The sequence below is a fragment of the Rugamonas aquatica genome, from assembly GCF_009380215.1.
Classification (GTDB): domain Bacteria; phylum Pseudomonadota; class Gammaproteobacteria; order Burkholderiales; family Burkholderiaceae_D; genus Rugamonas; species Rugamonas aquatica_B.
The window spans coordinates 1-57,671 of sequence record NZ_WHUG01000019.1; the positions used below are offsets into that span (position 1 = coordinate 1).

The 57,671-nt window shown below is 61.0% G+C and carries 50 protein-coding genes (1 of these 50 running past the window's edge); 25 read left to right on the top strand and 25 right to left on the bottom strand.

Annotated elements, in window-relative coordinates:
• Nucleotides 1-331: 331 nt before the first annotated feature.
• The 9 genes from GEV02_RS29230 (at nt 332) to GEV02_RS29270 (ending at nt 8,822) form a co-directional block, all read left to right on the top strand.
• Nucleotides 332-1,804 carry a B12-binding domain-containing radical SAM protein gene (locus tag GEV02_RS29230; RefSeq protein WP_152841352.1) on the top strand — a complete coding sequence of 491 codons (1,473 nt, stop codon included), beginning with the start codon at nt 332-334 and terminating at the stop codon, nt 1,802-1,804.
• Nucleotides 1,805-1,872: 68 nt separating this feature from the next.
• A complete protein-coding gene (locus GEV02_RS29235) occupies nt 1,873-3,000 on the top strand; it encodes an MlaE family ABC transporter permease (RefSeq protein ID WP_070272233.1) in 1,128 nt (375 codons plus the stop codon).
• Nucleotides 3,000-3,857 carry an ABC transporter ATP-binding protein gene (locus tag GEV02_RS29240; RefSeq protein ID WP_152809125.1) on the top strand — a complete coding sequence of 286 codons (858 nt, stop codon included), beginning with the start codon at nt 3,000-3,002 and terminating at the stop codon, nt 3,855-3,857. Before GEV02_RS29235 ends, GEV02_RS29240 begins: the two co-directional genes overlap by 1 nt.
• Entirely contained in the window at nt 3,857-4,795 is a 939-nt protein-coding gene (locus tag GEV02_RS29245) for an MlaD family protein (protein ID WP_152841353.1), read from the top strand. Before GEV02_RS29240 ends, GEV02_RS29245 begins: the two co-directional genes overlap by 1 nt.
• An 11-nt stretch (nt 4,796-4,806) precedes the next feature.
• Entirely contained in the window at nt 4,807-5,421 is a 615-nt protein-coding gene (locus GEV02_RS29250; protein ID WP_152841354.1) for an ABC-type transport auxiliary lipoprotein family protein, read from the top strand.
• A gap of 2 nt (nt 5,422-5,423) precedes the next feature.
• Nucleotides 5,424-6,587, top strand: coding sequence for a VanZ family protein (locus GEV02_RS29255; protein WP_152841355.1), 1,164 nt, complete (start codon nt 5,424-5,426; stop codon nt 6,585-6,587).
• A gap of 51 nt (nt 6,588-6,638) precedes the next feature.
• A complete protein-coding gene (locus GEV02_RS29260; protein WP_116994064.1) occupies nt 6,639-6,956 on the top strand; it encodes a (2Fe-2S) ferredoxin domain-containing protein in 318 nt (105 codons plus the stop codon).
• A gap of 6 nt (nt 6,957-6,962) precedes the next feature.
• The gene (locus GEV02_RS29265) at nt 6,963-7,628 is read left to right on the top strand and encodes an alpha/beta hydrolase (protein ID WP_152841356.1); all 666 of its coding nucleotides are present in this window, start codon (nt 6,963-6,965) and stop codon (nt 7,626-7,628) included.
• Nucleotides 7,629-7,676: 48 nt separating this feature from the next.
• Entirely contained in the window at nt 7,677-8,822 is a 1,146-nt protein-coding gene (locus GEV02_RS29270; RefSeq protein ID WP_008453065.1) for a D-alanyl-D-alanine carboxypeptidase family protein, read from the top strand.
• A gap of 34 nt (nt 8,823-8,856) precedes the next feature.
• On the opposite strand, the gene GEV02_RS29275 is transcribed toward GEV02_RS29270, so the two are convergent.
• Nucleotides 8,857-10,200, bottom strand: a complete 1,344-nt coding sequence (locus tag GEV02_RS29275) for an EAL and HDOD domain-containing protein (protein ID WP_328595946.1) — start codon at nt 10,198-10,200, stop codon at nt 8,857-8,859.
• A gap of 168 nt (nt 10,201-10,368) precedes the next feature.
• Here GEV02_RS29275 and GEV02_RS29280 point away from each other — a divergent pair, with 168 nt between their 5' ends.
• A complete protein-coding gene (locus tag GEV02_RS29280) occupies nt 10,369-11,295 on the top strand; it encodes an aldo/keto reductase (protein ID WP_152841358.1) in 927 nt (308 codons plus the stop codon).
• Between the two features lie 2 nt (nt 11,296-11,297).
• Here GEV02_RS29280 and pssA read toward each other — a convergent pair whose 3' ends face one another.
• On the bottom strand, nt 11,298-12,077 hold the full coding sequence (gene pssA / locus GEV02_RS29285; RefSeq protein WP_152841359.1) for a CDP-diacylglycerol--serine O-phosphatidyltransferase: 780 nt from the start codon (nt 12,075-12,077) through the stop codon (nt 11,298-11,300).
• Between the two features lie 166 nt (nt 12,078-12,243).
• Here pssA and GEV02_RS29290 point away from each other — a divergent pair, with 166 nt between their 5' ends.
• Both GEV02_RS29290 and GEV02_RS29295 read left to right on the top strand, forming a co-directional pair.
• Entirely contained in the window at nt 12,244-13,206 is a 963-nt protein-coding gene (locus tag GEV02_RS29290; RefSeq protein ID WP_152841360.1) for a CAP domain-containing protein, read from the top strand.
• On the top strand, nt 13,203-13,772 hold the full coding sequence (locus GEV02_RS29295) for an Hpt domain-containing protein (RefSeq protein ID WP_152841361.1): 570 nt from the start codon (nt 13,203-13,205) through the stop codon (nt 13,770-13,772). Before GEV02_RS29290 ends, GEV02_RS29295 begins: the two co-directional genes overlap by 4 nt.
• A gap of 35 nt (nt 13,773-13,807) precedes the next feature.
• Here the strand turns inward: GEV02_RS29295 and GEV02_RS29300 are convergent, their stop codons facing one another.
• Entirely contained in the window at nt 13,808-14,008 is a 201-nt protein-coding gene (locus tag GEV02_RS29300; protein ID WP_235923042.1) for a hypothetical protein, read from the bottom strand.
• A 318-nt stretch (nt 14,009-14,326) separates the two neighbouring features.
• Here GEV02_RS29300 and GEV02_RS29305 point away from each other — a divergent pair, with 318 nt between their 5' ends.
• Complete coding sequence (locus tag GEV02_RS29305) at nt 14,327-15,280, top strand: cache domain-containing protein (protein ID WP_235923044.1); 954 nt, start codon at nt 14,327-14,329, stop codon at nt 15,278-15,280.
• Nucleotides 15,281-15,350: 70 nt separating this feature from the next.
• Nucleotides 15,351-16,340, top strand: coding sequence for a sensor domain-containing diguanylate cyclase (locus tag GEV02_RS29310; RefSeq protein ID WP_152841363.1), 990 nt, complete (start codon nt 15,351-15,353; stop codon nt 16,338-16,340).
• A gap of 16 nt (nt 16,341-16,356) precedes the next feature.
• Here GEV02_RS29310 and GEV02_RS29315 read toward each other — a convergent pair whose 3' ends face one another.
• Nucleotides 16,357-18,336, bottom strand: coding sequence for a S9 family peptidase (locus tag GEV02_RS29315; RefSeq protein ID WP_152841364.1), 1,980 nt, complete (start codon nt 18,334-18,336; stop codon nt 16,357-16,359).
• A 239-nt stretch (nt 18,337-18,575) separates the two neighbouring features.
• Here GEV02_RS29315 and GEV02_RS29320 point away from each other — a divergent pair, with 239 nt between their 5' ends.
• From GEV02_RS29320 to GEV02_RS29335, 4 genes are read left to right on the top strand one after another with little or no spacing between them, the layout of a single operon-like run.
• On the top strand, nt 18,576-19,355 hold the full coding sequence (locus GEV02_RS29320) for an SDR family NAD(P)-dependent oxidoreductase (RefSeq protein ID WP_152841365.1): 780 nt from the start codon (nt 18,576-18,578) through the stop codon (nt 19,353-19,355).
• Between the two features lie 3 nt (nt 19,356-19,358).
• Nucleotides 19,359-22,340 (top strand): beta-galactosidase subunit alpha, encoded by a 2,982-nt coding sequence (ebgA, locus tag GEV02_RS29325; RefSeq protein ID WP_328595947.1) that lies wholly within the window; start codon nt 19,359-19,361, stop codon nt 22,338-22,340.
• Complete coding sequence (locus GEV02_RS29330) at nt 22,337-22,792, top strand: beta-galactosidase subunit beta (protein ID WP_328595948.1); 456 nt, start codon at nt 22,337-22,339, stop codon at nt 22,790-22,792. The genes ebgA and GEV02_RS29330 overlap by 4 nt, the downstream gene beginning before the upstream one ends.
• A gap of 7 nt (nt 22,793-22,799) precedes the next feature.
• On the top strand, nt 22,800-24,251 hold the full coding sequence (locus GEV02_RS29335; RefSeq protein WP_152841367.1) for an amino acid permease: 1,452 nt from the start codon (nt 22,800-22,802) through the stop codon (nt 24,249-24,251).
• Here the strand turns inward: GEV02_RS29335 and ygjK are convergent.
• The 5 genes from ygjK to gcvPA form a co-directional block, all read right to left on the bottom strand.
• Nucleotides 24,184-26,601, bottom strand: coding sequence for an alpha-glucosidase (ygjK, locus tag GEV02_RS29340; protein ID WP_174999400.1), 2,418 nt, complete (start codon nt 26,599-26,601; stop codon nt 24,184-24,186). The two genes, GEV02_RS29335 and ygjK, sit on opposite strands and share 68 nt — an antisense overlap.
• A 77-nt stretch (nt 26,602-26,678) precedes the next feature.
• On the bottom strand, nt 26,679-29,189 hold the full coding sequence (locus GEV02_RS29345; RefSeq protein ID WP_152841369.1) for a TonB-dependent receptor: 2,511 nt from the start codon (nt 29,187-29,189) through the stop codon (nt 26,679-26,681).
• Between the two features lie 53 nt (nt 29,190-29,242).
• Nucleotides 29,243-30,376, bottom strand: a complete 1,134-nt coding sequence (locus GEV02_RS29350; protein ID WP_152841370.1) for an ATP-NAD kinase family protein — start codon at nt 30,374-30,376, stop codon at nt 29,243-29,245.
• A complete protein-coding gene (gene gcvPB, locus GEV02_RS29355; RefSeq protein WP_152841371.1) occupies nt 30,373-31,959 on the bottom strand; it encodes an aminomethyl-transferring glycine dehydrogenase subunit GcvPB in 1,587 nt (528 codons plus the stop codon). The genes GEV02_RS29350 and gcvPB overlap by 4 nt, the downstream gene beginning before the upstream one ends.
• Nucleotides 31,956-33,353, bottom strand: a complete 1,398-nt coding sequence (gene gcvPA / locus GEV02_RS29360) for an aminomethyl-transferring glycine dehydrogenase subunit GcvPA (protein WP_152841372.1) — start codon at nt 33,351-33,353, stop codon at nt 31,956-31,958. The genes gcvPB and gcvPA overlap by 4 nt, the downstream gene beginning before the upstream one ends.
• Before the next feature lie 99 nt (nt 33,354-33,452).
• Here gcvPA and gcvA point away from each other — a divergent pair, with 99 nt between their 5' ends.
• Nucleotides 33,453-34,394, top strand: a complete 942-nt coding sequence (gcvA, locus tag GEV02_RS29365) for a transcriptional regulator GcvA (protein ID WP_328595949.1) — start codon at nt 33,453-33,455, stop codon at nt 34,392-34,394.
• On the opposite strand, the gene GEV02_RS29370 is transcribed toward gcvA, so the two are convergent.
• The gene (locus tag GEV02_RS29370; RefSeq protein WP_152841374.1) at nt 34,381-34,794 is read right to left on the bottom strand and encodes a hypothetical protein; all 414 of its coding nucleotides are present in this window, start codon (nt 34,792-34,794) and stop codon (nt 34,381-34,383) included. The two genes, gcvA and GEV02_RS29370, sit on opposite strands and share 14 nt — an antisense overlap.
• A gap of 11 nt (nt 34,795-34,805) precedes the next feature.
• Nucleotides 34,806-35,471 (bottom strand): glutathione S-transferase family protein, encoded by a 666-nt coding sequence (locus GEV02_RS29375; RefSeq protein ID WP_152841375.1) that lies wholly within the window; start codon nt 35,469-35,471, stop codon nt 34,806-34,808.
• 117 nt (nt 35,472-35,588) lie between these two features.
• Here GEV02_RS29375 and GEV02_RS29380 point away from each other — a divergent pair, with 117 nt between their 5' ends.
• Nucleotides 35,589-35,870 carry a type II toxin-antitoxin system RelE/ParE family toxin gene (locus GEV02_RS29380; protein ID WP_152841376.1) on the top strand — a complete coding sequence of 94 codons (282 nt, stop codon included), beginning with the start codon at nt 35,589-35,591 and terminating at the stop codon, nt 35,868-35,870.
• Nucleotides 35,871-35,883: 13 nt separating this feature from the next.
• On the top strand, nt 35,884-36,195 hold the full coding sequence (locus GEV02_RS29385; RefSeq protein ID WP_152841377.1) for a HigA family addiction module antitoxin: 312 nt from the start codon (nt 35,884-35,886) through the stop codon (nt 36,193-36,195).
• A gap of 12 nt (nt 36,196-36,207) precedes the next feature.
• Here GEV02_RS29385 and mnmE read toward each other — a convergent pair whose 3' ends face one another.
• The 5 genes from mnmE to rpmH form a co-directional block, all read right to left on the bottom strand.
• Nucleotides 36,208-37,587: a tRNA uridine-5-carboxymethylaminomethyl(34) synthesis GTPase MnmE gene (gene mnmE, locus GEV02_RS29390; protein WP_152841378.1), complete on the bottom strand. Its 1,380-nt coding sequence runs from the start codon at nt 37,585-37,587 to the stop codon at nt 36,208-36,210.
• A gap of 70 nt (nt 37,588-37,657) precedes the next feature.
• The gene (yidC, locus tag GEV02_RS29395; RefSeq protein WP_152841379.1) at nt 37,658-39,358 is read right to left on the bottom strand and encodes a membrane protein insertase YidC; all 1,701 of its coding nucleotides are present in this window, start codon (nt 39,356-39,358) and stop codon (nt 37,658-37,660) included.
• A gap of 11 nt (nt 39,359-39,369) precedes the next feature.
• Nucleotides 39,370-39,633, bottom strand: a complete 264-nt coding sequence (yidD, locus tag GEV02_RS29400; protein WP_152841380.1) for a membrane protein insertion efficiency factor YidD — start codon at nt 39,631-39,633, stop codon at nt 39,370-39,372.
• On the bottom strand, nt 39,630-40,070 hold the full coding sequence (gene rnpA, locus GEV02_RS29405; protein WP_071658981.1) for a ribonuclease P protein component: 441 nt from the start codon (nt 40,068-40,070) through the stop codon (nt 39,630-39,632). Before rnpA ends, yidD begins: the two co-directional genes overlap by 4 nt.
• 36 nt (nt 40,071-40,106) lie before the next feature.
• Nucleotides 40,107-40,241, bottom strand: a complete 135-nt coding sequence (rpmH, locus tag GEV02_RS29410; protein WP_040378179.1) for a 50S ribosomal protein L34 — start codon at nt 40,239-40,241, stop codon at nt 40,107-40,109.
• A 386-nt stretch (nt 40,242-40,627) separates the two neighbouring features.
• On the opposite strand from rpmH, the gene dnaA reads away from it, so the two are divergent.
• The 4 genes from dnaA (at nt 40,628) to GEV02_RS29430 (ending at nt 46,272) form a co-directional block, all read left to right on the top strand.
• Nucleotides 40,628-42,025 carry a chromosomal replication initiator protein DnaA gene (gene dnaA / locus GEV02_RS29415; RefSeq protein ID WP_152841381.1) on the top strand — a complete coding sequence of 466 codons (1,398 nt, stop codon included), beginning with the start codon at nt 40,628-40,630 and terminating at the stop codon, nt 42,023-42,025.
• Between the two features lie 105 nt (nt 42,026-42,130).
• Nucleotides 42,131-43,237, top strand: coding sequence for a DNA polymerase III subunit beta (gene dnaN, locus GEV02_RS29420; RefSeq protein WP_008453129.1), 1,107 nt, complete (start codon nt 42,131-42,133; stop codon nt 43,235-43,237).
• Nucleotides 43,238-43,290: 53 nt separating this feature from the next.
• Nucleotides 43,291-45,795, top strand: a complete 2,505-nt coding sequence (gene gyrB / locus GEV02_RS29425) for a DNA topoisomerase (ATP-hydrolyzing) subunit B (RefSeq protein WP_152841382.1) — start codon at nt 43,291-43,293, stop codon at nt 45,793-45,795.
• A gap of 252 nt (nt 45,796-46,047) precedes the next feature.
• Nucleotides 46,048-46,272: a hypothetical protein gene (locus GEV02_RS29430; RefSeq protein WP_328595638.1), complete on the top strand. Its 225-nt coding sequence runs from the start codon at nt 46,048-46,050 to the stop codon at nt 46,270-46,272.
• A 72-nt stretch (nt 46,273-46,344) separates the two neighbouring features.
• Here GEV02_RS29430 and GEV02_RS29435 read toward each other — a convergent pair whose 3' ends face one another.
• The 9 genes from GEV02_RS29435 to GEV02_RS29475 form a co-directional block, all read right to left on the bottom strand.
• Nucleotides 46,345-46,845 carry a hypothetical protein gene (locus GEV02_RS29435; protein WP_152841383.1) on the bottom strand — a complete coding sequence of 167 codons (501 nt, stop codon included), beginning with the start codon at nt 46,843-46,845 and terminating at the stop codon, nt 46,345-46,347.
• Nucleotides 46,826-47,308: a very short patch repair endonuclease gene (locus GEV02_RS29440; protein ID WP_152809048.1), complete on the bottom strand. Its 483-nt coding sequence runs from the start codon at nt 47,306-47,308 to the stop codon at nt 46,826-46,828. Before GEV02_RS29440 ends, GEV02_RS29435 begins: the two co-directional genes overlap by 20 nt.
• A gap of 24 nt (nt 47,309-47,332) precedes the next feature.
• Entirely contained in the window at nt 47,333-48,292 is a 960-nt protein-coding gene (locus GEV02_RS29445; protein ID WP_217433170.1) for a PD-(D/E)XK motif protein, read from the bottom strand.
• Nucleotides 48,285-50,597, bottom strand: a complete 2,313-nt coding sequence (locus tag GEV02_RS29450) for a Z1 domain-containing protein (RefSeq protein WP_152841384.1) — start codon at nt 50,595-50,597, stop codon at nt 48,285-48,287. The genes GEV02_RS29445 and GEV02_RS29450 overlap by 8 nt, the downstream gene beginning before the upstream one ends.
• The gene (locus GEV02_RS29455; protein ID WP_152841385.1) at nt 50,590-52,512 is read right to left on the bottom strand and encodes an ATP-binding protein; all 1,923 of its coding nucleotides are present in this window, start codon (nt 52,510-52,512) and stop codon (nt 50,590-50,592) included. The genes GEV02_RS29450 and GEV02_RS29455 overlap by 8 nt, the downstream gene beginning before the upstream one ends.
• 41 nt (nt 52,513-52,553) lie before the next feature.
• Nucleotides 52,554-54,101 (bottom strand): DNA cytosine methyltransferase, encoded by a 1,548-nt coding sequence (locus GEV02_RS29460; protein ID WP_217433171.1) that lies wholly within the window; start codon nt 54,099-54,101, stop codon nt 52,554-52,556.
• Between the two features lie 622 nt (nt 54,102-54,723).
• Complete coding sequence (locus tag GEV02_RS29465) at nt 54,724-54,990, bottom strand: PAAR domain-containing protein (protein WP_152841386.1); 267 nt, start codon at nt 54,988-54,990, stop codon at nt 54,724-54,726.
• 10 nt (nt 54,991-55,000) lie between these two features.
• Nucleotides 55,001-56,068 (bottom strand): T6SS immunity protein Tli4 family protein, encoded by a 1,068-nt coding sequence (locus tag GEV02_RS29470; RefSeq protein WP_152841387.1) that lies wholly within the window; start codon nt 56,066-56,068, stop codon nt 55,001-55,003.
• Nucleotides 56,065-57,671, bottom strand: partial view of a PGAP1-like alpha/beta domain-containing protein gene (locus tag GEV02_RS29475; RefSeq protein WP_174999402.1) — the 3' portion only. It continues 37 nt past the right edge of the window; 1,607 of the gene's 1,644 nt are visible here — the last part of the coding sequence; its start codon lies off the right edge, out of view; its stop codon occupies nt 56,065-56,067. Before GEV02_RS29475 ends, GEV02_RS29470 begins: the two co-directional genes overlap by 4 nt.

Here is a 57,671-nt window from a genome sequence, read left to right on the forward strand (position 1 = left end):
CTTCTTGCGAAGCGCCTATTTCATTACTTCTTGTGAACATTTGATATTTTAAGTATCAGCAGGACTAGCCTGCTGTGCACTTTCATCAAACGTCCACACTTATCGACTGTTAATTTTTAAAGAACTTTATTCGGTACTGCTTGCTGAAGAAGCGTTGTGTTCATCAGCGAAGAGGCAAGATTATGAAGTGTTTCGTTTATCTCGTCAACCCCTTCTTTTTCCTCGCTAACTTCGCATTTACATGCTGCGTTTTGCGGGGAGGCGAACTATAGCAAAGGGCCAGCGCACTGGCAAGGGTAAAATAGCGGTTTCACCGAAACATACGCACGTCATGTCTATTCTGCTCACTACTCTCAATGCCCGCTACACCCACGCCTCGCTGGGACTGCGCTATCTATTAGCGAATATGGGAGAGCTGCAGGAGCAAACACGCTTGCAGGAATTCGTCATCGGCGCGAAGACCACCGAGATCGTCGAACGCATCCTGGCGCATGCGCCGCGCATCGTCGGTTTCGGCATCTATATATGGAACGTCGAAGAAAGCACCAAAGTCGTGGCGATGCTCAAGCGCGTGGCGCCGCATGTGGTGGTGGTTCTCGGCGGGCCGGAAGTGTCCTACGAATCGAATGAGCAGGAGATCGTCAAGCTGGCCGACTACCTGATCACCGGCTGGGGCGATGTCACCTTCCCCAAGCTGTGCGGCGAGATCCTCAACGGCCCCAAGCCGCTGATGAAGATCCACGCCGGCGTGCAGCCGCCGATGGCCGAGATCAAGCTGCCCTACTCGCTCTACACCGACGACGACATCAAGAACCGCACCATTTATGTGGAAGCCTCGCGCGGCTGCCCGTTCAAGTGCGAGTTCTGCCTGTCCGCGTTGGACAAGACGGCGTGGCCGTTCGCACTGGATAACTTCCTGGCCGAGATGGAATCGCTGCACGCACGCGGTGCGCGGCTGTTCAAGTTCGTCGACCGCACCTTCAACCTGAATATCAAGACCAGCCTGAAGATCATGCAGTTCTTCCTCGATAAGCTGGAAGCCAACCCGGACGACCCGGTCTACGCCCACTTCGAGCTGGTGCCCGACCACCTGCCGGACGCACTAAAAGAAGGCATCAGCAAATTCCCGCACGGCGCGCTACAGTTCGAGATAGGCATCCAGAGCTTCAACCCTGCGGTGCAGACGCTGGTCAGCCGCAAGCAGGACAACCAGAAGGCCGCCGACAACATCCGCTGGCTGACCGACCACTCCAACGCCCACATGCACGTGGACCTGATCGCCGGCCTGCCCGGCGAAACGGTGGAGAGCTTCGCCGAAGGCTTCAACAAGCTGTGGGCGCTGAATCCGCACGAGATCCAGTTCGGCATCCTCAAACGCCTGCGCGGCACGCCCATCATCCGCCACACGCAGGAATACGGGCTGGTGTTCGAGCCCTACGCGCCCTACACCATCCTGGCCAACCGCGACATCGACTTCCCGACCATGCAGCGCCTGGTGCGTTTCGCGCGCTACTGGGATCTGGTGGCCAACTCCGGCCGCTTCGGCCACACGCTGCCGGTGCTGCTGGGCGACGACGCCTTCGGCAGCTTCATGGCCTTCTCCGACTGGCTGTACGCGAACACCGACGCCACCCACCGCATCGCGCTGGAGCGGCTGGTGGCGATGGTGGCCAAATACCTGCAAACCCGGGGCATGGCCAAGGACGCCGCCGAAGCCCTGCTGGCCAGCGACTATGCGGGATCCAAGCCGAAAGCCGTCGAGACGCCGGCGCCCAAGCGCCAGGCCCGCAGGCTGGCCGCCTGAGCGAGCCAGCGCACGCCGGCGTACATCCATAGGTGGCGGCCGGGGCGAAACTCCCTTAAACTGACGGAATGCCTATTGCCAAAGAGCCCACCCTCACTCTCAATCCCGGCGCTGCCAAGGGGCCCTCGGTCGCTGCCGGCGGCACTTGGCAAGTCCACGCTCTGGCGCAGGGCAAGACGATGGCGACCATCACGGCGTTAATCAAGACACTCAAGGCCGACAACATCAAATGGGATCTGACGGCGATCGACAGCATGGACCACATCGGCGCCCAACTGCTGTGGAACGCCTGGGGCAAGACCCGCCCCGCCGACCTGCAACTGGCGCCCGGCCAGGAAGAATTCTTCAACCGCCTTGAAACCACCGGCAAGCTCGAACTGCCGCGCGCCCGCGCGCAGCGCCTGACGTGGGTGATGAAGCTCGGCTTCGCGATGCTGCTGTTCTTCCAGCACCTGGCCGCCTTCGTGCGCCTGATTGGCCAGGTCACGCTGGACCTCGGCCGCTTCCTGCGCGCGCCCATGCGCGGACCGTGGAAGGAAATCTCCGCGAATATTTTCCACGCCGGCTTCCAGGCGCTGGGCATCACGGCGCTGGTGGGCTTCCTGATCGGCGTGGTGTTCTCTTACCTGTCGGCCCAGCAGCTGCGCAACTTCGGCGGCGATATCTTCCTGGTCAACCTGCTCGGCATGAGCATCATCCGCGAACTGGGTCCGCTGCTGGCGGCGATTCTGGTGGCCGGCCGCTCCGGTTCGTCCATCACCGCGCAACTGGGCGTGATGCGCGTGACCGAGGAACTCGACGCCATGCTGGTGATGGGCATCTCGCACGGCTTCCGCCTGATCATGCCCAAGGTGCTGGCCCTGGCGATCGCCATGCCGCTGCTGGTGATCTGGACCGACACCATCGCGCTGTTGGGCGGCATGGTGTCGGCCAAGGTCGAACTGAATCTGTCGCCGCAGTACTTCGCGCTCAAGCTGCCCGAAGCGGTGCCGCTGGCGAACTACATGATAGGCCTGGGCAAAGGCATGGTGTTCGGCATCCTGATCGCGCTGGTGTCCTGCCACTTCGGCCTGCGCATCAAACCGAACACTGAGAGCCTGGGGCGCGGCACCACCACCTCGGTGGTGACGGCGATCACCGCCGTGATCCTGGCCGACGCCGTATTCGCCATCCTGTTCAGCGGCGTGGGGTTCTGATGGTCAGCCACGCGCTCATCCCCGAAAAAGCCTGCGGCCCGGGCAACGGCGAACTGACGCTGGACGGCAGTGTGCCCATCGTCGAAATCACCGGCCTGTGGACCAAGTACGGCCGCACCGTGGTGCACCAGGATTTGAACCTGGAGATCGAACAGGGCGAGATCCTGTCCATCGTCGGCGGTTCAGGCACCGGCAAGACCACGCTGCTGCGCCAGATGCTGGGCCTGGAGACGCCGGCGCGCGGCTGCGTGCGCGTGTTCGGCGAAGACATCAGCGAAGTCGGCTCCGACCAGCTGCAACAGCTGCGCAACCACTGGGGCATGCTGTTCCAGCAGGGCGCGCTGTATTCGGCGCTGACGGTGTTCGAGAACATCGCCCAGCCGATGCGCGAACTGCACACGCTCCCCGAAGACCTGATACTCGACGCCGTGCTGCTGAAGATGAACATGGTCGGCCTGGGTCCGGAACACGCCAACAAGATGCCGTCCGATCTGTCGGGCGGCATGGTCAAGCGCGTGGCGCTGGCGCGCGCACTGGCGCTGGAACCCAAGCTGCTGTTCCTCGACGAGCCGACCGCCGGCCTCGATCCCGATCTGTCCGAAGCCTTCGTCTCGCTGATCAAATCGCTGCACCGCGAACTGGGGCTGACGGTGGTGATGGTCACGCACGATCTCGACACGCTGTTCGCGCTATCGACCCGCATCGCCGTGCTGGCCGAAAAACATGTGATCGCGCTAGGCCCGCTGCGCGATCTGCTGACCATCGACCACCCGTTCATCAAGGAGTTCTTCCTCGGCGACCGCGGCCGCCGCGCGCTGGAAGCGCTGGACGAAAAAACCAACACGGAGCACCACTGATGGAAAACCGATCCCACGCACTCACCACCGGCTTCTTCACGATCACGCTGCTGATCGCGGCCATCCTGTTCGGCCTCTGGTTCAACCGCGACCGCGTCGAACGCGCGCCCTACGTCATCGCCACCGCGCAATCGGTGCCGGGCCTGAACCCGCAGGCGCCGGTGCGCTATCGCGGCCTGGAAGTGGGCCGGGTCGGCAGCATCGCCTTCGATCCCAAGGTGGCGGGCCTGATCCTCGTCACCCTCAACATCAACACCGATGCGCCGATCACCAGGACCACCTTCGCCACGCTGGGCTACCAGGGCGTGACCGGCATCGCCTTCATCCAGCTCGACGACGACAAGGTCGGCTCGCCGCTGCTGGCCACCAGCAGCGACACCCCGGCCCGCATCCCGCTGCGCGCCGGCTTCTTCGACCAGCTGGAAAAACGCGGCAAGGAAATCCTGACGCAATCGGAAGAAGTGACGCGCAAGCTGAACGCCCTGCTCAGCGCCGAGAACCAGAAGACCATCATCGGCGCCTTCTCCGACGTCAGCGCCACCGCCAACGCCTACCGCGAGCTGCCGGCCAAGCTGGAGCCGACCATCGCCAGGCTGCCGGCGCTGGCCGATCAAACCCAGCACACGCTGAACTCCTTCAACACGCTGGCCACCGATGCGGACCGCATGGTCAAAAACCTGCAAGCGCCGGACGGTCCGATCGCCCGCATCGCCAACACGGCCGAGCGCATCGGCGGCTCGGTGGAGGCGGTGGCCGGCGGCATCGAACTCGATACGCTGCCGCAGGTGAACTCGCTGTCCGACGACACCAAGGCCTCGATGCGCGCGCTGCGCAAGACCATGAACAAGATTAACGACCGTCCGCAAAGCCTGATCTTCGGTTCGCCCGGCACCCCGCCCGGCCCCGGCGAAGAAGGCTTTTCCGCCTCGTCCAAATAAGGATCACCGAGATGACTTCCGCTATCCGTAACGCCATCGCCATCCTTGCCGCCACCGTTGGCATGACTGTGCTGCTGGCCGGCTGCGCCAGCAAGGGCCAGCCCACCGCGCAGTACGACTTCGGCCCGCTGCCGCAACCGCAGGCGAAGGCCGGTGCCGCCATCGGCTCCATCATCGTGGCCGACATCGTCGGTCCCGCCGCGCTGGACACGGAGCGCATGCAATACCGCCTGCTGTACGCCGACGCGCGCCAGTCGCGCCCCTACGCCTACAACCAGTGGACCGCCACGCCGTTCCAGCTGATGACCCAGCGCATGAAGGCGCAGATCGCGCAGGCCGGCGTCAAGGTGCTGTCGACCACCGACGCCGCCGCCAGCCCGACCGTGCTGCGCATGGAGGTCAACGACTTCGCGCAGAACTTCGACAGCGCCACCAGCAGCACCGGCATCGTCAACCTGCGCGCCTCGCTGTTCCGCAACCACAAGCTGGTCGACCAGAAGACCTTCGTCCGCAGCAGCGCGGCCCCGAGCCCGGACGCCGCCGGCGGCGCGCGCGCGCTGGCCGAAGCCACCGACGCCGTCACGGCCGACGTGCTGGCCTGGCTGGCGGCCTTGCCGCCGCAGTAGGCATGACCGAGACTCCGACCAGCGCGCCAGCGGCGCCCGGCAAGCCGATCCCGGAGCCGGCCAGCAAGCCGTCGCCGTTCACGCGGGCGGCGCTGCTGGCCTATGTGCTGCTGATCGTCTACGCCAGCTGGTTCCCCTTCTCGGGCTGGCACAACCAGGGCTTGTCGCCGCTGCTCTTCCTTGAAACCACCGCGATGCCGCGCTACTGGACCAAGTTCGACGCCGTCATCAACGTGGTCGGCTACATGCCGCTGGGGACGCTGATCGTCTACGCGCTGTACCCGCGCTTCAAGGGCATCGTCGCCTGGCTGATGGCGGCCGCCAGCGGCCTGCTGATCTCCGGCCTGATGGAGGGCGTGCAAACCTATCTGCCCAGCCGCGTCTCCTCCAACCTGGACTTCTACACCAACGCCGCCGGCTGCGCGATGGGCGCGCTGATCGGCGTGCTGACCGTGCGCCGCCTGCTGGACCAGAGCCAGCTGCAGCGCCTGCGCCAGGCCTGGGTCGCGCCGCACGCCAGCCAGGGCCTGGTGCTGCTGGCGCTGTGGCCGCTGGCGCAGATGTATCCGCAAAGTTTTCTGTTCGGTCTGGGCCAGCTGCTGCCCATCCTGTCGGACTGGCTGTCGCAGCTGCTCGACACCGAGATCGACCTGGCCAGCTACGTGCGGCCGGATGCCATCCTGACGGTGGAACAATACTGGCTGTCGGAAACCATCATCACCGCCTGCGGCATGGTGGGCGCGGCGCTGACCCTGCTGTGCCTGCTGCGCAAGCCGGCCCCGCGCGGCCTGCTGGTGTGTGCGCTGATCGGCGCCGCCATCGTCGTCAAGGCGCTGGCGACGGCGCTGCTGTTCTCGCCGGAAAACGCCTTCGTCTGGGTGACGCCCGGCGCCGAGGGCGGCTTCCTGATCGGCGCCATCATGCTGGCCGGCCTGACGTTCGCGCCGCATGTGGCGCAGCGGCGGCTGGCCGTCACCACGCTGCTGCTGAGCCTGGTGATCGTCAACACCACGCCGGCCAACCCGTATTTCGTGGCCACCTTGCAGACCTGGGTGCAGGGCAAGTTCCTCAACTTCAACGGCGCGGCGCAGTTCCTGACCTTGCTGTGGCCCTTCTTCGCGGTCTGGTTCCTGTGGCTGCCTTCACACAAGCTCAATAAGCCCTGAATAAGCCACAGCGGGTATCATAGCGGCTACAACTTTCCCCGAGAAACTGCGATGAGCGATACACCTTATTTCAAACACCACGTCTTCTTCTGCATGAACAAGCGTGACGACGGCCGCAACAGCTGCGGCGACCACGGCGCGGAAACCGCCCAGAAGCACGCCAAAAAGCGCTGCAAGGAACTCAACATCAACGGCCAGGGCAATGTCCGCATCAACCAGGCCGGCTGCCTGGACCGTTGCGAAGAAGGCCCGGTGCTGGTGGTCTATCCGGAAGGCACCTGGTACACCTACGTCGACACCAGCGACATCGATGAAATCATCGATACCCATCTGGTGCAGGGCAAGGTTGTCGACCGTCTCAAAATCTGAAGAGCTATGAACAAGAACGAAAAATTCACGCTGGCCGGCGGCGCCGGCCAAATGGAAGGCATCCTCGACTATCCGAAGAGCGAACCGCGCGGCGTCGCGCTGGTGGCCCATCCGCATCCGCTGTACGGCGGCACCATGGACAACAAGGTTGCCGTCACGCTGGCGCGCACCTTCGTCAACCTGGGCTACGTGGTGGCGCGCATCAACTTCCGCGGCGTCGGCGCCTCGGAAGGCGTGCACGACCACGGCCACGGCGAGACCGACGACATGGCACTGCTCCATCAATGGATGACGGCCAAGTATCCTGGCCTGCCGGTGGCGCTGTCGGGCTTCTCCTTCGGCACCTTCGTGCAATCGCAGCTGGCGCAGCGCCTGGCCGCCGCCGGCACGCCGGCCGAGCGCCTGGTGCTGGTCGGCGCCGCCGCCAAGAAATGGGAAATGGCCGACATCCCGGCCGACACCATCCTGATCCACGGCGAAAACGATGACACCATCCCGCTGATCGACGTGCTGGACTGGCTACGCCCGCAGGACATTCCGGTGATCGTGATCCCCGGCGCCGACCACTTCTTCCATCGCAAACTGCAGCACATCAAGGGCTGGGTGACGCAGCTGTGGCACCGCAGCACCGATGTTGCCGAGACGGAAACGGACAGCGCAAACGCCGACTAACGTCCTATAATCCTTACGCCTTTAACTTTTCACCGAACAAAGCAACCCATGAAAAAAATTATCGCGGCACTGGCCACCAGTGTGATGTTGATGTCCGCCGCCGTAGCGCAAACCCTGCCTCCGCCGACCATCGCCGCCAAGTCCTGGCTGCTGCTGGACGCCACCAGCGGCCAGATCATCGCCTCGCAAGACCCGAACGCCCGCATCGAGCCGGCCTCGCTGACCAAGATCATGACGGCCTACGTCACCTTCGGCGCGCTGCGCGACAAGAAGATCGACCTCAAGCAGATGGTCAACGTCTCCACCAAGGCGTGGAAGGTCGATTCGAGCAGCTCGAAGATGTTCATCGACCCGGCCACGCCGGTCAGCATCAACGACCTGCTGTACGGCCTGATGGTGCAGTCGGGTAACGACGCCGCCGTGGCGCTGGCCGAAGCCGTCGCCGGCGACGAATCCGCCTTCGTGGTGATGATGAACAAGGAAGCCCAGCGCATGGGCCTGACCAACACCCGCTTCGCCAACCCGCACGGCCTGCCTAGCCCGGAGAACTATTCGACCGCGCAAGACCTGTCGGTGCTGGCCAAGCGCGTGATCCTGGACTTCCCCGAGTTCTACAAGATCGATTCGGTCAAGAGCTTCACCTACAACAAGATCACCCAGCCGAACCGCAACCGCCTGCTGTGGCTGGACCCGACCGTCGACGGCATGAAGACCGGCCACACCGAAGCGGCCGGCTACTGCATGATCGCCTCCGCGCACCGTCCGAACGGCGCCGGCGAGCGCCGCCTGGTGTCGGTGGTGCTGGGCACCTCGTCCGACCAGTCGCGCACGCAGGAAAGCCAGAAGCTGCTGAACTGGGGCTTCCAGAACTTCGACACGGTCAAGCTGTACTCCAAGGGCCAGGCCATCGCGACGCCGGAGATCTGGAAGGGTTCCAAGGGCGTGGTCAAGATCGGCTTCGCCAACGATGTGCTGGTGACCGTGCCTAAGGGCGTGGCCGCCAAGATGAAGCCGCTGCTGGAGCGCAAAGACCCGCTGGTAGCGCCGCTGGCCGAGAACAGCCGCGTCGGCTCGCTGAAGATGATGGTGGACGGCAAGCCGCTGCTGGAATTGCCGGTGGTGGCGCTGGAAACCGTCGATCAAGCCTCGATCTTCGGCCGCGCCTGGGATTCGATCCGCCTCTGGCTGAAGTAAGCCCTGCAATACAGCCCGCTGAATGCGGGCTTTTTTATTCGTCGCCGCTGGTGTGCTGCATCGATTCCTGCGCCCACTTGAAGGCGGCTTGGCCGACCTGGCCGATGCCATCCATATCCAGCCCCAGCTTCTCGGCGATCTCCAGCGCGCGGTCGACCTTGTCCCGCTCAAGCAGCATCACCATCATCAGATACGGCCCGTAGACGCCTTCGCTGCTCAGCAACACATCCCGAATATCGTCCGACAGATGCATCTTGTCGACCAGGCTGGCCATCGGCACGCCCAGCAGCGCATCAAACAGCGACAGCAAGCCCACCAGGAACAGCTCGTCACGCTTCGATTGCGGCAGCGTGCTGCAAGTCTCCAGGAAGCGTGCGCGGGTCAGCGCCACTTCCAGCAGCGATTCATCGCGCGCCTTGTTGGCGCCGCCGCCCAGGCGGAACATCGACACCGTCAAACCGCGATACAACTGGTTGCGGCCCAACACCATGAAAGCTTGCTGCAGGCTGGTCACCTTGGTGGTCTGGCCGTTGCTCGGCGCGTTGGCCCACTGCAGCACCTGGTAAGTCATGCCTGGATCGCGCTTGGCCACCTCGATCATGGCCGGCAGCTCGGCGTCGGTGCGCAGCAGGTTCAGCAGCTCGATCGAAGTCATGCGGCTCTGGTCGACCTTGGCGTCCGGGTCCACCTTGTCGCTGGTGGTCAGGAAATGGCCGAGGAAATAATTGCATCCCCACGACATGCACATGCGCTGCTCGTCCCACGTCTCGACGCCATCCACCGCCAGCTTCATGTCGGGATAGCGCATCCGCAGCTGCTTGATCAGGGACTGGAATTCGGCCAGCGTATGTTCGCTCAGGTACAGCATGGCGATATCGCACACGGCCAGCATCGGCGCGTCGGCGGCGTCCAGCGAGATGCCGCGCAGCGCGACCTTGCAGCCGGTCTCGCGCAACGCCGCCATGCGGCCGGCAATCTGTTCCACCGGCAAGTCGCCGGCCTTGCGGTCCAGCAGGAATACCGTATGCGGCGCCACCAGCGGCAGGTGACGGTTGAAGACCACGGCGTCCATGCTCAGTTGCACCAGCGCCAGCCGGTTCTGGGCAAACTGCGGCAGGCGGGCGGCGACCAGGGTTTCGACCAGCACCGGCTCCGGCAGCGGCGCGCGGTTGCCGCCGAAGGGCACGGAAAAACGGTAGCCGCACAGGCGGTGATGTTCGTCGACGATCTCGGCGCGGACGACGACGGCCTCAGGATCGCCCTCGGGATCCGGTGCGGAAGGCGCGGCCATCGGCGGCGCAGCGGATGGCGCAGCAGCGGCCTTGACCGTCGCTGGCGCGGGTTCCGGTTTGGATTTCAGAAACGATAAAAAGCCCACGTGCTTTTCCTCCATCGCCGCATATTAGTTTCGATCATACAATGAAAAACCGGGCCGCAAACGCTCCTTGCCAAAAAATTCATCGTTGGATAAACGCAGCGTGGTGTAACTATAGTACAAGCTTGTCGCTATAATCTGCGCATCCTTCCCCACCGAGAAAGTGCGACCATGAGCTACGCCCCGCCGACCGATTTGTCCTGCCCGTCCATCGCCATCAGCAAAGGCGGGCTGACCCTGTCGCGCATCGTCGCCGGCATGTGGCGCATGAAGGAATGGCAGCTGACGCCGCAGCAGCGCGTGAGCTTCATCGAGCAATGCCTGGACATGGGCGTGAGCAGTTTCGACCATGCCGATATTTACGGCGGTTACGGCGTCGAAGCGGTGTTCGGCGAGGCGCTGGCGCTACAGCCGTCGCTGCGCGCGCGCATGCAGCTGGTGAGCAAGTGCGGCATCAAGCTGGTCGACCCGGCGCGGCCGGAGCACACCATCCAGCACTATGACACCAGCGCCAGCCACATCATCGCCTCGGCGGAAAACTCGCTGCGCCAGCTCGGCACCGACCACCTCGACCTGCTGCTGATCCACCGTCCCGACCCGCTGATGGATTTCGACGAGATCGCCGCCGCCTTCGAGCGCCTGCGGGCGGCCGGCAAGGTCAAACACTTCGGCGTGTCGAACTTCACGCGCCACCAGTTCGAATGCCTGAACCGCCGCATTCCGCTGGCCACCAACCAGGTGGAGTTCTCGCCGCTGTACGTGGCGCCGATGTTCGACGAGACCCTGGACGGCCTGCAAGACCTGGGCGTGTCGCCGATGATCTGGTCGCCGCTGGCCGGCGGCCGCCTGTTCAGCCGCGACGACGCCGACGGCAGCCGCGTGCGGGCCGCGATCCAGCAGGTGGCCGATGAACTGGGCCGCCCGTTCGGCAGCGTGGTGTTTGCGTGGATTATGCAGTTGCCGAGCCGGCCGCTGCCGCTGACCGGTTCCGGCCGCATCCAGGCCGTGGCCGAGGCGGTGGAAGCGACCCAGTTCAGCCTGAGCCGCAGCCAGTGGTTCGCCATCCTGCGCGCGGCGCGCGGCCACGAGGTGGCGTAAGCTCAGTCCTCGTAGACCACCGGCGGCGCGATGCCGCGCCAGCCCTGCTTCCACGCCAGATTCAGTGCCAGCGTGGCGGCGATGTACACCGCGAAGAACAGCGCGAAATACATGGCCTGCAACCAGGCCAGCAAGCCCAGGTTAATCACCAGCACGACCAGCGCGGTCCAGCTCTTCTTTTGCTTGGAGCTGGGGAAGCGCACGGTCGACACCATCAGGCTACCCACGGCGAACAGCAGCGCGACGATCAGGCCGCCGTGCAGCGTGCTGGCCGCCGGGTCCGGCCAGGCCACCACCACCGAGGCCACGCAAGCCGCGCCGGCCGTGATCGGCATGCCGACGAAATAGCGCGGATCGGTGCGGCCGACGTTCACATTGAAGCGGGCCAGCCGCAGCGCGCCGCAAGCGACGAAGAAGAAACTGGCGATGCCGCCCAGCCGCAGCAGCGTCGGCTCGTGCGCGCCCAGTTGCACGAAACCGTAGCAATACAACAGCAAGCCGGGCGCGCAGCCGAAGTTCATCACGTCGGCGATGGAGTCGAGCTGCATGCCGAATTCGGAGGTGGTATTGGTGGCGCGCGCCACCATGCCGTCAAGCGCGTCGAACACGCCGGCCAGCACCAGCAGCACGGCGGACCAGCGGTAATCGTGGGCGGAACCGATCAGCGCGTTGTCGACTGAAATGACGATGCTGCCGAAGCCGCAGGCGATCGACATCAGCGTGACCAGGCTGGGCAAGGCAAACTTGGCGCGCTGCACGCGCGCATGGTGTAGTGGCTTCAAATTGGAGGCAATCAAAAAAAGGCGGCGCAAGGAGACCTGCGCCAAACTGCAAGCTTACCATTTTACCTGCCCGCCCTCTGCTTATACCGGGTGCTGCCGGACTGGAATCTGGCATAGAATTGGAACAGCCAGCCACGGCCCGGCGGCACACCGCACAGGAGTTTCCATGACCATCGATCGTCGACGCAGCGCCCTCATGCTTTCCGCCTTGCTGGCAGCCGCGCTGCTGTCGGCCTGCGGCGGAGGCGGCGGTGGCGCCGCCAGCAGCGGCGGCGGCCCCGTCGCGCCGGTCGACCTGACCCAGGCGCCGGGCGCCCCCGCCTTCACCGGCAACACCGCGCTGGACGGCTACAACTGGATCAACTACCGGCGCACGATGCTGGGCCTGTCCACGCTGGCGCGCAACGCCGGCATCGACCTGGCGGCCCAGGGCCATTCCAACTACCAGCGCCAGAACAATACCGTCACCCACGAGCAGACGCCCGGCCTGCCCGGCTTCACCGGCGCCACGCTGGTCGACCGCCTGGGCAACGCCGGCTACGCCACCCCGCGGCCGTACGCCATCGGCGAAGTCATTTCCGCCACCAGCAACCCGTCCGGCTTTTACCAGGCGGAGGAATTGATCACGGCGATCTACCACCGCTTCGTGATGTTCGAGCCCATCTTCAAGGAAGCCGGCACCGGCGCCGCCACCACCAGCGCCAACTACACCTACTTCACCGCCGACCTGACGGCCGTGGGCGGCTACGGTCCCGGCCTCGGCGCCGGCCGCATCGCCAACTACCCGATCGCCGGCCAGACCAATGTGCCGGTCAACTTCCTGAGCGACAGCGAATCGCCCGATCCGGTGCCCGGCCAGAACGAGGTCGGCTATCCGATCAGCGTGCATGCCGACACCATACGCACCGGCCTCGGCGTGACGGTGGCCAGCTTCACGGTGACGCCGCGCGGTGGCGCTGCGCTGACGGTGCGATTGCTCAGCCACGCCAACGACGCCGACACGCCCGAAACGGCCGCCGCCATCATCCCGCTGGCGCCGCTCAAGAGCGCGACCATCTACGACGTCAGCTTCAGCGGCGTGGTGGCCGGCGTGCCGGTGACGCGCGCCTGGTCGTTCACCACGCGATGAACGCGACCGACGCCGAGGTGCTGGACCAGGCCGGCGGCTTGCAGCAGCTGATGGGCGACCAGGCCTTGTACCTGCAGATCCTGCGCCGCTTCCGCCAGCGCTACGCCGAGTCCGTTACGCAGCTGCGCGCGGCGCTGGCCGGCGGCGACGGCGCCGGCGCGGTGCGCATCGTCCACACGCTCAAGGGCGCGGCCGGCATGCTGGGCGCGCAGCAGTTGCAGCAGACGGCGGCGCAACTGGAGGCGGCGTCCTGCACGCTGCCGCTGGCGCCGCTGGAGCAGGCGTTGCAGCGGCTGCTGCGCGAGATCGACCAGCTGCTGTCGGCAGCCGATGGCGCGGCCGCGCCGGCGGTGCTGGCCAGCGCATCGGCGCAACCGATGCTGGTGCAGCACCTGGCGCGCCTGCTGGAAGACGGCGATGGCGCGGCGATCGATGTGCTGGAGCAGTCGGCGGCGGCGCTGACGGCCAGCCTGGGTGTGGAAGTGTTCGAGGAAGTGGCGGCGGCGGCGGCGCAGTTCGATTTCGACGCGGCGCTGGCGCGGCTGCGGCGCGGCATGGCGCCTTGAGCGCGGCGGCCTGAACGGCCACGCTCAGCGGATACTCAGCGGGTATATTCCTTTTCCTCGTCGAAGGCGTCGGCGCACTCCTTGTCGCAGAAGCGGCGCACATTGTCCAACGGTTTGTCGCAGTACCAGCACGCGCCCTTGGGGGGCAGCGTCTGCCGGGTGCGGACGGGCGCCGGCGCAGCCGGGTCCGCAGGCGCGGCGCCATCACCCGGTACGCTCTCTTGTGTCGGTTCCACGATCGCCTCCTTTCCAGGCAGTGCTCAGGTCAACGTTGCAAGATTACTTCAGCGGAATATCCCATGTATGAGATTTCTCAACGAATCCATGATAGCAGGTTCGGCGTGGCGGCCACATGCGTCAAAAGCCCAAAACCACCGGCGTTCCAGCCGCAGGCGCCCGCTGCCGAATGAGGAAAAATTTTTTTATGGGAAAGTTGAAGATGATAGTGAGTCCATACGGCAACGTTCGATGATGATTTGTCGTGACTTGCCTTGCGGCCGGGGGCTATATTTCATAGCATCGCCCTCCTGCCGCTGACACGGCCCCAGCATGCCATGAACTCCCCGCCGGCCTCGACCTGGAAACACGCCCCCGGTGTGCGCGCCAGTCTTGCGCTCCTGGTCGTCGCTTGCATCCTGCCAGTGGCGGCCGTGGCCAGCTTCCTGATCGTCAATTTCTACAACAAGGAGCGGGCCCAGCTGATCGAGCACACCGTCAGCCGCGCCCGCGCCGTGATCGCCGCCACCGACCACGACATCGAAAGCACCCAGCTGGCGCTGCAGGCGCTGTCCTCGTCCGGCATGCTGCTGAACGGCGACCTGGCCGGCTTCCACCAGCGCGCCAGCGGCCTGGTCGGCAAGCTGCGCGCCGACAGCATCGTCCTGCTCGATACCGACGGCACGCTGCTGCTGTCGACCCGCCGCCCCTACGGCGCGCCGCTGGCCAAGCTGGGACGGGCGCCGCTGCTGCAACGCATCCTGGCCAGCGGCCAGCCCGGCGTGTCCGACATGTTCATCGGGCCGGTGGTCGGCAAGCCCATCTGCACGGTCGGCGTGCCGGTGGTGCGCGACGGCGCCATCGTCATGACGCTCAACGCCATCCTCACGCCGGACCGCCTGCTGCATGTGCTGACCGAACAGAAGCTGCCGCCCAACTGGCGCGCCAGCGTGCTCGACACCCAGGGCCGGGTGGTCACGCGCTCGCACGACATGGCCAAGTACGCGGGCCAGCAAGTGGGCGCCACGCTGCGCCAGCACCTGGCCGGCGCCAGCGAATCGGGACTGTCGACGCGCACGCTGGACGGCCAGGATGTCTACGTGGTCTACAGCCGCTCGCCCCGCACCGGCTGGTCCGCCGTGCTCGGCATACCGCGCGCCGAGCTGACGGCGGGGCTGTACGACACGCTGACGTGGCTGGTGTCGGTGACGATCGCCGCGCTGGCCGCCGGCATGGCGCTGGCGTGGCTGCTGGGCGGACGCATCGCCCGCTCGGTGCAGGCGCAGCCATAGAATCGCCGGCAGCGGCGCGGCTGCGCTTATAATCGTGGCACGAGACATGGTCACGCCAGGAAAACATCGCATGCAAGAAAACACGATCGCCACCCCGCCTGCCGCCGGCAGCCACGCCCATCTGTCCGGGCGCGTGCTCGGGCTGGCCAACCTGGGCCTGATGGTGCTCGACGCCAACGGCCGCGTCGTCATGTGGAACCAGTGGCTGGCCAGCCATTCCGGCCTGTCCGCGCACCGCGTGCAGGGCTGCGAACTGTTCGAGCTGTTCCCCGAGCTGCGCGGCCAGCGCCTGGAGCAGGCGGTGCAGAGCGCCATGCAGAGCAAGCTGCCGCAGCAATTGTCGCCGGCGCTGAACCGCTCGCCCTTCCCGCTGTACCCGACCGGCACCTGGGGCGGCGAACGCGTCGAACAGGCGGTGTCGGTGACGCCTTTCACCGAAGGCAAGGAGAGGTTCTGTCTGATCGAGGTGAGCGACATCAGCACCACCGTCGGCCGCGAGCGCCAGTTGCGCGGCCAGGCCGAGGCGCTGCGCGCGCAATCGTATGTGGACGGCCTGACCGGCATCGCCAACCGCCGCCACTTCGACGTCGCGCTCGACCGCGAACTGCGCCGCGCCCAGCGCAACAACGGCCAGCTGTCGCTGCTGTTGATGGATATCGATTCCTTCAAGGCCTACAACGACCACTTCGGCCACCAGCAGGGCGACGCCTGCCTGACGCTGGTGGCGGAAGCCTTCGCCGCCATGCTGCAGCGCCCGGCCGACCTGGCGGCCCGCTACGGCGGCGAGGAATTCGCCGCCGTGCTGCCGGACACCGGCCCGGAACAGGCGGCCCTGCACGCAGAAGCGATCCGCGCCCGCATCGCCGCGCTGGCGATCACGCACGCGCCGGCCGTCGCCCGCCCGCACGTGACGATGAGCATAGGCGTGGCCACTTACGACAAGAACAGCCTGAACGACGCCGCCACCATGCTGGCCGCCGCCGACAGCTGCCTGTACGCCGCCAAGCACGCCGGCCGCGACTGCGTCATCATCCACCGCCCGGCCGAGAATGCGGCCTGAGCGGTCCTGATGCAGCTTACTTCGCCAGCAGGTGCTGGTTCAGGAAGTTGATGGTGGAGTAGAACTGGTAATCGGCGTTGGCCTTCTTGTTGAAGCCGTGGCCTTCGTCGTTGGCCATCATGTACCAGACCGGCGTACCGTTCTGCTTGACGGTGGCGACGATCTGGTCGGCTTCCTGGTAAGGCACGCGCGGATCGTTCTTGCCCTGCACCACAAACAGCGGCTGCTTGATCTTGGCCGCGTTGTTCAGCGGCGCGATCTTCTCCATGAACTTGCGCATTTCCGGATCGCGCTCGTCGCCGTATTCCACGCGGCGCAGGTCGCGGCGGTAGGACTCGGTTTTCTCCAGGAAGGTGACGAAGTTGGAAATGCCGACCACGTCGACCGACGCCTTGATGCGGTCGGCATAGTTGGTCGACACCGCCAGCGTCATGTAACCGCCGTAGCTGCCGCCCATCACCGCCACGCGCGACGCATCCAGGTCCGGCTGCGTGGCGATCCAGTCCAGCAGCGCGCCGATGTCCTTGACCGAATCCTCGCGCAGCATGCCGTTGTCCAGCTTGAGGAAAGTCTTGCCGTAACCGCTGGAGCCGCGCACGTTGGGGTAGATGACGGTCAGGCCCATCTCGTCGGTCATGTAATTACCGCGTCCCATGAAGCCGGGCTGGAACTGGCCCTCCGGTCCGCCATGGATGTTGATGACCACCGGCCGCTTGCCAGGGAATTTGGCCGCCGGCGCGCGGTAGACGAAGCCGGAGATCGACTTGCCGTCGAACGAATTCCAGCGGGCGATGCTCGGCTCGGCAAACTTGCTGTTGTCGATATCGAGTTTCTCATGTTCGGTCCAGCGCGTGACGGCGTTGGTCTTGACGTCGACCGCGTACACTTCCGACGGGCTGGTGGCCGAGGTCAGCGCCACCGCCAGATTGCGGCTGTCCTTGTGCCATTGGAAGTTGGCGATGGTGCCCTTCGGCAGCTTGAACGCGGGCAGCAGCTTGTGGTCGGCGGTACGCATCACACGCAGCACGCTGGTGCCATCTTCGTTGGCGACAAACGCCAGCAGCTTGTTGTCCTCGGACAGGGCGACGCCGTCGATGTCCCATGGGATATCCGCGGTCAGCACGGTGGACTTCATGGTCTTCAGGTCGAGATACGCCAGGCGCTGGAATTCGCTGCCGGCGTCGGTGACAAGGTACAGGCCCTTGCCATCCTTGCTGAACAGCGTGGAGGAATAGGCCACCGGCTCGTCGCCGTTCTTGCCGGTGATGCGGCGCGTCTTGCCTGTGGCCAGGTCCATCAGCCACAGATAGCTTTCGTTGGCCGACACAAATTCGCTGTAGACCAGTTGCTTGTCGTCCGGCGAGAACTTGAAGCCGCCCCAACCGCCGCCCGGCAGCTCGGTTAGCGTGCGCGCGCCGTCCGGCTTCAGCGGATCGACGATGGCGATGGTGGAATTGATCTTGTCGGCCGATCCGGTGCGGCCGACCGGCACCGTGGTGTAGAGCACCTGCTTGCCGCTGCTGCTCCAGGCCAAGTCCTGCACGCGCTGGCCGTCCGGAGTGAACGGCACGGCATCGCCGCCGGCCACGTCGCGGCGGTAGGCGCGGAATACTTCATTGCCGCCGCTATCCTTGATGAACACGAAGAACTTGCCATGCTTGGGCTGGAAGCTGGCGCCGCGCACCGGTTCCGGATAGTCGGTCAGCAGTTCCAACGGCGCGCCGGGCTTGGCCACGCGGTAGATCTGCGGCGTGTTCTTGTAGCGACGCACCACCAGCATTTCCTGCTTGGTCGGATGCCAGTCGGTGAAGCTGGTCGGCTTGAACTCGGTGTACTTGGTCAGCTGGCTGGCCAGCGTGGCAGGCACCGGCGGCACGTTCTCCATCACCAGCGCGGCAGGCGGCGCCAGCACGGCATCGTCGGCCATGGCGGCGGCGCCGTAGGCAGTCAGAATGGACAGCAACAACAAACGCATGACAGGCAGTGTTTTTGACATAGGGTCTCCTTTAAGAGTAAGAATCAAAGACAGCGGAAAGAGTATCCTTCAAAGAAATATTTATCACAAGAACAATATTTCCGATGTCGTTATCCATCAACTCCATGCATGGCTGACCTCCGGCGCGGCGCTGCGCGACCCATTACTTAATTTTATGCATGCCATGCAGAGTATTCATTTGTCAACGCGGACAAAATGAGGGCAACATAGCGCATAACCCATAAAAATGGAGACAGCACATGCATCAGCAAGGCGAACTGGCAGGCAAGGTGGCGTTGATTACGGGAGGCGCATCCGGCATCGGCCGCGCCACGGCGGAATTGTTTGCGCGCGAAGGCGCCACGGTGCTGATCGCCGACCGCGACGGCGCGGCCGGCGAGCTGGCCGTGGCGGCCATCGTCGCCACCGGCGCGCGCGCCTCCTTCATCCGCACCGACGTCGCCGTGGCCGCCGATTGCGCGGCGACGGTGGCGGCGGTCGTGTCGCGCTACGGCCGGCTCGACGTTTTGTTCAACAACGCCGGCATCACCCGCCGCGCCAACGTGATCGACACCACCGAGCAGGAATGGGATCAGGTCATGGCGGTCAACGTCAAATCGATTTTCCTGATGTGCAAATACGCGGTGCCGGTCATGCAGCAGCAGGGCGGCGGCAGCATCATCAACACCGCCTCGGGCTGGGGCCTGGTGGGCGGCAAGGACGCCGTGTCCTACTGCGCCTCCAAAGGCGCGGTGGTGATCCTGACCAAGGCCATGGCGGTGGACCACGGCCCGCAGAACATCCGCGTCAACTGCGTCTGCCCCGGCGACACCGACACGCCCATGCTGCGCAACGAAGCGCAGCAGCTGGGGCTTGAAGAAACCGCGCTGGTGGCGGCAGGCGCAGGCCGTCCGCTGATGCGCGTGGGCCAGCCGCGCGAGATCGCGCAGGCGGTGCTGTTCCTCGCATCGGATCGTGCCTCCTTCGTCACCGGCGATGCGCTGGTGGTGGATGGCGGCGGCCTGGCCGGATCGGCATAAACCGTGAACAAGTGGGAGAACCCCCAGCTGCTGGCGGAGCACCGGCTGCCTCCGCACGCCTACTTCTTCGCCTACGACGACGCCGACACCGCGCGCAGCTTCGAGCGTGAACGCAGCCGCCGCTTCCAGTCCCTGAGCGGTTCGTGGCGCTTCGCGTACTTCAGCCATCCGCTGGAAGTGCCGCCGCAGTTCTACAGCGAATACATGGCGCACTGGGGTCGGATCGAAGTGCCCGGCATGTGGCAGATGCAGGGCCACGGCCACTTGCAGTACACCGACGACGGCATGCCCTTCCCGGTCGACCCGCCCTATGTGCCGTCGTCCAATCCGACCGGCGCCTACCAGTGCCGCTGGACGCTGGGACCGGAGTGGCGCGGCCAGCGCGTGATCCTGCGCTTCGACGGCGTCGAGACCTACTTCGAAATCTACGTCAACGGCAGCTACGCCGGCATGAGCAAGGGCAGCCGGCTGGCGGCGGAATTCGACATCACAGCGCTGCTGGCCGACGGCGAGAACCTGCTCAGCGTGCGCGTGCTGCAATGGGCCGACTCCAGCTACCTCGAAGACCAGGACATGTGGTGGACCGCCGGCATATTTCGCGATGTCTACCTGATCGGCAAGGGAGCCATACACGTGCAGGACGTCTGCGTGCAGACCCGCTTCGACGATGCCTGCCGCGATGCTCGCCTGTCCTGCGCGCTCAGCGTGTCGGGCGGCGCCGGCTGGCGCGTGGACTGGGCCTTGTACGACGGCGCGCGCCTGCTGCTGCAAGGCGGCGGCCATGCACCGTCCTGGGAAGTGGACGTGCCGGCCCCGCGCCAGTGGAACGCCGAAGACCCCTATCTGTACCGCCTGGAGATCAGCCTGTCCGACGATGCGGGCACGCTGCTGGAAGTGGTGCCGCTGCGCGTAGGCTTCCGCGAGGTGAGCGTGCAGGATGGCCTGATGTACGTGAACGGCCGCTATCTGAAACTGCACGGCGTGAACCGTCACGACAACGACCACCTGCGTGGCCGCGCCGTGACGATGGCGCGCGTGGAGCAGGACATCGTGCTGATGAAGCAGCACAACATCAACTCGGTGCGTACCGCGCACTATCCCAACGATCCGCGCTTCTACGAACTGTGCGACCAGTACGGCCTGTTCGTGATGGCCGAGACGGACGTGGAGACGCACGGCTTCGTCAACGTCGGCAACCTCAGTCAGATCACCGACGATCCGGCGTGGGAAGCGGCCTTCGTCGACCGCATCGAGCGCCATGTGCACGCGCAGAAGAATCATCCGTCCATCATCATCTGGTCGCTGGGGAACGAGTCCGGCTACGGCTGCAATATCCGCGCGATGGCCGCGCGCTGCCGCCAGATCGACCCCACGCGCCTGATCCACTACGAGGAAGACCGCGACGCCGAAGTCTGCGACGTGGTCAGCACCATGTACTCCCGCGTGCAGATGATGAACGCTTTCGGCGAGTACCCGATGGACAAGCCGCGCATCCTGTGCGAATACGCGCACGCGATGGGCAACGGGCCGGGAGGCCTGAGCGAATATCAGGCCGTGATGGACCGCCATCCGCACATCCAGGGACACTATCTGTGGGAGTGGTGCGACCACGCCATCCTGCAACCGGACGTGCCGGGACGGCCGTTCTACGCCTTCGGCGGCGACTACGGCGACTATCCGAACAGCGGCAATTTCTGCTGCGATGGCCTGATCTACCCCGACCAGCGCCCTGGCCCCGGCCTGCGCGAATACAAGCAGGTGATCGCGCCGGTGAAGGTGCGCGCCATCGACGCTGCGGCAGGCAGGCTGGAAGTGGAGAACCGCTACTGGTTCAGCAGCCTCGATTGCCTCACGCTGCTGGTCGAGACCAAGGCGGATGGCGAGACGCTGCGCTTGCAGCGCGTGCCGCTGTCGCCGCTGCCGCCCGGCCAGCGGCAGGAAATCCGCATCGCCGAGCCGCCGGCAGGCAGCGGCCCGCGCCACCTGAACGTGCGCGTGATCCGCGACCATGCCACCGCCTACAGCGCGGCGCAGCAGGAGCTGGCGGTGTACCAGTTCGCGCTGCCGTCCACGCCCGCGCTGCCGCCGGTCGCCGCAGCGCCACCGCCGCCTCCAGAGCTGACCGAACATCGCCTCGACTACCGCATCGAAGGCCATGACTTCCACATGGTGTTCTGCAAGCTCACCGGAAAACTCAAGGAATGGACTGCACAAGGCTTGCCGCTGCTGGCGCGCCCGCCACAGCTGACGTTCTACAAACCCTGCATCGACAACCACAAGCAGGAGAACGAGGCCCTGTGGCTGTCGCAGCACCTGGACATCATGCAGGAGCACCTGCGCGGCATGGAGGTGCGACGCGATGGCGCGGCGGTGGAAATCATCGTCGACTGCCAGATCGCGCCACCGATACTGGGCTACGGCATGCGCTGCCGCTACCACTACCGCATCGACGGCGCCGGCCGGCTGCAACTCACCCTGTCCGGCACACCGTACGGTGGCTTCCGCGACATGATCCCCAAGATCGGCATGACACTCGGCCTGCACCACCGGCTGGACCAGGTCGAATACTTCGGCCGCGGCCCCGGCGAGAACTACCCGGACAGCCAGGCATGCAGCATCATCGACCGCTATCGCAGCAGCGCGGCCGCCATGTTCGAGCACTACCCCAAGCCGCAGGACAACGGCAACCGCCAGGACGTGACCCGCGCATCGCTGCGGGACAGTGGCGGCAAAGGCTTGCGCATCGAAGCGCCGCAAGGCATTCACTTCAGCGTGTGGCCGTACAGCGCCGCGCAGATCGCAGCCGCGCGGCATGACAACGAGCTGCAAGAGGACGACTACTGGACCGTCAACCTCGATCACAAGATGAGCGGACTCGGTTCCAACTCCTGGGGCTCCGAAGTGCTCGACTCCTACCGCGTCTACCTGGAAGCCTTCAGCTACTGCGTAGAGCTATCGCCGATGAAGAAGGAGGACCGTCTGTGATAATCCTGAACAGCGTGGACGAATTCCGCCAGCGCTACCACACGGCGAAAAAATGGCGGCGCTGCGCGGAAGCCATCGCCAACCTGCCCTTGCTGAAACCGGGTGTATGCCATTCCATCGGCGACTCGCTGGTCTACCGGCTGGTGGATGGCAATGTCGCCGCCGCGCCCTGCTTCACCGGCAACCGGCGCTACGTCGAGATCCACTACTACCTGTCCGGCAGCGAGAGCATCGCGTATGCCGCCAAGCCAGCGCTGGCCCGCCTCTCGCCCTACAGCGACGAGACCGACCGCGAAACCTTCAGCGGCGAAGCCACCACCCGGCATACCGCCGGCGCCGGCCAGCTGCTGGTGTTCGATAACGACTACGCCTACCAGCCGCAGGGCTCGGACCATCTGCGCAAGATGGTGCTGATGGTGACGATAGAAGGCGCGACTTTCCACAATAAGTGAGCTGTCCATGGCTAACCCCAGCAACACGCAAATCGGCCGCTTCATGCTGTTATCGATGGCAGTGGCAGCGATCTTCAACATCCGCAATGTCGTCAACAGCAATATCGCCATCGGCATGGTGGCGGTGCCGTCCTTCCTGTTCGCCACGGCCACCTTCTTCATTCCCTATGTGCTGATCATCGCGGAATTCGTCAGCTTGAACAAGGACGCCAAGTCCGGCATCTACCAGTGGATACGCTCGTCGATGGGCGACAAGTGGGCCTTCGTCGGCGCCTACTGCTACTGGTTCGTCAACCTGTTCTACTTCACGTCGGTGCTGCCCAACATCCTGGTATATTCGTCCTATGCGTGGCTGGGCTACGAATACCAGTTCTCGTCGCTGACAACGGTGGTGCTGTCGATACTGCTGTTCGCCTTCGCCACCTGGGTATCGACCAAGGGCGCTGCGTGGGTGGGGCGCGTGACCTCCATCGGCAGCTCGCTGGTGCTGGTGATGGCCTTCGGCTTCGTGGGCTTGAGCCTGGCCGACTGGATAGGCGGCGTGGCGCCCGCAATGCCCGTCACGGCAGCGGCGATGACGCCGGTGTTCAGCTGGTCCTTCATGGGCGCGATGGCGTGGATACTGTTCGCTGCCGGCGGCGCCGAATCGGTGGGCGTATTCCTCAACGATGTGCGCGGCGGCGCCAGGACGTTTGTGCGTACCATCGTCTTCGCTGGTCTGCTGATCGGGGCGCTGTATTCGGTGTCGGCGCTGGTGCTTAACCTGTATGTGCCGGCGTCCAAATTGAGCTATACGTCGGGCGTGTTCCAGGTGTTCGGCGCGCTCGGCGCGCATCATGCAGTATCGCCCCTGCTGCTGAACCGCCTGGTGGGCGCGGTGATGCTGCTCGGTTCCTTCGGCACGCTGATGGTGTGGACGGCGGCACCGGTCAAGGCGCTGTTCTCCGAGATCCCGAAAGGCATCTTCGGCGAACGCGCCATCGCACTGAACCGCCACGACATGCCGGAGCGCGCCGCGTGGATACAATTCTGCGTAGTGGTGCCGCTGGTGGTGATACCGGCGCTGGGATCGTCCAACGTGAACCAGCTGCTCAATGTGGTCATCAACATGACAGCGGCCACCGCATTGCTGCCGCCGCTAATCATCATGGCCGCCTACTTCCATCTGCGGCTGCGGCTGGACCATCTGCCGCGTGACTTCCGCATGGGATCGCGCCGTGTGGGGCTGGCGGTTACCAGCGTGTTGTTGGCCTTCTTCGGCGTCGCCTTCATCGCCGCGATTTTCCCGGCGGGCCAGAACCTGCTACTCACGCTGGGCTATAACGTGGGCGGCGTGGTTCTGTTCCTGGGATGGGCTATGTGGAAGTACCGCCAATACGAGTGCGGTTTGGTTACTTCCGAGGCGGCTTTGCTTCAGCCTCGCGCTCCAGCATCAGCAGGTGTGCGGCGCTCCAGCTGAAGTTGGTGGCGCCTTGCATGCGGCCGGTGATGGGGTTGTAGTTTTCCCGGATCGGCGCATCGCCTCGCAGGCCTTGCGCGCCGGCCGCGAAGCGCTCCGCCATGGCGTTGGCTTCGGCGGTGCGGCCGTAATTGCGCAGGCCGGCCGCGCCGAAGTAGACCTGATCCAGCCACACCCTGCCGCGCCAGTAGATCTCCGGATCGTAGGATGGATTGGAGACGGCGGCCGTCGGCATCGGGACGGGCGTGCCGAATTCGGCGGGGTCCAGCATTTTGGCGATCACTGCGTCGGCCTGACGCTGCTCGGCGGCGCCGGCCCATAACGCGGTCCAGCCTTCAGGACCGCGTCCGCGCATGGTCAGCAGTTTGCCGCCCAGTTGGCGGTCGTAATAGAAGCCGCTGGCGGGATCGAAGAAGCTGGCGTTGATCAGCTCACGCAGCTGCGCGGCCTGCTCGCGCCAGGTGCGAGCCGCAGTTTGGTCGCCCAGCTCTTGTGCGATGTCGGCCAGGATCAGCTTTTCGCGGTAGAGGAAGGCGTTCAGGTCCACCGATTCCTGATCGATGGAGTAGCCCAGCAGCTTGCCCTGGCTGTCGCGGTTTTCCACTACGCGCACTTGCCAGTCGCGGCGAGCGGCGGCCAGGTCGCCGCCGTGCGTTTTGTCGGCGTAGCGCTGCAAGGCGGCAGGTTCGATGAAGCCGAAGCGGGCTGCGTTGTCCATGCCGGACTCGTAGCCTGCCGCCTGCTGCACCGGCAGTTCGATCGCGGCGTACTGGCCGGTGTCGACGATGCGGCTGTACGCGGCCAGGCCCAGGCAATCGCGCATGCCGTCCTGCTCTGCGCCGCAGCCGTCGAGCGGTGCGGGTGACAGGGGCTTGACGCGGAAGCGCAGCTGGCCGGCATCGTCGTTGTGCAGCGGGTGCACGGTGGCGCCGTATTCGGCCAGGCCGTTGTGATCGTGGTCGCGGTTGCGGTACCACCAGCGATGGTAGGCCACCAGTTTGGGTTGCATCTCTTGCAGCCAGGCGCGGTCGTGGGAATGGCGGTAGATTTCCCATACGGTCCATGCGGCCAGCGGGGGCTTGGTGTCGCGTTCATTCCAGTTGTCGCCGTCGCCTCCGCGCTGGGCGTCCATGTTGTAGAAGACGTTGTCGGGCACCATGCCTTCGTCTTGTGGGCGGACGGTGTCGTTGGACTGGATCTGGTAGTCGAACAGTGAGCGTACGGTGTTGGCGGCTAGTGCGGGGTCGATGGCGGCCAGTGCGTAGGCTTGTTTCCAGGTGTCCCAGGTCCAGGCGCCGTTGAACCAGCGGGCCGTGGTGGATGGCACCATCGCGTCGTGGCGGAAAGCGCCGCGTGGCGCGCGCCAGTTGCCGATCAGGGTTTCCAGCGCCTTGGTGCCGAGCGAGGATGTGGACGTGGATGCAGAAGCGGATGCCGGCAGCTTGGCCAACCATCCGGCCCAGCGGCGTTCGTTCGCGGCGATGGCCTGCTCGATGCGCGCCGGGCTGGCCAGCAGCGAGGCCACGCGTGCGCGTGTGCCAGCATCGGTCACGGCGGCGGTGGCGGCGACGGCATCATCCAACTGGTAGCTGTAGGCGCTGTAGATCGTGTGCTGGCGGCCGGCGGCCAACGGCGGCAGATCGGCGCTGCTGTCATAGTGCTGGCCGTCCACGCTGTCCTGCGCACGCACGCTGCGTTCGATGCGGTAGCGCGAGCGGCCGCTGGTCATCACATTGCCGGCATCACGCACCTTGCCGAAAGTGACGCTGATGCCGCCATTGTCCCGCAACAGTTGCGGCCTCCATGCTGGCTGGCGTGCCGCCACTGTGCCGCCCTTGCCCCATTGCGCCATCAGGTCGCCCTGCCAATGCGCGCGCAACCACAGCGGTTTGCCAGACGTATTGCGCAAACGGTAGCGCACCAGCGCGCTGATGGAGCTGACGAAATGCAGGTCCACATCCAGCTGCAGTCCAGGCCATACCAGCCGCTGGCTCAATACGCCCGGCCGCGCCGCGCTGCTCCAGCGGGCCTGCTCCGGTTTGAAACTGCGGCCCGTACGGCGGTCGGTCAGATCCAGCTGCTCCAGCGCGGAGGCGATGTAGAGGCTGTACTCCTCAGCCACCACCATCGGGCCGCTGAAGGCGCCGGCCAACGCCGGCGTATCGGGCAGCAGATAACCATGCCAACTGCCAGCATCGAACATCGGATTGAAGCGCTGGTTTTGCTCGGCGTCGAAATCGCGCACGGCGGTCGGCGTGCCGTGGCGATTGATGGAAGGGGACTGCGCTTGCGCGGCCCAGGCAGCGGTACATGCCGCAATCAGCAGCAGGTTGCGAACAGATGAGGACATAGGCGGGAATGAAAAGGAGTTGTCAGGGAGGGTAACACGATGGGGCCGAACGCTGAACGCGCACGGCCCCGGATGCATCAGAAGCGGTAGGACAGCGCGACCGTGGCATTGCGCCCCAGGATAGGCCGCGCGTAGAACAGACTGCCGTTCGAGCTTTGATTGAAGCCACTGCGTGGATTACCCTCGGTCAGGCCGATCGAGTTGGTCACGTTGTTCACCTTCACGTTCAGCTTCCACTTCTTGTCGATCTTGATCTCCGCGCCCATGTCGATCACATGATAGGCAGGCAGCGCCAGCGCGTTTTCAAAGTCTGCGAAGCGCTTGCCGATATGGCTGTACACCAGGAACACATCGCCGAAGTCGAAATGCACCGTCGGGATCAGGCGCACCTGGGTGTTCGGCGTACGCATCACCTGATTGCCGTTTTGCTTGGCTTCCTCCGCGTTCGGGTCTATGCCGTTAATGGTGGCCTTCTGCAGCGTGGCCACGTACTCCAGCGAGAACTGCTTCCACGGATTGATGATGCCCTCCAGCTCAACGCCGGTCGACAGCGTCTTCACGAACACCTGGCGGAAGTCGCCAGTGGCCTGGTTGGTTTCGCCGAAGGACAGGTTGGCGAACTTGGTGTGGAACAGCGTAGCCGACGTAGTCCAGAACGGCGAGATATAGCGTACGCCCGCCTCCGTGAAACTGAGCCGGCTGGCGCCATCGACGAAGCTGTCGGTGCTGTACAGCGTCGGCATGTTGGTGCCGCTGGCATAGCGCCCGTATGTAGCCACGTGGTCGTTGAAGGCATAGTTGAAGCCCGCCGTGTACGACGCTTCCTTGATGGTCTTCTGCTTGCGCGTCCACACACCGGTGCCTGCGCGGCGCATGTAGTTGTTGGCGATGACGTTGTCCTTGTCGCTGCCGTCCGGATTGAGCGAGCCGGGTATCACCGCGCCGCCGGTCAGGCTGTTGCCCGGCAGGTCGTCGCCTGCGGCCAGCACGCCCTCGTCCTGCACGTCGTAACGGGCGATCTCGTAACGCACGCCGGCGTCGAGGCGCAGCTTGCTGCTGACCTTCCATTCATCGTTGACGAAGTAGGACAACGACTTCATATCGCCTTTGTGGCGTTCATAGAAGTAGCCGTTGCGCAGCACGCCCTTGTCCGACAGGTAGCCGAGGATCTTGTTGTTGGCATCGACGGCGACGATATCCAGACGGCTGGGCTGATCGCGCACGTCGGTGATGATGCGGGCGCCGTAGTCGGAATCGTCATACAGCTTCTGCGACGCGAACAGGATGCCGGCGGTGAAGCTGTTCTTGTCATTCTCCTTCGTCACCGACAGCTTGTCGACGAAGTGGCCCAGCGAACGGAAACGCGTTTCGGCCACGGCGTCGGTGGTGAAGCCGTTGCCGTTCAGCGTGGACGGATCGTTGATGAGTTGCCCGGTACCGGCATACGCCAGCTTGGCGGTGCCGCCGAAGCGCTTCAGCAGCTCGGCGACATCGCTGGACTGCGCGGGATCGAGCCGGTTGCTGGCGCGGACCAGATAGCTGTTCGGTCCATTGAACACCGAGTGCGGCGCGACATCGTAGCGGGTGTAGCGCGCATTGTTACGGAACGACCAGTCGCCGCCCAGCTCATGCTGCAGGTCCGCGCCGAAGACCTTGGCCAGCACATGGAAGCCGGTATTGAGGTCGGTGGTCACGGCGCCGTTGGTGGTCTGGTTGGTGATGTGCGCGACATCCGGACCGTCCAGCGAACCGTAATGCGGATTCACGCCAGGCACGCCGGTGGGGTTGCCCGGATTGGTCAGCGGGATAGGCAGGTAGAAGGTGTTGTGGTCGTTGACGTACTTGGCCGACAGGTTCAACTCCCCGTGTTCAAGCTTGCGCGTCACGTTCAGGCGCAGCTGGCCGCCATGATCCGCAGTGATACCGATCGGGCGCACGCCCTTGCCTTCGCGGTAGTAGCCACCGACCGCGTAGGTCCAGTCGTCGTTGATCGGTCCCGAATAAACGCCTTCCGTGCGCACCATGCCGTAGTCGCCGATGGTGACTTTGGCCTCGCCCTGCGGTTTCTGCGTGCCCTTCTGGCTGATGAAGTTGACGATGGCCGCCGGGCCATTGGTGGACAAGATGGCCGAGGTGCCGCCACGGATCGCCTCGAAGCGCTTGATGGTGACGTCCTCGCGCATCAACACGTCCACCAGTTCGCCGTCGTAGATCACCGGCAGGCCGTCTTCCTGGAGGCTGATGAACTGGAAGGCCGCGCCGCCGCTCAAGCCCCGCGGCGAGACGTTGTTCGACACTTCGCCGCCGGACGCCTCGACCCACAGGCCTGGCACCTGCTGCAGAGAATCGGCGAGGCTGTGCGGCGCCAGCTTCTCCAGCTTGGCCAGGTCCACCGTCGTAATGGCGACCGAGGATTCAAGCTTGGTGCGGTTCCTGGCGGTGGTGCCGGTGACGACCACCTCCGGTATGGGCGCCCCCTTGTCCGTGAGGCCCGCCGCTTCGGGCGCCGTCTGCGCCTGCGCGCCGTGCATGGCCGCCAGCTGGGCCAGTGTGGCGACCGAAAGGGTCAGCCCGGTTTTTTGTCTCATTTGGAATCTCCAGATAGTTATCGTTATTTTTTATTGCCTTGTATTTGCTGCCACTACACCGAGACAGGCCACATCGTCTGTTCCCGGTAGCCTGTCGTCACCGACAAATACCCATTGAACTCAGCATCGAGTTCCGCGTCGCCGCTGTCGATGCGCAGCACGCCGCCGTGCAGCGACATCAGCTTGCCGGGCGGCGCCAGCACGTGCAGCCCTCGCGGTCCCGCTGCGCGCAACAGGCGCGGTGAAATCTGCTGGTTGCCGCGTCCCAGCACCAGCCCCTGACCGCCTATCGGCGATAGCACGAGGTGCAGAGGTTCATGCCAGCCGTCGGCCAAGTCCTCCAGCGTGCGGCGCGATGCGTCGCGCGCCAGCAGCGTGCCGTCGCCCAGCACCGCGTCCACGCCCAGCAGGGTGCCGTCCACGCCCAGCAGCGCCAGCAAGGCTTGCGTGGTGGAGCCGGGGCCGATCAGGTACAGCGAGCGCGCCTCCATCGATTCCGCGAAGCTGCGGGCGATGGCCATGCGCTGCGAACCGCTGCCGCTGACATGACGCGCCTTGCCGCCCTGCGTCAGCGTCGGCGCCAGCGGCAGTTGCAGGTAGCCGTACAGGCGCGGCACGATCTGGTTGCTGCGCAGCGCGTCCTCGTCCAGGTCCATGACCTCGGCGTCGCAGCACACGGCCAGGCCGTTCTGCACCAACTGGCGCAGCAGCTGCGCCGCCGCCAGCGGATGATTGGCGAATGCCGCCGACTGCATCTTCACGCCGGCAGGCACACCCAACACGGGCAGGCTGCCCATCGCGCCGGCATCGCGCAGGCCGTCCAGCACATCGCGCGCGGTGCCGTCGCCGCCGGCGAACAGCAGCAGGTCTATCCCCATGCCGGCCAGGATGCCGGCGGCGCGGCGGGTGTCGACCGACTGCGACGGCGAAGCCACCGGCACCACGGCGCTAGCCTGCAGGCCGGCCGCCTGCAAGGCATGCAATCCCATCGCACCGTCGGCAGTGTGCCAGCTGGCGGCTTGCGCGGCCTCGCCACAGGCATCGAACATGGCGGCCAGGCGCGCGGACACCTGCGGCAGGCTGCCAGCCGCCAGCGCGGCCTGCACGCTGGCGGCGCCGTCCGAGCCTTTTAGACCGGCCGGGCCGCCGACGCCGGCCCAGGGATTGACCACCAGTCCTATCTTCATGCCAGCCCGCGCTCCCCCAGCTTGCGTTGGTAGGCGCGCCAGGTGATGGACCAGCGTTCCGGATCGTCCAGCATCTCGCCCTGCACGCGGTGCACGGGGCAGTTGTGCGGCGCGGTCTTGACCAGATCAGGATCACTGTGCGCCTCGCCGGCGATGTGCCGCATCACGCCGATGAATTCATCGAGATCGGCGCGCGAGTAGGATTCGGTCGGTTCGATGGTGGCCGGTTCCGGCACCACGTAAGGGTGGTGGCTGGTCCAGTAGTGCACGCCGAAGTCGGCGGCGCGCAGGCCGATTTCTTCTGACGTCACACCGGTGGCCTCGGTCAAACCCTGCCAGCTGTAGCGCACCTGCTCGATGCGGCGCTTGCCCGGCGCGTAGGGCGCGGCCATGCCGTCGATCTTCAGCAGCTCGTGCATCATGTAGTTGTTGTTGAGGACTGCGATCTCGGACACGGTGCGCAAGCCGTCGGCGCCCAGGTTCATGATCCACGCGTAGGCGCGCAGCATGATGGAGGCGGTGCCGGTGAAGCTGCTGATCTTGCCGATCGATTGCGCGGCGCCGTCTACCAGGTGATAGCGGCCGTCCGTATGCCGCACCAGTGGGCCAGGCAGGAACGGCGCCAGCGCGGCTGTGCAGCACACCGCGCCCACCGCCGGGCCGCCGCAGGCGTGCGGCGTGGCGAAGGTCTTGTGCAGGTTGAAGTGGCACAGGTCGAAGCCCGCTTCGCGTGCGCGGGCGATGCCCAGCAGGCCGTTGGCGTTGGCCTGGTCGTACACGCACAGGCCACCGGCCGCATGCACCACGTCGACGAATTCCCGGATGCGGCTGTTGAAGATGCCGGTGTCTTCCGGATTGGTGATGACCAGCGCGGCGGTGCGCGGCGACACGGCCGCCTTCAGCGCCGCCAGGTCCGGGTAGCCGTTGGCGTCCGGGTAGAGCGTGATAACCTTGTAGCCGGCCAGCTTGGCGCAGGCCGCGTCCGACGGATGCGAGAAGATGGTGGTGATGACTTCATCGCGCTGCGCAGCATCGCCACGGCTCTCGTGCCAGGCGCGCACCATCGCCATGTTGGCGAAGATGGCCTGCGAGCCGCCGCGCGGCTGCAACGATACGGCATCCATGCCGGACACTTCGCACAGCACGCCTTCCAGTTTGGCGATCACTTCCAGCATGCCCTGCACGGTGCTGTCGGGCTGGCGCGGGTGCAGCTCCGACATGCCGGGCTGGCGGGCCAGCTGGTCGTTGATCTTGGGGTTGTACTTCATGGTGCACGTGCCCTGGCCGACGTCGACGTTCAGGTCCGCGCCCAGCGTTTCCTGCGACAGCCGCAGATAGTGGCGCAGCACGCGGTTCTGCGACATCTCCGGCAGCGCCGGTGGACGCTGGCGCAGCATGGCGGCGGGCAGCCCGGCCAGCGGCTGGCCGGCGGCGCGCACGATGTCCGGCTCCACTTCCGGCACCAGGATGCCGCGTTCGCCGGGCTGGCTCAATTCGAAGATCACGGGTTCGTCCCAGCGCGCCTGGTGGTAGCGGCGCATCTGCTGTTTGCGGTGGGTGGCGATGTTTTCCATGGCGGTCATTGGTTGAGGACTTTCTCTAGCGTTGCGCACAGCAGGTCGATGTCTTCCTGCGTGTGGACTTCGGAAAAGGCGTACAGGGCCGACTGGCCCAGCGCGGGGAAGGCGGCACTCAGGTCGTGGCCGCCGAATACGCCCTGCTGCAGCAAGGCGGCGTTGATGGCGGCTACCGGCAAACCAGTGCCGTCGAAGTTGACGACGAACTCGCGGAAGTGGCAGCTGCCGGCATGCGTGACGCGCACGCCGGGCACGCGCGCCATGCGCTGGCTGGCGTAGGCGGTGCGCTGGGCGATGCCGGCGGCCAGTTCGGTCATGCCCTGTGGCCCCATCAGCGCGAGATAGACGCCGGCGGTGATGCCCCACAGCGCGGCGGCGGTGCCGACGAACTCATTGCCGTTCTCGCGCTTGTCGAAGGAGGTGCGGCTGTAGGCCACGTCGCCGAAGCCGTACTCGCCCGGCACGCTGGTCGGCACGATGCCGAACAGCCGCGATGGATACTGCATGACGATGGCGGGATCGTCGTGACTGGCGATAAAGCCGCCCTGGCCGCCGCCGTAGTTCATGTGCATGCCCAGCGGCTGGATGTCGCCGCAGACGATGTCGGCGCCGTAGTTGGCCGGTGGCGCCAGCACACCCAGCGACACGGGATCGACGCCGACCACGAACAGCGCACCCACCGCATGCGCGGCGGCGGCCAGCGCGGCGCCGTCGTCGATGGTGCCGAGGAAGGATGGGATGTCCACGTACAGTGCGGCGGTGTCTTTATCGAGCAGGCGGGTCACCGTGGCCAGGTCGAGCAAGCCGGTTTTCGGATCGAAGGGCGCGGTGATGAAATCGAGATCGGCGCGGCCGTAGGTGGTCATCATCGACAGCTTGTCCGGGTTGATGTGGCCAGCCACGACGACGCGGCGGCGGCCGGTGTGGCGGCCCGCCATGCGTACGGCGGTGGCGGCGGCCTGCATGCCGTCGTACACCGGCACGTTGACCACGTCCATTTCCAGCAGCGCGCCCATCATGCTGCAGTATTCGAACAGCGCCTGGAAGCGGCCATGGTCGTCATACGGTTCGCCGGCGTAGGCGGTGGCGAACTCGCTGCGGCCGTTGATCTCGTCGCAGACGGCCGGCACGTGGTGCTGGTAGCAGCCGCCGCCCAGGAAGCTGAGCTGGCCGGCGCAGTGGCTGTTCTTGCGCAGCAGGCCGTCGACGTGGCGCTTGAGGCGTGCTTCGGACAGGTGCGGCGCGGCGATCGCCAGCGGCGCCTGCATGCGCAGGGCGGCGGGGATATCGGCAAAGAATTCTTCGACGCTGGCGGCGCCCACGGCGTGCAGCATGGCTTCGCGCACGGCGGGAACCGAGTTGGGGATGTAGGGGTGTGTGAAGGGTTTGCCTGGTTCCATGTCATTTCCTGTTATCGAGGTCGGATACCCCATCTTGTAGGAGCGAAATAACATTGACAAATGATCAGTATGCATGCGATACATTAGAAAAATTCATGCGTGGAGAACACTTTGGTTCATTCTTCCAGTCTTTTACGGCAGTTGAAAACGTTTGAAGTGACGGCTCGGCACATGAGTTTTACGCGTGCGGCCGATGAGTTGTGCATCTCGCAGGCGGCGGTCAGCCATCAGATCAAGACGCTGGAGGATGCGCTGCAGATCAAGCTGTTCAAGCGCATGACGCGGGCCATCACGCTGACCGCCGAAGGGGCGATCCTGCAACGCAGCCTGGTCGACGCCTTCGGTCGCATCGACCGCGTGCTGGCGCAGTTGGCGCAAGGCGAGGGACGCGCGCGCAAGCGGTTGACGGTGGCGGTAACGCCGGCCTTCAGCTCGCGCTGGCTGGTGCACAGGTTGGACCGTTTTCTGGCGGCGCATAGCCAGCTTGAAGTGCGGCTGGTGCATACGGTGATGCACACAGATCTGGGGCGTGACAGCATCGATCTGGCGATACGGTGGGGGGATGGCAAGTGGCCGGGGGTGGAGTGCGAGCGCCTGTTCGGCACTGAGCTGCTGCCGGTGTGTTCACCAGCGATGTTAAAGGATGGCCCGCCGTTACAGGCGCCGTCCGATCTGGCGCACTACACGCTGCTGCACGAGGACAGCTGCGACGATTGGGAGCGCTGGTTCGAGCAGGCGGGTTTGGCGCCGTCGCTGGCGCTGCGCGGGCCGCTGATCGACGACAGCAATGCGCTGATGCAGGCGGCGCTGAACGGCCAGGGCATCGCGCTGGGCCGCATGGCGCTGATCCGCGATGATCTGCGACGCGGCACCTTGGTCAGCCCGTTCAGCCAGACGCTGTCCACGCAAGGCGCCTACTACATGTGCTGGCGCCCTACCCGCACCGAGCAGGAGGCGTTGACGTGGTTCTCTGATTTCCTTCGGGATGAGGCGCGGGAACAAGAGGCAGCGGTTTTGGAAGAGCGCTTTACAGCCGTATAAATCGTATCAGCCAAGTCGATGAGTCGCCGCCGGCATGCAGGTATGCGCGGATGCGTACAGCGCGCATGTCATTCAACTTCGGCGCCTCGATACAGGGCTCTTTTCGCACAACAATTCTTCCTTTTGGAAGCGTTCCTTTTAAAACCTTGTCAGGCTCAATGACGAACTCATCGACGTAAGTTTGATATATGGGATCCGGCATCGGAAATCCCGGTGTGAACATCCGGGGAAGCCGTTCCTCATTGACGTATTTGATTGCAACGATAACGCCCTCGACAACCAGATCGCTTCTGTAAAGGCATACGTCTTCCGGACAGGTATCCATGCAGGAAACAAGCGCGGAGGCTGACAGCGGCAGTGCCAGCGCCGCCGTCATTAAAACGGTATAAACGGTTTTCATCAATAACTGGGTCAGACTGGTAGTTGGGTGGCGGGCAGCAGCGAAACGCCTTGCGCCGACGCGGCGGCCAGCTCGGCGGCCTGCGCTCGCAGGAAGGCCGGACGCTGACGCAGCCGCTGCCAGTAAGCTGCGACGGCTGGCGTGAAGGAGGTGTGCAATCCCAGCTGCTCGGCCAGCAGCAGCGCGTAGCCGACCGAGACATCGGCAGCAGTGAAGCGTCCCGCGCACAGGAATTCGTTTTGCTCCAGACGCGGCGTCAGCGTTTTCAGGCGCGATAAGAACCAGCGCGAATAATCCTCCACCACCTGCGGCTGCAAGCGCTCCGGCGATTCGAAGCGGCTGTAGCGCAGCACCAGCGTTTGCGGGAAGGTCAGCGTGGCTTCGCCGAAGTACAGGTAATTCAGCCACGCGCCGTAATCCGCGTCATCCAGCGCAACGTTCAGCCGTGCCGCCGGATGGCGCTCGGCCAGGTACTGGCAGATCGCCGCCGATTCCGTCATCCGCATGTCGCCATCGAAGAAGGTCGGCACGGTGCCGCAGGGGTTGATGTCGAGGTAGGACTTGTCATGCACGCGCGGCGGGAAGGCCAGCATGCGCAGTTCATATGGCAGCTCCAATTCCTCCAGCATCCACAACGGACGGAAGGAGCGTGCGGCGATGCTGTGGTAGAGAATCATGAGGACCTATATAACAAAGCTAGCGACCATTGTAATTTTATCATTGATCCAAATGCTTGCGCCTGAAGGAAGATGAGGTGATATTGATGCGTGTGACGTTACGCACTACAATCGACCATGATAAAGACATTTCAGCACAAGGGACTGAGGGTTTTTTTCGAGACGGGGAGCACGGCAGGCATTCAGGCCAGCCACGCACCCAGACTTGGCGCTATGCTGCGCCGTTTAAACGAGGCTACCTCTCCCCAAGGCATGAACCTGCCCGGCTGGGGTCTGCACCCATTGAAAGGCAAGACCCTCAAAGGGCATTTTTCCGTATCGGTAAGTGGCAACTGGCGTCTGACATTTAAGTTTGAAGGGACGGACGCCATCCTGGTGGACTATCACGACTATCATTAGGGAATGAAATATCATGGCACGAATGTTTAATCCACCGCATCCGGGGCTGACCCTGCGTGACGACGTACTGCCCGCACTTGGATTGACTGTGACTGAAGCGGCGCAGCAGTTGGGCGTCAACCGCGTCACGCTGTCACGCGTCCTCAATGGCCGCGCCGCCATTTCACCTGAAATGGCTTTGCGTATTGAGGCGTGGCTGGGCGTGGAGCGCGGCGGCGAAGCTCGCCTGTGGCTGGCAGAGCAAAGCGCATACGACGTATGGCAAGCCGCACAACGCTTCCTGGCTACGCCCATGCAGGTACAGCCCGCGCCGCTGGCGGCCTGACCTGAAAACTACTTATTTCCCGATACAGAACCGCGAGAAGATCACGCCCAGCAGATCATCCGACGAGAACGCACCGGTGATGCTCGACAGTTGCACCTGCGCCAGCCGCAGCTCTTCCGCGAACAAGTCCAGCGACTGATCGTTCTGCGCCGCGTGTTCGCCGGCACGTTCCAGATGGGCGCCGGCGTTCTTCAGCGCGATCAGATGGCGTTCGCGCGCCAGGTACAGCGATTCGCCCGTCTGCTGCCAGCCAGCGATGCGCAGCAGCTCGGCGCGCAGCAAATCAATGCCGATATGCTCGTGCGCCGACAGGTACACATGCGTCGCATCCTCCATCGGATCGACGCCAGGCTTGTGGCCCGATAGATCGATCTTGTTCCAGATACGCAGCACCGGCACGCCTGGCGGGAAGGCGGCGACGATGCCCTCGTCCGCGCGTGAAGGACCGTGGTCGGCGTCCAGCAGGTGCAGGATGACGTCGGCCTTGCCGACCTCGCCCCAGGTGCGCTCGATGCCGATGCGCTCGACCACGTCGACGCCGTCGTCGATGGCGCGGATGCCGGCGGTGTCGATGATGTTTAGAGGTATACCTTCAATCTGGATGGTCTCGGTGACTTTGTCGCGCGTGGTGCCGGCGATCGGCGTGACGATGGCCACGTCCGTGCCCGCCAGCGCGTTCAGCAGCGAGGACTTGCCGACGTTGGGCTGGCCGACCAGCACCACGTTCAAGCCCTCGCGCAGCAGCGCGCCTTGCGAGGCTTGCTTGAACACCTGCTCCAGCGCCGCGACGATGCCGGCCAGCTGGCCGCGCGCGTCGGATTTTTCCAGGAAGTCGATTTCCTCTTCCGGGAAGTCCAGCGTGGCTTCGACCAGCATGCGCAGGCCGGTCACGCCGTCCACCAGCGCATTGACCGTCTTAGAGAACGCGCCCGACAGCGATTGCGACGCCGACTTGGCCGCCGCTTCGGTAGAGGCGTCAATCAGATCGGCCACGGCCTCGGCCTGGGCCAGGTCAAGCTTGTCGTTGAGGTAGGCGCGGCGGGTGAATTCTCCCGGCTCTGCCAGGCGCAAGCCCGTCTCGGCGCCCGCTTCCAGCACGCGCGCCAGCAGCAGTTGCAGCACGATGGGGCCGCCGTGGCCCTGCAGTTCCAGCACGTCTTCCCCGGTGTACGAGTGCGGACCCTTGAACCAGATGGCGATGCCCTGGTCGATCAGGGCGCCGTCGGCCTGCTTGAACGGGATGTAGGTGGCGTGGCGCGGCTGCAATGCGGTGTCGCCGAACAGCGCGGCGATCAGCGGCTTGAGGTTCTTGCCGGAGGCGCGTACCACGCCGATGCCGCCGCGCCCTGGTGCGGTGGCGATGGCGGCGATGGGGGAAGAGTCGATATTCATAGGGGAATTGTAAAGTAAAAAAAAGCCCGCGATTAACACGGGCTTTTCTGCAACAGCATTTATCCGGAGATCAGGACTTCGCAGCTTCAGGCGCGGCGAACTTCTTGGAGATCACGTACTGCTGACCGATCGACAGCACGTTGTTCACGACCCAGTACAGCACCAGGCCGGACGGGAAGAAGAAGAACATGACCGAGAACGCCAGCGGCATGAACAACATCATCTTCGCTTGCATCGGATCGGCAGGCGCCGGGTTCAGCTTGGTGGTGATGTACATCGAGATCGCGTACAGCACTGGCAGGATGTACCAAGGATCCGGCGCGGCCAGGTTGGTGATCCAGCCGATCCACGGTGCGCCGCGAATCTCGACCGACGCTTGCAGCACCCAGTACAGGGCGATGAAGACAGGCATCTGCACCAGGATAGGCAGGCAGCCGCCCAGCGGGTTGATCTTCTCGGTTTTGTACAGCTCCATGGTGGCCTGGTTCATCTTGGCCGGATCGCCTTTGTAGCGCTCGCGGATCGCCTGCATCTTAGGCGTGACCAGTTTGACCTTGGCCATGCTGCGATAACCGGCAGCCGACAGCGGGAAGAACGCCAGCTTGATCAGGATGGTGAAGGCGATGATGGTCCAGCCCCAGTTGCCCAGCACCTGGTGGATGTGGTCCATGACCCAGAAGATAGGCTTGGCGATGATGGTCAGCCAGCCGTAGTCCTTGACCAGGTCCAGGCCAGGGGTGACTTTTTCCAGCAGCTTCGATTCCTGCGGGCCGGAGTACAGCTTGGCTTCGTTGGTCACGGTAGCGCCCGGAGCCAGCGTGCCCAGTTGCTGGATCGTGCCGATCGCGTACTGGTTGGTCGTCACTTTCTTGGTGAAGATGGTGCGGGCCAGCTTGTCCTGCGGGACGAAGGCGGACACGAAGAAGTGCTGCGAGATCGCGAACCAGCCGTTGTCGGCCTTGGTCGGGTGATCCTGCACGGCGTCCTTGCCGGTCTTGGCGGCTTCGACTGCTTCTTTTTCCAGCGTTTCGAACTTCAGCTTCTTGTAGTGGTCTTCGGCGGTGTACAGCGTCGGGCCGGTGTAGCTGCTGTTGAAGTAGGAGTCGCCGGCCGGCTTGTTGCCGTCATGGACCAGCTGCAGGTACAGCTCAGGCTTGACCGGCGCGGTGCCGACGTTGGTCACGTCGTGGCGTACGTCGATCACGTAGTCGCCGCGCTTGAAGGTGTAGGTCTTGGTCAGCTTGACGCCGGCCGATTCCGCTTCCAGCACCAGTTGCACCTGGTTGGCGTCGTTGAGCATGCGCGGGCCAGGTTTGGCGACGAAGCCGGTCTGGTGGTTCGGCAGGCCGGCGGCGCCGATCAGGCCGGTTTGGGCCAGGTAGGTCTTGCCGATGCCGGCATCAACGTCGAACAGCACCTGGTTCTTGGTGGCGTCCACGCCGTCCTTGAACTTCAGCAGCTCCAGGCGCTTGATGGTGCCGCCCAGGGTGTCGACATCGACACGGAACAGATCGGTGGTGACGGTGATGCGCTCACTCTTGAACGGCTCGGCCGCGGCGGGAGCGCCAGGCAGTGCGGCGGCGCCAGCTGCTGCTGCGGTCGCGGAGGCGGCAGGCAGTTCGGATTTCTTCGCTTCCGGGGCCTTGGCGGTTTGAGCCGGCGCTGGAGCAAACATGGAAGGCTTGCCTGTCGAGACCATCCAGTTGTTCCAAAGAACTACCAGCGACACGGCAAACACGATCCACAGGATGGTACGTTTATTGATATCCATTAGGCTATTTGTCAGGAGTGGTTGCAACCGCAAGCGGTCGTAGAAGAATTCGTTTTGCCGTCCGCTGGCGGAACGGGATCATGCCCGCCCGGATTCCACGGATGGCAGCGGCAGATGCGTTTGGCCGCCAGCAGGCTGCCCTTGGCGGCGCCATGCACCTGCAACGCTTCCAGCGCATAGTTCGAGCAGCTCGGATAAAACCGGCAGCTCGGCGCCATCAGCGGACTGAGGGCCAGCTGATAAGCGCGCACCAGGAAGCGTAGCAGTTTTTTCATGATGCCTCAGGTGGAGGCGGCGGCGCCGAAGGCAAGGCCGGTTTGGGCGGCTTGGCTGTCTTGGCCTGGGCAAACAGACGTGCCAATTCCACCCGCAAAGCCGCTTTCAGCTTCGCAGTGGTGGCCGGCCCGTCCTTGCTGTTGACCGGCTTGGCCAGACGGATCAGGCAATCGATCGCCGGCAGGCTGGTCTGGCGGAACAATTCGCGGGTAACGCGCTTGATCGTGTTGCGCGTGACGGCGCGCGGCGCGAACCGCTTCGCCACAACGACGCCCAGCCGCGCATGCGGCAATTCATTCAGACGGGTGTAAAGCACGAAGTGCGCGCTTTTTTGGGTAGGGCGCAAACGAAAAACGGATGAAAATTCATCCGTTTTAACGATACGCCGAACGCGCGCGAAGTCGTGTGAACCTTCGCCTGTCGAGCCGCTTGAAATACAGCTTTCCACGCGATCAGCTAACAAGCAGTTGGCTTATACAGCCAGACGCTTGCGGCCTTTGGCGCGACGTGCGTTGAGCACTTGACGGCCACCACGGGTAGCCATACGTGCGCGGAAGCCGTGGGTACGCTTACGGCGTACAACGGAAGGTTGGTAAGTACGTTTCATGTTGGTCTCGCTAAAAGCAGAAAAAAATGCAAAATCGGGTTGTGGCCCCGTCAGTTTTTGGTGCCAATGACACTTCGCGCACCTATGCCACCGTTGCCGGCACAAGCTGGGTCCATCTCATCGCCCGCTAAATCCACGCTTACTCCATATTGACGTTCATGTGAATAAACTAGGAATACGGGCGGGGAACCCTGAATTATCAGCATTTCGGTCCCGCTTGTCAACAACTGATGGTCTCTGGCCGCCATCCGGGGGCTGGCAAAAGTACGAAAATAAGCGTCGTGCCTGTGGATAACTTTGGCGGTCGAGAGTAGAATAGCGCGTTACGTGTGGCGCACCCAAGGTCGCCGACACCCTCATCAGCAGTAAAGAATAGATAAAGATTCATGGAAAATTTCTGGCAGACCTGCTCCGCCCAGCTGGAGCTGGAGCTGACGCCGCAACAATTCAGCGCGTGGATAAAACCGCTCATCCCCCTCGATTACGAGGCGGGCAAGTTGCGTGTGGCCGCGCCCAACCGGTTCAAGCTGGACTGGGTCAAATCCCAGTTCGCCAGCCGCATCACGGCGCTGGCCTGCCAGTACTGGGAAGCGCCGACCGAGGTGCAGTTCGTGCTCGACCCGCGCCTGGCGCTGCCGAAAAAGGCCGCCACCGTCGTGCCCGCGCCCGACTACAACGACGGCGCCCCGAACGGCAATGCACGCATGTCCGATCCGGTGCCGTCGGTGCCCGAGCTGCCGGCTTCGGCCGCGCCGCGCCGCGAACAGAGCCGCATCAACACCGACCTGACCTTCGACAGCTTCGTCACCGGTAAGGCCAACCAGCTGGCGCGCGCCGCCGCGATTCAAGTCGCCAACAACCCGGGCGTGTCGTACAACCCGCTGTTCTTCTACGGCGGCGTCGGCCTGGGTAAGACCCACTTGATCCACGCGATCGGCAACCAAGTGATGGCCGACCAGCCCGGCGCCAAGATCCGCTACATCCACGCCGAGCAGTACGTGCGCGACGTGGTGACGGCTTACCAGCGCAAGGGCTTCGACGATTTCAAGCACTACTATCATTCGCTCGACATGCTGCTGATCGATGATATTCAATTCTTCGGCGGCAAAAGCCGCACGCAGGAAGAGTTCTTCTATGCGTTCGAAGCGCTGATCGCGGCGAAGAAGCAGATCATCATCACTTCGGATACCTACCCGAAGGAAATCACCGGCATGGACGACCGCCTGATCTCGCGCTTCGATTCCGGCCTGACGGTGGCGATCGAGCCGCCGGAGCTGGAAATGCGCGTGGCGATTCTGCTCAAGAAAGCCAAGCAGGAAGGCGTAACCTTCTCGGACGACGTCGCCTTCTTCGTGGCCAAGCACCTGCGCTCCAACGTGCGCGAGCTGGAAGGCGCGCTGCGCAAGATCCTGGCGTACTCGCGCTTCCACGGCAAGGACATCACGATCGATATCGTGAAAGAAGCGCTGAAGGATTTGCTGTCGGTGCAGAATCGCCAGATCTCGGTGGAAAACATCCAGAAAACGGTGGCGGACTTCTTCAACATCAAGGTGGCCGACATGTACTCCAAGCGTCGCCCGGCCAACATCGCGCGGCCACGCCAGATCGCGATGTACCTGGCCAAGGAGTTGACGCAGAAGAGCTTGCCGGAAATCGGCGAACTGTTCGGCGGCCGCGACCACACGACCGTGCTGCACGCCGTGCGCAAGATCGCGCTGGACCGCACCAAGAACCCGGAATGCAACCACGAGCTGCACGTGCTGGAACAGACGCTGAAAGGCTAGCGGGACAGTAGTTTTGCCTTTATGATCTAGGCAAAAAAGCACGTCTGCTCGCAAGGCAATATTGTTATAAAAATATCGTTTAATCTTTACTATTGAGGATAATCTATGCAATTGGTCAAAACCACCCGAGATACCCTTCTCCGGCCACTGCAGATCGTGAGCGGTATTGTCGAGCGTCGGCACACTATGCCGATTCTGGCCAATATCCTCATCCGCAAAGAGGGCGAGAGCGTATCCTTCCTGTCGACCGACACGGAAGTCCAGATCACCACCAACGCCGAGATCGGTTCCGGCAGCGAAGTGACCGGCACCACCGTGGCCGCGCGCAAGCTGCTCGACATCCTGCGCGCGCTGCCTGAATCGGGCGACGTGACGATGACGCTGCTGAACAAGCGCCTGACGGTACAAACCGGCAAATCGCGCTTCGCCCTGCAGACCTTGGCCGCCGAGGAATTCCCGACCGTGCAACAGGCCGACAGCTACAGCGCGTCCGTCACGCTGCCGCAGAAGACGCTCAAGCACCTGTTCAACATGGTGCACTTCTCGATGGCCCAGCAGGACATCCGCTACTACCTGAACGGCCTGCTGCTGGTCCTGGACGGCAAGAACGTGATCGCCGTGGCCACCGACGGCCACCGCCTGGCGTTCTGCCAGGTCGAGACCGAGCAATCGTTCGAACGCCAGGAAGTGATCATCCCGCGCAAGACCATCATCGAACTGCAGCGCCTGCTGGAAGAGAACGATGAGACCGTGCAGCTGGACATCGCCGCCAACCAGGTCAAGCTGACCTTCGCCGACATCGAGCTGATCTCGAAGCTGGTCGAAGGCAAGTTCCCCGACTACACGCGCGTGATCCCGAAAGGCTACAAGAACGAATTCACGATCGGCCGCGATGAGCTGCTGCGTTCGCTGCAACGCGCCGCCATCATGACCAGCGATAAGTTCAAGGGCGTACGCTGCATCATCACCCCGGGCAGCATGAAGATCAGCTCGACCAATGCGGACCAGGAAGAAGCGGTCGAAGAACTGGAAATCGACTACGGCGGCGACAGCGTCGACATCGGCTTCAACGTCACCTACCTGCTCGACGTGTTGAACAACCTGAAGTGCGACCAGGTCAACGTCGCGCTGGGCGATTCGAACTCGTCCGCGCTGATCTCGATCCCGGACAATGCCGACTTCAAGTACGTCGTCATGCCGATGCGCATTTGAGTTTTTGCTACAGCCGTCAGAACACCAGTAATCGATAACAGAGAAAGCAGCACATGTCCGCCATCCCAGAAGAGAATCCAGTACCAGTACCGGCCAAAACCGAAGAATACGGCGCAGCATCGATCCAGATCCTCGAAGGTCTGGAAGCAGTACGCAAACGACCCGGCATGTACATCGGCGATACCTCGGACGGTACCGGCCTGCACCACCTGGTGTTCGAGGTGCTGGACAACTCCATCGATGAATCGCTGGCCGGCCACTGCACGGAAATCCACGTCACCATCCACTCGGACAACTCGATCTCGATCACCGACAACGGCCGTGGCGTACCGACCGGCCTGAAGATGGACGACAAGCACGATCCCAAGCGCTCCGCCGCCGAGATCGTCATGACCGAGCTGCACGCTGGCGGCAAGTTCGACCAGAACTCGTACAAGGTGTCGGGCGGCCTGCACGGCGTGGGCGTATCGTGCGTGAACGCGCTGTCCAAGCTGCTGAAGCTGACCATCCGCCGCGACGGCAAAGTGCACTACATGGAATTCGTCCGTGGCGTGCCGCAGAACCGCGAGCTGGAAGAGAAGGATGGCTTCGCCGTCTCGCCGATCAAGGTCATCGGCGAAACCGACAAGCGTGGCACCGACGTGCACTTCTGGGCCGACGAGGAAATCTTCACCCACGTCGAATTCCACTACGAGATCCTGGCCAAGCGTATCCGCGAACTGTCGTTCCTGAATAACGGCGTCAACATCAAGCTGACCGACCAGCGCACCGGCAAGGAAGAAATCTTCGCGTTCGAAGGCGGCACCCGCGGCTTCGTCGAGTACATCAACAAAGCCAAGACCGTGCTGCACCCGACCGTGTTCCAGGCCACCGGCGAACGCCTGTCGGACCAAGGCACCAACATCTCGGTGGACGTGTCGATGCAGTGGAACGATGCCTACAACGAACAGGTGCTGTGCTTCACCAACAACATCCCGCAGCGCGACGGCGGCACCCACCTGACCGGCCTGCGCGCCGCGATGACCCGCGTCATCAACAAGTACATCGACGAGCAGGAATTCGCCAAGAAGGCCAAGGTTGAAATCTCCGGCGACGACATGCGCGAAGGCCTGACCTGCGTGCTGTCGGTCAAGGTGCCTGAGCCGAAGTTCTCGTCGCAGACCAAGGACAAGCTGGTGTCGTCCGAAGTGCGCGGCCCGGTGGAAGAGATCGTCGCCAAGACGCTGTCGGACTACCTGCAAGAAAAACCGAACGACGCCAAGATCATCTGCGGCAAGATCGTCGAAGCTGCGCGCGCGCGCGAAGCGGCCCGCAAGGCCCGCGACCTGACCCGCCGTAAAGGCGTGATGGACGGCCTGGGCCTGTCGGCCAAGCTGGCCGACTGCCAGGAAAAAGATCCGGCGCTGTGCGAACTGTACATCGTCGAGGGTGACTCCGCAGGCGGCTCCGCCAAGCAGGGCCGCGACCGTAAGTTCCAGGCTATTTTGCCTCTGCGAGGCAAAGTCTTGAACGTGGAGAAGGCGCGCTTCGAGAAGATGCTGTCGTCGGAGCAGATCACCACGCTGATCGCCACGCTGGGCACGTCGATCGGCCCTGATGAATTCAACGTCGAGAAGCTGCGCTACCACCGCATCATCATCATGACCGATGCGGACGTCGACGGCGCCCACATCCGCACGCTGCTGCTGACCTTGTTCTATCGTCAGATGCCGCAGCTGGTTGAGCGCGGCCACATCTACATCGCGCAACCGCCGCTGTACAAGGTCAAGGCCGGCCGCGACGAGCGTTATCTGAAGGATGACGCGGAAGAAGCCGGCTACATGATGAACGTGGCGCTGAACACCGCCGTGCTGATCCCGCGCGAAGGCGCCGATCCTATCGTCGGCGAACCGCTGGGCGAGCTGGTGCGCCAGTTCAACCTGGCCAACGTCATCATGATGCGTCTGACGCGCGTGATTGACCGTGCTGCGCTGACGGCCATCATGACTGGTGTGACGCTGGATCTGAGCACGCAGGAGCAGGCGGAAGCATCGGCCCGCGCGATGATGGCGGAGATCAGCGATATCGCGGTCAAGATCACGGTGATTTCGGACGAGCTGTCCGAGAAGCACGCGCTGCGCATTGAGCGTATGCATCACGGTAACATCAAGGTCAGCTCGATCGATGCGGACTTCGTGCAGGGTGCGGATTACAACGTGTTGGCCAGCGCGGCGGCTACGTTCAAGGGTCTGATCGGCGAAGGTGCATATGTGCGTCGCGGTGAAGGCGAGCGTACCAAGGAATCGGCCGTGGTCGACTTCCACCAGGCGATGCAGTGGCTGCGTGATGAGGCGGAACGTGTGGTGTCCAAGCAGCGCTACAAAGGTCTGGGTGAGATGAATCCGGATCAGTTGTGGGAGACCACCATGGATCCGACCGTGCGCCGTCTGCTGAAGGTGCAGATTGAGGATGCGATTGCTGCGGATCAGATCTTCACTACGTTGATGGGTGATGATGTGGAGCCGCGTCGGGCGTTCATTGAGAACAATGCGCTGCGGGCGGGTAACATCGACGTTTAAATGGCAAAAACTGGCGGGAACGGGCCAGCGTTGCCAGGGCGCAATGCATTGCAGTAATTTACATTACGATCAAAGAGCTTTATGCAGTCGCATAAAGCTCTTTTTTTGGGATGTGCATCCCTGTTCACGCTCACATTCAAATATTTCTAATATCAATTGCTTTTCACAAAATTAAGAGTATTGTTAGATTTCGCCCCCTATTACAAGCATTGCGGGTTTCGATCTGAACATACATCGCTCTACGGAGAAAATGTGGAAAGATATAAAAATTTAAGCGGTGATTCTGGAGTTACTGCATTTGAGATTGGCCCTGATTCAATCACGGTTCGATTCAACACCGGTGCCACCTATCTTTATAATATTCAAAGTGCTGGCACTGGTAACATTGAAAAAATGCAAGCTCTTGCCAATCGTGGACAAGGATTGAATAGCTATATAAGTCGCATTACACGAAAGATGTATGCAAAGAAATATTAGCATATGAAAATAAGGTAGCCATTGCGATGACCACCTTACTTAACACCTAAAAAAAGATAAGATTATTAATTTCTACTTAGGATATATTTGACGTCCACCTGCCAGCGCCCTATCGGAGCGAGCAATATACCAAGCATTCATTCTTATATCCCAGCTGCGGACGTTGCAAAATAAATTCCAATCAAGTTGAATAATACGTTCCAATGTGAAATCTTCCCGCATCAAAACAATCAAAATATATTCGAAAAGTTGCTTGTCTTTATCTTCTCGGTCCGGATAAATTGTCCCTGACTTCTTTGCTCGCTGCATAGTCTTGATTGAGTATCGATCACCGTCCCTCGAAATGGCATCTATATTCTTCGTTCCAGGAGGAGCTGGTGCCAGAACGGGTAAATCACTGCGCCCCTTGAACTCGGCGATAGCCAGTTTCTCGCCAATTTCCCCTACATTAAAACGAAGGCCTCGGCTTCTTGCTTCCATGTCAACTGCCGTACGTAGCGCCAAGAGTCGAAGATCATCAAGAATTTTTAAATCCAATGGTATTTCAGTAGAGCTATTTATGCTTTTCGTCATTAGTTATTAATACTCCTGAAATATCGACTAGCCTAACTTCTTTAGACATCAAAAACTCAAAACACCGTTTCAGAACTTCACCATCAGGGAGCTTTCCAGGGCCTTTGAGGCTACACTCCCATACATTTACAATCCGCCATCCCTTTTCTAGAAGCGCATCCGTCGTCCTAACATCTCTGGCACGGTTAGATGCAATTTTTGCTTTCCAGAACTCTTGGCGAGTCTGGGGAAGTTTGAACATCGAACAGTTATGCCCATGCCAAAAGCAACCATGTACGAAGATCACTGCGTGGAATCGAGAAAATACAAGATCAGGGCGGCCCGGCAGTTTTCCATCCTGTAACCGATAACGTAAACCAAGAGCATGCAAACCCCGTCGAATAAATAGCTCCGGTTTGGTATCGCGGCTACGAATCCGACTCATGTTACGCCGGCGTTGTTCTACTGAAAGTACGTCAACCATGGTTTTATTTGGAAGCCATTAGCTTCACATCAATTTTACCAAGCCATCGATCTCGTCCCTATCAACCACGGAGCGAGATGAAACATCAATTGTGTACCTTATTGCCACAATTCCCCGCGGTGGGATATAGTCATCGGGAAGTCGAGGAAAGGAGCCTTCCACGTCGAAGAATAGAGCATCACGCAAATTGAATCGCCGTAGCGCACCGGACTGACGCAAACCATCATGCCAGCCCATTTTCGCCAAACGCATCTCAAAAGCATCAACAGCTTTACCGTCCAAGCCAAGAGAAGCGGTTATTTCGTCGATAAGGTTTACCAGGGTCTTCTCTCCCCCTTCCGATCGCTCTAACTGGATCGATGCCAATAGCAATTTTTTTCCCGCGGGCGCTCGCAACTGATCTATCCGCGAAATCTCATGTCGATCTTCGGACCTTGTGGTCGACTTTACTTCTATATGCACTGCCGCGCCAATGAAATCATGTCGTTCCGAGTCTGGACCACTCCACAGATAGCAAGCCCGTGGACCTATGCTAGGAATTAGGACATTTTGTAAAACCCAAAGCTCTCCAAATAAACCAATTTGCTCAGCAAGGCTAAGATCCGGTTTCAATGGCCTTAGTGCACCTCTGAATTCTTCAATGGTCTGAACTACTGCATCGATCGGCTTCCTCCCTTGCACGGCGACCCCAGCAAAAATCTGGTTTACCATTGGAGTGAATATCATTTCGTAGTGCGCCTTAGCGTACACGTCAAGATAATTGCCATTGGCGTCGATTACCTGAACGACTACGGCCTCTAGCTCCGGTGGTAGCTTGACCGCATCGTCACCGATAGCAATCATCAAATGAAGATGTCCATCTTCATCAACGCCGATTAGACACTGAGGAATCAAAGGATCTACCGGCTCAGCAAGCATGCCAATCCCTTGAGACTGTTTTCTCAAACTTTGCCAACGTGAAGATGTGATAGTCAGACTACTCACGATTGACTCCACGATTTACGACAAAGGACTGTGACTCATCTGATGTCTTAGGAAAGGATAACGCGATACCAATCACAGTACGCACTTGTGCCTGTAACGGTTGGGGATCCAGGGGGTAAATCATCAAAAGTCCATGAGAAGACGGACGGGTCTGACGCATCGCCCTCGCATTGTAATTTTGTCCAGTGCGATAAAAGTCAGGTCCACCATGAAGGTCAACGCCTTCATGTCGAGGGTCAATCAATATGCCAATGGATTCCGCACCGGTTAGCGAGCGATGAACCAAACCGAAAGAGCGAGTACCGAGTAATACTTGACGGTCTCGACTAGGGTTTGCCACGAAAATCGTCCAACTGGTGAGCTCTCCAACAGTCGTCCGCTCAGATATCCAATCTGCAATCAGGTCCCCACGAAATGCGAGTGTGTCGTCATGCACAATAAAGGATCTTAGAAACTCCTCAATTCGCGCGGCAGGGACGTCATGTACCAAGCTGCCACCGTATGCCTCCTGGGTAGGTGTGTGGGCCGTCAGCAGCGCAGCCGTCAGACCTGTATTGTGCTCGAGAATATCCGGCCGTCGCAGCGGGAAAAGAATGGTCTGAGGGTTTTCACCGGACCAGGAGCGACTGCTGACTTCAAGCATCTTGCTCTTATTTTTACTGGTCAATAGCAGATCCGAGTGGGAGCGCATCTTGATTGCCATTTCATCGGGACGGCGCCCAGCCCGGTTCATCGCAGTTATGGAATCTCTCAGAGACTCTTCGACAAGTGCCAGCTCAACAAACCATTGGGCAATTCCTTCGGTCGTCCAGATACGGATCAAATCATCGTATCCAGCTCTGAAACCATACCAGCGTGCCATTTGTAGCAGAGAGTCCGCCATGGTCGTTGTGCGCAGGAAGTAAGCTACGGTCAGTCCTTCCAGAGTTAATCCACGAGACAAGCGATTTCCGCCCACGGCGATCAATTGGCAACCCGGCTTCTCATCGTAGCCTAGCTCCTCGCCAGTAAGACTATTCAATACGACAACCTGAACGCGAGAGAGATTTATCATTGCCTCATCCAACACGATATCGCGCGCGGCCGGCAAATCGACCATGCCGAGATCGGTCAGCGCCGAACTCAGCATTTGACGTAAACTGCCTGGAACGACACGTTCATGGTCACGCCATCCCTTTATGTGCTGCTGTATCGCCGAGCCAATACGGATCTGATCGACTTGCTTGTGCGAGACGTGAACCAGCATCGTGTGAGGCATCTTTGTTTGGTTGCGAAGTAAGCGAATCGCGCCGATAACAACAAACATAAGCACAGCGTCACATAGAGATTGGGGTAGTCCCTCTTCGCTATCTACTACCAGCGGCGCACCTTTTTTCTTTCGCTTAGTCTTCAGACTTCGTACGTCATTTTCTGCAACGGCGCGCATAACATCTCGCCCCGCTGCAGCCACACCAAACAGCTCTTCAGTTCCTATATAGCCTTCTGGGCGAGGCAACTGAACTACAAAATCCTTGGGAAATAGGTCCGCGCCAACAGCCCGGTCAACCGCGTCTGGATCGATCAGAATATTTGCAAATGGTGTAGCCGTGTAGGCGATGTAGGTTGCCCTAGGAATCCTCTGCAGCGTATCCCTGATCAGTGAATTCGTAATCGACGGATCACGGCTGTCGACCTCAGGCTCATCGTCGACGCTCGGATCTTTGCGATTACCTTTAGTATTTATGGAAGCCTGATCAGCTTCGTCATCGATCAAAAGAACCGGAATATTTTCGAGCTGCCCTTCCAGATCAATAATCCACTGATTGATTCGACGGAGGATTGGTACGGTCTTCTTTGCGACGACCAAGACTGTTCCAGCACCGTCGAAGCCATTGGCAATCGCCGGAGTCTGGAAGTCTTCGCTCTCGCTTGTTAAAGTCGTCCAATTAACCCCGACGCTCACAAGTTCTCTGTTCAATCGCTTTTGCGTCTGGTTTCTCAACGAATCATGGATGCCTGACAGGACAACAATAAGTCGATAGCCAACATCAGCAGCGCGGGCTGCTACAGCAGTAAAGTTGGCCGTCTTTCCACTTTGCACGTATCCGACGACTAAGCCTCGACACTGAAATTCGAGGCGTTGAATTGGCTTTGTTTTACAAATTATTCGTAAGGACTCTTCGGCTACAGAGTCCACCTGATGAGGTTTCCATTTCGACTGCGCGCGCAAAAATTCCTCATGCCGCTGCCAATTGATCCACTGTGAGCCATCGGTCCAATTTGGAATTTTAGGCTTTATACTGAACCTTGGAATCTGCTCAGTCATGAGTCAGCATCTTCAAGATGTCTGCTTGCTCCAGCGCCAGCAGAAACTGGGACAATGCAATCTTAGCTTTCGGGTCCCCATCGACCGCAAGCACAAGATTAACGAGTGCAGGCATCTGTGGCGTAACTTCAATATGCTCGCCAGTGAAATTCTTTTTTCGTACCCATGGTGCAGCACCTGAGTCCACAAGTCTGATTGCTCCACCTACGACCTTCACTGACTTCGGTTTACCACTAGAAGTCGGTGCCCCTATTGGCTCACCCGTAACCGGTGAGCTAGAACTGCTACCATTAGTGCTCGACGCTGAGCCTGAAGACTCGCCCTTCCCAGTTTTTCTATAACGGCTGCGAGCTTCGGTACGGGGCTCTTTCAAGATATCCTTCATATTGCTGCTCATGTTCACCGGCAGCTTGATCTCCTGCTTGGAAATGTTAACTTTCAACGGATCATCAGCTTGGCGGTCAAAATCCACTGCAACGCGAAGCAATTTGGTCTTTTCATCAACCGCAAACATTTGCTCCCAACCGCCCCATTTTATGAGGCGATTCAGGCGATAGAAATAAAGACCTTGTGTTTCATTCCAACGACCACTCAGCGAAATACGCTCACGAGCTCTACGTACCGCTTCAGGTCCTTGAGCGCAGTGGTATTTTTCTAATTCATCTTCATTCGGAGTGATGAAAGCGCGTACAGCAACGATCGCCTTTTTTTCGGGATCCGACTCGTTGAGCATTAACGTTCGAGGATCATACGGCTTAGTCAGCGGGTGCCCCATCGGATTATTGCCCTCCAACGGTTCGCCGTTAATGTAAATATCTACCTTGCTTCGCCCCGGTACTGCGCCCTCCAAGTAGCGATGGAACACTAGTTCCAAATGCTCTCTGACGGACGTCACTTCGACCGTATAAGGATCAACATTCTTTACCGTGGCCATTTCCGCTGGGGGCCGCATCCTCGTCAATAAAACTACGGTCCCAGTAGTAGCGATTTCAGACTCCGCTTCATATTTTTCTTCGACCGGCTCCTCCAGGACATCCCACGCTCCTGTCTTCGCAAGGTGATCTTTGTCCCAGGTCATAGTGGATTTTATTCCATTCTGCGCTTTAGTAACCACCGTCAAACAATCCGACTGAGACCATGATGCACCTTTTAATCCGTAGCCAAATTTGCCAAGATCACCGCCGTCATAAAGACGACGATTACCAACACGCATCGCTTTTCGTAAATCGTCGTAAGTCATGCCACGACCGTCATCGCGGATGGACATCCAACGACCGCCATCGTTTGGATTGGGGAATGTGATTTCTATTTTTGACGCCCCGGCAGAGATGCTGTTATCCACTAAATCAGCAACGGCGCTTGGAAGCCGATGTCCTGCACTGGCTAAAATCTCAAACAAGCCGACTGGATCGGGGGCCATGCTGTCCTGCTCAATGGAATTAGGCATCGAAAGCTCCGTCTTCTGAAAAAGAGTATGGAAGTGTTCACCAAGAACATGTGTCGAGTATGCACCATCGTTTCCGAATAATGCGATCATTCCAGATCGATCCAGCCGTGCGCTCTCACCATGGTTAACAATGGCCTCATGCGCTGGATGGGTTTTCGGAATCACTACCCACGTCGCGGTTGCAGGAGATGTTGAAGCATCCACAACCATGGCAAATAGCACACCGGGTTCTACGAACTTAAAAAAGGAACTCTTCGGGCAGTTTCCTTCAAATCGCCAATTTTTCCCTTGCCTTTTGAGCCATTGCGCCTTTTCAACGATCGTCGTTTCATCATCAAGACAACGGCACTGAATAAGAATTTTGTCAGAGTCTTTAGCAGATGGAAAAACCCGATCCACAACATCTCCATCAAAGTTAATCGCTCGTTGTTTGGAACCCTCACGGCCGTCCCGATAGGCATGAAACATGCCAAGCTCGCTATGTGTCAAGAGTCGCAAAATTGTGAATCTCACGCTATCCCCTCTGTTCGTCCAATCACGGCTCCATCCAGTCCCAAAAGCTGAACGCGCATATCGTTGATCGGCGGCGCACCTAAATTACTTCTGACCGACATTGCAATAGCGTAGGCAAAGAGCGCCGGCACCGCATTCCCAATTTGCTTCAATGCGGGATTCATAGAACCCTTGAAGATAAAGCCGTCCGGGAAGGACTGTAATCGTGCAGCCTCCCTGACCGAAATAGTACGCGCCTGATCAGAATCGTAGTGAATGTGTGAATATGAATCTTTGCCCAAATGTGCAAGCAGTGTGCGCACGGGTTTTTGGGAATCTAACTTCCACCACTTGTTCGAGAATTTTGACGGATCATAGGGGATACGCCACAACTTAATAAAGTCACGAACCTCAGCTGTTCTTGCATCAGTCGACAGCCCCCGACGCTTTCGTGATTTGAGCCAGCCAGCAATTTTTTCCTCAACATACTGATGAATTTGCGGGTACTCCCATCCCTCAGAAATCTCTGCAAATATCTTGAAATCGCGAGGCAAGTAACGAATCACATGCCCTGTTGTCGATTCCTTGGTCACAAAACCATGCCACTCACGCATAATCCGCGAATAAGGAGTTGATGGATCTTTGTTCGTGTAACGCACCACCTCCATCGGGTTTTTCGCGCCGCGACGCAACTCACCCCGATTGAACATCTCCAGTGCATAGATAGGAGGTAGATCAGCCAGTGCCTCACGTGCAGTGGTAGCGGGCGGCAGCGAAATTTCAGGATCAGCGACGAACCGATGATGCTCAGACCCCTGCTCTTTGATCACCTGCCTGGCTGTATTCTTTGTACCTTGATAGCCTTGAGGCAGATTGACATGATGGGTCGGTTTAGGGAACGACGGCCGAATACCAGTGTCCCGATGGAAGCCAATTAGAATCATGCGTTCACGCGTTTGAGGCACTCCGTACCAGGACGCGTTAAGCAGTGTGTACGCAACCTCATAGCCTTCCGCGGATAAACTTTTGGCTACGAGCTCCGCAACATTCTGCCCTCCATGATTCAATATGTCTGGAACATTTTCCATGAGCAACGCTACTGGCTTGGTCATCCGAATGTAATGCACATAGCGTTGCCAAAGGTCAACTCGACCATCGACGAGAAATGCGAAGTTGGCCGTGTCTTCCGATCTACGATGTGCCTGCTCCCTAAGTTTTGCGCGCCCAACGCGGGCGAACGCTTGGCATGGCGGCCCACCAACCAGGACATCAACCTGATCATCGACTGGGCCGTTAAGACCTAGTTCGGCAAAAATTGTCGAAGGATCCTCTGCAGTAACATCACGGGCCACATGATGCGAAGGTTGATCACCGCCCAACGAATGGGTTCCGAAATTGGCGCCATGCGACTGCGCAGCGTGTGGATCAATTTCTACTGATGCTACAGGCCGAAAACCGGCAGTTAGAAACCCGAGAGAGATTCCACCGCAACCGGCAAACAAATCCATATAACGGGGAGCATTACCAGCTTGAATGCGGCGGAGTTTGTCAGCGATAAGGGTCATGTTACAAATTACGATAGTCGATTTAAAGAAAAAACGGGCTCTGCATGCCAGTGAGACACCTAACTCCGGTCTCTGCACAAGCAAGATATTCAGGACGTCATCCTACAGTACCCAACTGGCCCTGGGGCAATTAACCATTCGATATATCTGCAAACACTGGCATTCCGCAGCGCGTCCTCGGCCGTATTAGTTGCCATTTCAAACGAAGCACTGATTGGTGAGCAGCAACCACAGGAAAAGAGGTCACTCACGAACATGAGCGGAGACCAAGCGACACCAACGCAAACGGAGAGAGCCAGTTCGCGTGAGCCGGAGGCAAGTCATGACACAGCATAAGGCAGTCGTGCGAACTCTCGCTCGACCAGTTCGAGGGAATGCGCCACGCTGCCTGACAGATGGTGCTGAAAGTGTATTCGTCCACGGATACCCTGTGCGGTGCATATCCGGGCACGGTATGCTATCAGGAGATTCCGATGGCAACTTGAGCCAGGACATGTGCACCCGCTTCTGCTGATTGTACACAAGGTAAAAATGCTGCCGAGCCCTACAGCGATCTCGACGTAATGTGCCCTGCCCACTTCGGTTTTGACTAGCAGGATCATCGCTTGATGGGGAACAAATTCTATTCTGAGGAGAAAGTGCCGATCGTAGAAATTAACGTTGCACCGCAACTGGTTTTGTCGCCATCGTATGCCACCGCTTTGCCGTTGACCGTGTGCTTGGCGTTGCCGCTCACGATCGTGCAATTTGGATGTCCATAGATTGGACACGCGCATTTATCACCTACCAGCGCTACAGGCTTGCCGCTCACTGTGAAATGGGGGGCACCGCTTTCTATGACCTGTCCACCGTGCGAGGTAGGATCACCTAACCGAATGACATTGGGCATTTGACGCTCCTTATAGTGAAGCACCCGAAGGCGTTGTCGCGCCCACGGGCCGCCGGCGCAGGCTGGCGGAAATCTTGTCCCATAACGCAAGAGCTTCTGCATCCGATAAACTGGAGTTAATAGGCTTCCCCGGCTTGCCCATACCAGTGTCAAGCTCCAAACTTAGACTGGGTAGGTAAACATCAGTCTTGTCTCCTCGTGATTGCCACATAAAACCATGCACCTTAGCTCCGTTGAGTTCATCCACACGCTGAAGCACTTCCTCCCCAGGGATACCGTTTAACGAGCGCGCACCAATGCGCAGACGATGAAATTGCGATGCGTGTTCCTTCTGCACTTCGCTATCCGCATCTCGCTGAAGCAACGTCCGGCCGCCAGCAATCCCAGCGGATGTGCTTAAGGAAATTGCCAGATCTGGATGCTCCTTTATACCGAAGAAGATGGATGCATGTTCATTCTCCTCAGCCGTCAGCGGATCACGAATGAAACCCCTATCAAAGCAAAAACCGGCCCCTTCCGGGATATGTGCATCGAGAACAGCATGCAGCTGATGGAGTATTTTCTTCAGTTGGTCGATCTGAGTAGGACGCTTGAAATCTGCCTTAAATTCATAGCTGATGCCGTTTGACCTAACCAACGCGTCAATTGCGACAATCTCCGAAACGACTTCCTTACCAGCCCTCATAAGTGCAATCCATCTTCGATCAAACAAAAATATTTTCCCTTTGACGTCATCGTTTTTCACCTCCTGTACGACCTCAAGCGCCACTCCGCCGCGTTCGTTCCGGTGGGTTGCTAGCAAGTCTGCTTTTTGTTGAACCCGCAGACCAAAGTCGACATCAGTTTCTTGGATAGTTGAAATATCCCAACCAGCTAGCGAGGCTGGACGATAAGTGACCACTGCGTGCTCAGGAACATCCACGATAAACCGTCCGACACATACTGACTTCGTCGGCATTGATCCAATTCTTTCTTCCATTTTTTGTACCTTCCCTCGATGATTGACCCACAAGCTAGCCACCGCCGCGCACAGACCGAGCATGGTGACGCAGGCGATTTTTACGTGGAGAGTTCTCATATAACCTTCTGGAGAAGTTTTACGATGAGATGCTGAGTCAACGCCAACATGGCTTTGTTTTTGTATGCTCCCTGATGGTCATAGCCAACGGTCCGGAATGTGTGCAGAACTCTTCCCGTCGGTGCTTGACCCGAGCTAGTCGGCACAGTGCCGTCGCCAGCGGCATCCTGAACACCGGGTTCAAAAAACAGCATGGGGCCTTTGACTATAGAAACGTTTCGACCGCCGCCAAAAGTGTGACTAATGACAGTTCCGATTTGTAGATGAGGAGGGGCAACTGCCTTGGAGGAAGCCGCGATCCATTGGTAACTGCCAAACGAGAGTTGCTGAGGGTCGGCGCAATAGAAGGCCGCTGTATTGGGATGGTAATAAGTATCAAGTAGAGTGGTATGAAATTTCTCAGCTTGGCTAACTGAACCAACAACCTTCTCTTCTACGGCTCCTTTGAACTTCCCCGCAGGATCAGCCAAGGCGAGATTAATAGCGCGATACCAGCATTCAAAGTCTTTATAGAATTTGTAAGGATTTCTATCAGGAAAATTGAGCTCTACTGAATATGGATCTTTGGGCAATTTTATCCGCGCAAAGAGCCAAGTCGGATGAAGATGCGTTGGTAGAAGTTCCAACGGGCCAGGGGAAAGAGCTAAGACGGGGGTCGTTTCGTCTGCGGTTGCCCCCGCGATTTCCGCGAATTTCTCCATAGCATACAACTCCAATTTCCCTTTGCCAGGGCTGCTAGATTCAGTTCCGCAAGCTAGGCGCCTGTAACATGCCGGTGCGCCCAACGCGGGCATTACTCCATGAACGATTCCAGCTATTTTCTCTGGTATTTTCCTTGCGCAAGCGCGGGCAACAATCCCACCCATGGAATGAGTGACTAACATCACTTTGGTGCACGGATGTTTTGTTCCTACCCAAGATGCTATGATCGACTCAATCCGCTCTTTTAAACGCGCAGCTGACATTTCGTTCGACTGCAACCAGTTATAGCCGAACGCGTACACAGGATAGTAGTAGCCTGCGATTTTTTTTAGCTCATCCACAGTTATGGCGGCCTCTATACCACCCGAAGGCGCGCCCCAAGCTCCGCGATCAAAGTCATTTATATCCTCCCAAGCAGACTCCAGCTCAACGCTGTTCGATGAAACTTTGAGAGTGCTGTTAAGATTTTCCTCCAAAGTTGACAATAGACCACCGTAGCTATCGGAGTGAATTTCTCCCCATCCACGGACCCTGCAAGTGTCTTCACTAGAGCGCGCGGGAATATCTGCGATATCTCCACTGGGGTCCACTTCCAGTGTGTCGGCGTCTAGAATCTTTTGGCGAACATCGGGTGTACGTTTGCTCCATTTACTCGCCTCGCTAAGCCCTGCTTTTTTTCCATTGGGTGGACGCCATGCTGCCTCACCAGGTTTCAGCTCCTGGTTCTTTGTTGCACCAGAAGTACGTGCCCTCAGATTGCTCCCCATGATGCCGGCTATAACAATTACTGGAATGATTTTGTTCGGCGGGACTGCGATGCTTGCTCTTGTGGTATTAGCCTTGGGCGAGAGGGCCGTGCGAGCTCGCAAATTTCCATCACTATCAATTGTTGTCACCGGCA

Coding starts and splice junctions, on each gene's coding strand:
- GEV02_RS29265 (WP_152841356.1), top strand. CDS start 6,963: ATGAACAAGAACGAAAAATTCACGCTGGCCGGCGGCGCCGGCCAAATG.
- GEV02_RS29440 (WP_152809048.1), bottom strand. CDS start 47,308: ATGGTTGACGTACTTTCAGTAGAACAACGCCGGCGTAACATGAGTCGG.
- GEV02_RS29295 (WP_152841361.1), top strand. CDS start 13,203: ATGAACGCGACCGACGCCGAGGTGCTGGACCAGGCCGGCGGCTTGCAG.
- GEV02_RS29350 (WP_152841370.1), bottom strand. CDS start 30,376: ATGAAGATAGGACTGGTGGTCAATCCCTGGGCCGGCGTCGGCGGCCCG.
- GEV02_RS29465 (WP_152841386.1), bottom strand. CDS start 54,990: ATGCCCAATGTCATTCGGTTAGGTGATCCTACCTCGCACGGTGGACAG.
- GEV02_RS29460 (WP_217433171.1), bottom strand. CDS start 54,101: ATGACCCTTATCGCTGACAAACTCCGCCGCATTCAAGCTGGTAATGCT.
- GEV02_RS29370 (WP_152841374.1), bottom strand. CDS start 34,794: ATGAAAACCGTTTATACCGTTTTAATGACGGCGGCGCTGGCACTGCCG.
- GEV02_RS29240 (WP_152809125.1), top strand. CDS start 3,000: ATGGTCAGCCACGCGCTCATCCCCGAAAAAGCCTGCGGCCCGGGCAAC.
- GEV02_RS29380 (WP_152841376.1), top strand. CDS start 35,589: ATGATAAAGACATTTCAGCACAAGGGACTGAGGGTTTTTTTCGAGACG.
- GEV02_RS29230 (WP_152841352.1), top strand. CDS start 332: ATGTCTATTCTGCTCACTACTCTCAATGCCCGCTACACCCACGCCTCG.
- gcvPB (WP_152841371.1), bottom strand. CDS start 31,959: ATGACCGCCATGGAAAACATCGCCACCCACCGCAAACAGCAGATGCGC.
- GEV02_RS29270 (WP_008453065.1), top strand. CDS start 7,677: ATGAAAAAAATTATCGCGGCACTGGCCACCAGTGTGATGTTGATGTCC.
- GEV02_RS29345 (WP_152841369.1), bottom strand. CDS start 29,189: ATGAGACAAAAAACCGGGCTGACCCTTTCGGTCGCCACACTGGCCCAG.
- GEV02_RS29375 (WP_152841375.1), bottom strand. CDS start 35,471: ATGATTCTCTACCACAGCATCGCCGCACGCTCCTTCCGTCCGTTGTGG.
- dnaA (WP_152841381.1), top strand. CDS start 40,628: ATGGAAAATTTCTGGCAGACCTGCTCCGCCCAGCTGGAGCTGGAGCTG.
- dnaN (WP_008453129.1), top strand. CDS start 42,131: ATGCAATTGGTCAAAACCACCCGAGATACCCTTCTCCGGCCACTGCAG.
- yidC (WP_152841379.1), bottom strand. CDS start 39,358: ATGGATATCAATAAACGTACCATCCTGTGGATCGTGTTTGCCGTGTCG.
- yidD (WP_152841380.1), bottom strand. CDS start 39,633: ATGAAAAAACTGCTACGCTTCCTGGTGCGCGCTTATCAGCTGGCCCTC.
- gyrB (WP_152841382.1), top strand. CDS start 43,291: ATGTCCGCCATCCCAGAAGAGAATCCAGTACCAGTACCGGCCAAAACC.
- GEV02_RS29315 (WP_152841364.1), bottom strand. CDS start 18,336: ATGTCAAAAACACTGCCTGTCATGCGTTTGTTGTTGCTGTCCATTCTG.
- GEV02_RS29305 (WP_235923044.1), top strand. CDS start 14,327: ATGAACTCCCCGCCGGCCTCGACCTGGAAACACGCCCCCGGTGTGCGC.
- GEV02_RS29450 (WP_152841384.1), bottom strand. CDS start 50,597: ATGACTGAGCAGATTCCAAGGTTCAGTATAAAGCCTAAAATTCCAAAT.
- GEV02_RS29455 (WP_152841385.1), bottom strand. CDS start 52,512: ATGTTTCATGCCTATCGGGACGGCCGTGAGGGTTCCAAACAACGAGCG.
- GEV02_RS29335 (WP_152841367.1), top strand. CDS start 22,800: ATGGCTAACCCCAGCAACACGCAAATCGGCCGCTTCATGCTGTTATCG.
- GEV02_RS29260 (WP_116994064.1), top strand. CDS start 6,639: ATGAGCGATACACCTTATTTCAAACACCACGTCTTCTTCTGCATGAAC.
- GEV02_RS29245 (WP_152841353.1), top strand. CDS start 3,857: ATGGAAAACCGATCCCACGCACTCACCACCGGCTTCTTCACGATCACG.
- rpmH (WP_040378179.1), bottom strand. CDS start 40,241: ATGAAACGTACTTACCAACCTTCCGTTGTACGCCGTAAGCGTACCCAC.
- GEV02_RS29255 (WP_152841355.1), top strand. CDS start 5,424: ATGACCGAGACTCCGACCAGCGCGCCAGCGGCGCCCGGCAAGCCGATC.
- GEV02_RS29385 (WP_152841377.1), top strand. CDS start 35,884: ATGGCACGAATGTTTAATCCACCGCATCCGGGGCTGACCCTGCGTGAC.
- gcvPA (WP_152841372.1), bottom strand. CDS start 33,353: ATGGAACCAGGCAAACCCTTCACACACCCCTACATCCCCAACTCGGTT.
- GEV02_RS29280 (WP_152841358.1), top strand. CDS start 10,369: ATGAGCTACGCCCCGCCGACCGATTTGTCCTGCCCGTCCATCGCCATC.
- GEV02_RS29470 (WP_152841387.1), bottom strand. CDS start 56,068: ATGAGAACTCTCCACGTAAAAATCGCCTGCGTCACCATGCTCGGTCTG.
- GEV02_RS29310 (WP_152841363.1), top strand. CDS start 15,351: ATGCAAGAAAACACGATCGCCACCCCGCCTGCCGCCGGCAGCCACGCC.
- GEV02_RS29435 (WP_152841383.1), bottom strand. CDS start 46,845: ATGACGAAAAGCATAAATAGCTCTACTGAAATACCATTGGATTTAAAA.
- GEV02_RS29250 (WP_152841354.1), top strand. CDS start 4,807: ATGACTTCCGCTATCCGTAACGCCATCGCCATCCTTGCCGCCACCGTT.
- ygjK (WP_174999400.1), bottom strand. CDS start 26,601: ATGTCCTCATCTGTTCGCAACCTGCTGCTGATTGCGGCATGTACCGCT.
- mnmE (WP_152841378.1), bottom strand. CDS start 37,587: ATGAATATCGACTCTTCCCCCATCGCCGCCATCGCCACCGCACCAGGG.
- GEV02_RS29235 (WP_070272233.1), top strand. CDS start 1,873: ATGCCTATTGCCAAAGAGCCCACCCTCACTCTCAATCCCGGCGCTGCC.
- GEV02_RS29320 (WP_152841365.1), top strand. CDS start 18,576: ATGCATCAGCAAGGCGAACTGGCAGGCAAGGTGGCGTTGATTACGGGA.
- GEV02_RS29290 (WP_152841360.1), top strand. CDS start 12,244: ATGACCATCGATCGTCGACGCAGCGCCCTCATGCTTTCCGCCTTGCTG.